This window comes from Arthrobacter sp. Soil_N43 (assembly GCF_057655195.1).
This window is the reverse complement of sequence record NZ_JBDGML010000123.1, coordinates 108,321-162,889: the sequence shown is the minus strand read 5'-3', so window position 1 is coordinate 162,889 and position 54,569 is coordinate 108,321. Positions and strand designations below refer to the sequence as shown.

Below are 54,569 nucleotides of genomic sequence, written 5' to 3'. Positions count from 1 at the left end.
GATGCGTCGGGCAAGGGCACCATGGTGATCGCCACCGTGCGCGGCGATGTGCACGACATCGGCAAGAACCTGGTGGACATTATTCTCACCAACAACGGCTACAAGGTGATCAACCTCGGCATCAAGCAGCCGATCGCGGACATCATCGCGGCGGCCGAGGAACACAACGCCGACGTGATCGGCATGTCCGGCCTGCTCGTGAAGTCCACCGTGGTGATGAAGGAGAACCTGGCGGAACTGCAGTCCCGCGGGCTCGCCAAGCGGTGGCCGATCATCCTCGGCGGCGCGGCGCTGACCCGCGCCTACGTGGAGCAGGACCTGGCGGGGCAGTTTGAGGGCGAGGTCCGCTACGCGAAGGACGCCTTCGAAGGCCTCGACCTCATGGAGCCCCTGGTGCAGGTCGCCCGCGGCGCTGACCCCGCCGAGGTCGGCCTTCCCGCGCTGAAGAAGCGGAAACACCAGAGGGGCGCCAAGCTCACCCTGACCGAGCCGGAGGCAATGCCCGGCCGGTCCGACGTCGCCGCCGACAATCTCGTGCCTTCGCCGCCGTTCTGGGGCACGCGCATCGTACGCGGCGTCGCACTCCACGACTTCGCGGCCTTCCTCGACGAACGCGCCACGTTCATGGGGCAGTGGGGGCTCAAGCCCGGCCGCGGCGAGGACGGCGCCTCGTATGAGGAACTCGTGGAACGCGAGGGCCGGCCGCGCCTGCGCTACTGGATGGACCGCATCCTGGGCGAGGGCATGCTCGACGCGTCCGTCGCGTACGGCTACTTCCCGGTGGTCTCCGAAGGGGAACAGGTGGTGGTGCTGCACCACGGAGAGGACCGCGACGGCGTCCTCGGCACCGCGGGCCTGCTCGCCCCCGACGGCGGATCAGGCGGTCCGATCGGCACCGAGCGGCTGCGCTTCGACTTCCCGCGCCAGCGCCGTGACCGGCACCTGTGCCTCGCCGACTTCGTGCGCTCGCGCGAATCGGGGCAGATCGACGTCCTGCCCGTGCAGCTGGTCACCGCCGGCGGCAATGTCGATGAGGTGACTGCCGAGCTGTTCGCCGGCAACCACTACCGCGACTACTACGAGCTCAACGGCCTGGTCATGCAGCTCACCGAGGCGCTCGCGGAGTTCTGGCATGCACGCATCCGCTCGGAGCTCGGTTTCGCAGCCGAGGAGCCGAAGGACAAGGCCGGCCTGTTCAAGCTCGACTACCGCGGTGCGCGGTTCTCGCTCGGATACCCCGCATGCCCGGACATGGAGGACCGCCGCAAGGTGGTGGAACTGCTGCATCCCGAGCGGATGGGCGTGGTCCTGAGTGACGAGCTGATGCTGCACCCCGAACAGTCCACCGATGCGTTCGTGTTCCACCACCCGGAGGCGAAGTACTTCAAGGTGTGAGTTGGTCGGCCGGCGTGGAATGAGCCTGGGCGGAGTGCGCCTGCCCGGCGTGCCTGTCCAGGCTGGAGACCGGCTTCACCCGCCGGAGTGCGGCGAGAATGGCCCGCCCCACCACAGCGATTCCGACGACGGTGGTGATGCCACGCAGGGTGTCCCAGCCCGCCGTCGACGTCACGAGCGAGTAGAGCAGGAAGCTGCTGAGGTTGGTGCCCAGCGGCGCGCCGGGCACGTAGGAGATACCCGTGCCGGCGCCCACCGCAAAGGGCCAGAACCACAGGTTGGTCAGCAGGCCGAACACGTACGACGCCACGATGCCGTAGCCGCCCAGCATCCACAATTCGGCCTTGCCCCGCACACGCCGGGGGAGCAGGCCAGCCCCCGCGCCCACCCACGCACAGGCGAAGATCTGGAACGGGGTCCACGGCCCGATGCCGCCCCACAAGGCGCTTGAGAGGGCGATGGTGGCGGCGCCGAGGAGCATGCCGAAACGGGCGCCGAAGGCCCGGCCCGCCAAGATCAGCAGGATAAAGACCGCCTCCACGCCTCCGACGCCGGTGCTCGCCACCCGGATCGCCGAACCGACGGCGGCCAGGACGCCGAGCAGCGCCACCGTGTGTGCGGAGCGGACCGAGCCATCGAGGGACACGACGATGGCGACGGCGGCGAGCGGAGCAATGGCCAGCGCCGCGTAGGGGAGGGCCGCGGCGGCATCCTCGGGGAAGGCCGCGGCGAGCAGCGGCCAGCAGAAGGCGCCGAGGGCCAGGATGTTTGCGGCTGCGAGAACGGCAAGCTCGACGCCCCGCGGCATCCGCATACGGCGCTTTCTTTCCGCGCCTCGGATGCCTGTTGGTTCGGTGACCCTGGGCTTTACGCCGGCACCCGCCTGCCGGGGAAGCGGAGGCGGTTCCGGCGCGTTGGCCGGTGCAGAGCAGGGCGCGACGCCGTCACGCATCGGGAGGATCCGGGCGCCGAGGCTGTGGGCAAAGTCGAGGTCGTGCGTGGCGATCAGGACGGCCGCGCCTGAGTCCGCTGCGGCCCGCAGCGCGGCCGAGACTGCTGTGCGCGCCGCAGGATCGAGTCCGCGCGTCGGCTCATCGATCAGGAGTACCTCGGGATTGTCCATGGTCTGCAGCGCGACGGCAAGGATCCTGCGCTCCCCTGCAGAGAGGTCCCGGGGATGCTCGTCTCCAATGGGAATCCGGACGTCTCCCCGCAACCGGGCCAGGTGTGACTCCGCAGGCCTTGCGGAAAGCCGGTCACTGCCCGGGCGGCGCCGGACTGACTGACGCCCGCCGCGCGCCTGGCGCTCAGCGCGCGCCTGGCGCCGATCGGCCGCGCGGAGTTCTGCCGCGACGGTATCCCTGGTGAAGAGGTCGTCCGAGGCGTCCGGGACGAGGGCGACGCGGCCGCCGTCGACCGTCCTTTCACCAACCGTTCCTTCGCCCAGGGCGAGCGCCACGAGGAGCGACGACTTCCCGGCCCCGTTCGGCCCCACCAGGGCCACCACTTCACCGCGGTGCAGGGTCAACGATGCGTCATGCACCAGCGGCGTGCCCTTGCGGTGCACCGCAAGATTTGTCGCCGTCAGGACAGGCACTTGCTCCGCTGGCGGTGCCGGCGTTGGATGCGCAACCGTCGGGGAAGCGGACGGCGCGGCGCCCGGCACCAGGGCGCCGTCGTCGATGGTCCACCACGAGTCGGCAACCGGCACGAGCGGCACCGCCCGATGCTCCGCCACGATGACACAGACACCGGCATCGCGGGCGAGGGCGTTGAGCACGGCGATGACGCGTGCGCGTGCTGCGGTGTCAAGGTCCGCCAGGGGCTCATCAACCAGGAGCACGGCCGGATGCTCCACCACCGCGGCGGCGATGGCTACGAGCGTTGCCTCACCCGCCGAGAGTGTGCTGATATTCCGGTCCAGCAGCGCCGACACACCGATCCGCTCCGCGACCTCCAGCACCCGGGCTTTGGCGGTGGCGGATGCCATGCCGTGCAGCTCAAGCGCGAGGGAGATTTCGTCCCGGACCCGGGTAGACGCGAAGGCGGCGCGGGGATTCTGCAGAACGACGCCGATAAGGCGGGCGGTATCGCGCGGCGGCGTGGTGCCACGGTCTGTACCGGCGACGCGCACGGTGCCGGAAATTTCTCCGCCGTCAACGTGTGAGAGGAGGCCCGCGATGCCTCGCAGGATAGTGGACTTGCCGGAGCCCGTCGGCCCGGTAACGACCGTGATGGACCCGCTCGAGGGCGCGAACGCTGCGACGCGCACCCGGGCGTCACCAATGCGGAACTGCGCGTCCCGGACGAGGACCGGAGCTTCGCCGTGTTGGCCGGGCTGGTGTGCTGCCCGGCTTCCGAAGCCGCGCAGCTCCAGGGCCGCGGCAACCCGGCTCGCGTGCTCCAGGGTGCGCTCGAGCACGGGCACCAGGGCGCGGGCTCCGAAGCGTTCGCCCCGCAACCGGAAAGCCAGGCGTACGGAGGTCACGGCGTCGGCGAGCGCCGGGAGCGCCGCCCAAGCCACCACAAGCGTCCGGGCCAGGCCCTGCAGGGGGCCGCCACGGGCCAGGTGCACGAAGCCGCGCGCCACGTCCACAAACGCGTTGAGCAGGCCGAAACCGAGGAATATCCCGGCAATCGGCAGGGCGGACAGGACCGCCTCCCACAGGCCTTGTGTTGTTACCGGACCGAGGAGGACCACATGGGCATACGGGGCAGGCAACGGGACCGGCGGGAAGTTGAACAGAACCGTGTCACCAATGCCCGCCCCGTTGAAAAGGATGCGGTAGATGACCCGCGCCGCTATGAAGACGACGGCGAGAACCGCCGCTGCGCGTAGCGGCGCGGGCCGAAAGGTCATGCCGCGGGTGCGGCCGGTGCGCCGTCGACCGTGTAAAGCAGTTCCAGGCTCTGTCCCGGGCTCACCTTCAGGGTGGACAGGCCCTCCTGCGCGTATGCCCACTCACCGGAGGCCGGCTTCACCCAGAGCGCCCAGTAGGCAAAGGCGGCGGGCATCTTGCTGCATTTTTCCTGGTACGTGCCGCCCTTGTGGGCGATGTCGAGGTCAGCGGCAGGCACACCGTTCACACGGCACACCAGTTCCTTGGGATATTCGGCCGTGCCCTCGGTTTTCACCTTTGCCTCGTCGAGCACCTTGGACGCGGGCGTCGGCGCGTCCACGGGCACGCAAACGGACGTGTCGGCGGCAGCCTGTTTCAGGGCGCCCGAATCGACGATGACCTTCACGCCGGCGCAGGGTTCGGAGGCGGCGCTGGATGAAGTCGTTGCCGTAGGCGCCGGGGCAGAGGTGGTTGGCTGGGTGGCGGCCGGCGTGGAACAGGCGGCGAGGGTAAACAGGAGACCTGCGGCGGCGAGGGAGCTCGCGGCGGCGGTGCGGATCGTAGTCAAAGTCACGCTTCAAGGGTAGGGCGTGGCTTGTCCGGATCCGGATGCCGTCGCGTTGTGTGACGATATTCAGCCATCTGCGTCCGTAGAGGGCCCGCCTATTCCACTCGGCGGTCTGCGGCCGCGGGGCAAGGTTTGGTACTACACGCGGGACGACCTGCCACGGATGAAGTGGAAGACCAGGACGACCACTGCAATAACCAAAAGCAGGTGAATCAACCCGCCGCCGATGTTGCCGAGCAGGCCGAGTAGCCAGAGAACGGCGATGATGACGGCTATCCAAAGCAACATGTGAGTCTCCTTCGTAAGGATCAGATAGCAGAAAATAGCCCCATCTGGCCTAATTGTCCAGAGAACTTTGGACAATTGGGAGACGCCGTTGGGTGAAGCCAGTCAGGTTGCCGACCGCGTGTCGAACGCCGCCGCCGATTCCCGCAGAAGGCGCGCGACTGTGTCCACGGGCATGCTGGCTGCCCGCCGCCGGTCGAACCGTCGCAGGACGATGCGCCGCGTGCCCAGTCCGGGGACGTCCAGAACATCCACCCCATCGTGGCTGACGCCGCTCAACGCCAAGGTGGGGATGATGGCGACACCCTCGCCCGCCGCGACGAGTGCCAGTGCGGTCAGCGTCTCCTGGTACTGATGCACAGTCTCTATGCGGGCACCGGTTGACTGACGGAGCCGGCCGAGGACCGCAGCATTGGCGGCTGAGGATTCGACGCCGATCCACGGAAGTGGCAGATGGCCAAGGTCGATGTTCTCCGTGGAGAGCAGGGCACCCGCGGGAACCACCAGTTTCCAGGGCTCGTCCAGCAGGGGCTCCTCGATCATTCCGGCGGAAAGTGAATGTTGGACAGCCGTGGAATCGAGTTCGACAACAACGGCGTCGAGCGCGCGCTGCCGGAGCATCCGAACCAAGGCAGGGAAGTCGTCTTCAACTATCCGGATCTGCAGTTGCGGGTACCGGATGCGCCACTCGGGCAGACGCGGGATCACCACCGTGCGGACAAAGCTGGTGAATCCGCCCACCCGCACCACCCCTGCGACCGTGGCCCCGCCCTCTATCCGGGCGCGGGCGACGCTGAGTGCGCGTTCGATCTCCTCGCCGGCTTCCGCAACGGCCAGGCCGGCGGGTGTCAAAACCGAGCCTTTGGGTGTGCGCACCACCAGAGCATGCCCCGTTTCGTCCTCCAGTTTGTTGAGCTGCTGGGACACGGCCGACGGCGTAATCCCCAGTTCGTCGGCCGCGGCGAGCACCCCGCCTGTGCGGGCAACGGCAAGGAGAACTCGCAGGCGGCGCGGATCGATATCCATGTTAAGTAGTTCTAAACCACATCTTCAGAGGAATGCAATTGCACTACAGGAGTGTCGTCCTCATAATTGCAGTTGAAAGCCAAACCCAGCTGAGCAGACGCTGGTCCCGCGATGACTGATCCCTTCGACAATGGCCTCTTCCAAAACACATACCTATAGCCCGCCATCTCCACTCCGCCCGGCGATTGGGAGCCGGGCTCACCCCTGAAAGGACATCATGGAACTGCTGTTTGAAATTTCCGGCTGGGCAGGCGCGGCTGCGATCCTCACTGCATACCTGGCTGTCTCCATGGGGTGGCTGAAGGCCGGCAAGGGCTTCCAGACCGCGAACCTCCTCGGTTCGTGTGCCTTCATTATCAATGGCGCCTTCCACGAAGCATGGCCGTCCGTGGTCACGAATATCGCGTGGTTCCTGATTTCCGCTGTCGCACTCGTTCGCATGCGGTCCACACAGGATTCGCCGGCGCCCGCCGCTGAGGCCCCGCCGGTGCAGTTTCCTGGTGTCCCCGAAACCGGCCAAATGGCCATCGTTGAAGCGCCTCGGGCCGCTCGCTTCACTTAAGACGACGACGGCGGGACGTCCCGCCGTCGCCCGCTCACCGTCCGTTAGCAAATCCTCATTGTGATGGCTGCCCAAGAGGGCCACCATGATCCTATGGATGCGGAAACACCTAAAGCGGTGGAACTGAGCCTTCCCCAGGCCTTCCTCCTTCTGGCAACGAACGACAAAGACGGAAAGCCTGAAGTGCCGGTGTTCGCACTCAGGACCACTCTGGCAGGGGCGATACTGGCCGAGCTGGCGATGCTCGGTGCGATCGAGCTGCAGGGGAAACACGTCAGGGCGACCGGGACCGTCCCGCAAACGGACTTCCAGCACGAACTGGAGCTCATCCGTGGCAAGTCGCGGCCCCACACTCCCAAGGCGTGGGTCGCGATTTTGGAGGGCCGTGCCGAAGTGCGGCGCGTCTACGAGGCGATGGTGTCACAGGGCATCGTGGAACATGTGGGCGAAAAGCACCTGGGCCGGTTCCGGGCCGTGCGGTACCCGAAGAAGGATCACGCTTCGGAGGAAGCGCTCCTGAAAAGGATCCAGGCCGCACTCGACAGTGCGCTCTCCAATCCCGAGGCGGCTGCGTCCAAGGCAGCCGAGGCGACCGGATCGGGGGCTGAGGCAGGGGCGGCTGAAGCAGGCGTGTCTGATGCGACGTGGGCTGATGTCGGGGCGTTTGATGCCGGGACCGCTGATGCTGCGCCACCCGACGTCGCGACGCCCGAGGCCACGACGCCTGCTCCCGAGACGCCAGCTCCCGAGACGCCAGCTCCCGCCATGCCTGCCGCTCAGACGCCTGATGCCAGGACCACAGCGTTGATCGCCCTGCTTCAGGCGGCCGGGCTGTTCGGCAAGCTCTTCCCGGAAGCTGACCGGAGCCGGGCCAGTGAGTTGTCGAGGGGCTATTGGCCGTCCCGCGCGGTGGAGGACGAACTTCGTCTCATCAGACTGGCGGAGGAAGAAGCCGCAACCTTGTGATCCTGCTTGGAATCGCTAGGCGCGGGAATTGCCGGTCTGCTGAGACTCCGGCGGCCCTGAGTCCTCCGGAGCGCCCGGCTGCTCGGTCCGGAACTTGATCATTTTGTGCGTGCCGTCGCAGTAGGGCTTGATCGCGGAGGCCCCGCACCGGCACAGGGCTACGGTCTGCCGTTGCCGCGGCACCGTTTCTCCTGACGGCGTGACGATGTCGAAGTCGCCACGGACCAGGATGGGTCCGTCGGGACAGAGGACGATCGAGCCGTTGCCGGATGGCTCCTGCTGGTCCTGATTCATGGGTGCTCCGTCACCGGCCGGCCGGGACAGCGGTCCGCAGGGAGGACCTGCCATTGGCCCAGGCGTCCATGATCAGGGAGGAAAGCCGCGCGTCGACCGCTAGGGCGGCCGTGGCACCGAAGAGAACGTCCCCGAGGAGTCCCGGTTCCGCCTCCACCAGGCCACCGGCGAGATCCCGTCCCGCGATTTGCTCGTGGACCGCGTCCGCTTCCACATGCTCGTCGAAGTATCCGGTCACCTTTGCGCCGAATCCGTGGCGCCGGAACCCCTGGCCGTACAGCTGGTTGGGCCGGGAGGACGTCATTTCGTAGATGGCCAGGTGTCCGGCGATGGCTCCGCGGAGCCTGCGGTTCAGGCCGAACAGGGACATCATGTTCACTGAGGCCAGGGAGAGCGCGGGGACGGTATCTACGTAGGCGCCAAAGTCGTCCTCGAGGCCCAGGCCGCGCATGGTCCGTGCAAAGAGGGCACTGTGCATCCGGTCCGGGCGGCCGCCGCCGTACTCGTCAGCCTGGATCTCCACGAGCGCTGCCTTGGCCCGTCCGGTCAGGCGGGGAATCGCCCAGGTGTGCGGGTCGGCTTCCTTGAGCTGATACATGGACTTGTGGATCAGGAACTCGTGGAGCTGTTCAAGGGTCGCCTTCCTGGCGACGTGGCGGGACATGCTTGGGCCGCTGTCCCGGGCGGCGAGGTCGAACAGGATGTCCGCCACGTCATCGCTGCTCAAGGTTTCCGCGCGAGGCAGGCTTGCCAGCGTGGCGCACTCGTGGGCCGCCGAGCGCAGGGATTGTTCGAACGGCGCCTCCAGCAAGTGGCGGACCCGGATCAGGTCCGGGTTCCATTCCCAGCGGTCATCAACACCGTCCAGGCCCCCGTAGTGAAGCTCGTAGAGGCAGAACAGGGCGAGCTGGAGGTCCTCGTCCTCAATGATGTCGCCGACGAGGCGCAGCTGCGCTGTGACCAGCTCGTGCAAGTGCTCCTGTGCAGCCGGGTCGGCCCCGGGCTGGCCGGAAAGGAGGCTGAGCAGCCCGGCGCTGACGGAGCCGCGCGGTTCAGGGGTCTTCATATTTCTCCTAGGCGGTGACCGGGGCAGGCATCGTGTGCCGGTGAATATAGTAAGCATGATTAGCATTTAAGTGCTAAGTAGCCGCACCTCGGGCCAGGACTGCAGCGACGAAGCCCACGGTGGTGGACAGCACCCGGGCGCCGCCGCATTGCGCACAATCGAAGGCCACGGCGAGGATTTCCCGTCGGCGGTCCATGACGGCGATGGAGTCCACGGCGAGGTGCAGGTCGGTATCGCACGTCGCACACCAGGGCAGCTTTCCCCTGGGCTGGTGAGCCTCCCGGGGGAGGTAGCTGCTGGCGAAGGTGCTCACTGATCAGACTAGGCCCGGGTAGCTGGCCATGATGTAGTCGGCGGCGGCCGGTCCCTTCATGCGGAGCCCGTTGTGTCCGGGATCGACGTGCTTCTTCTTCATGGCTGCCCAGAAGGCGGCTTCCGGCCGGGGCGCCCGCTGCTGCAGGAAGCACCAGCTGGTATAGAGGCCGTAGAAGCAGTCCCGCCCGAGTGTCGAATCGATTCCGTCGTCGGCGGTGGCTTCGTTGAGAAATTGGTCATACTGCGAAGTTGCCATGAGTGGCTCTTTTCCGCGGGGTGCGTTCTGTGCCGCCGTGAGGCTACAGCGGCCGAGGCTTCAACGCCTGCACTGGGGGTTGAAGCGGTCCCGGACTGCCGCAAGTCCGCGGGTCCGGATGGAGCATCGTGAAGGCAGTCCCGGCACAGCTGCCGCGGCGGGCGGCTGGGGACCTCCAAGGTCCGCAGCTTCGTGCCCGCTGCTAAAACCGGTGATATCTACAACGTAGACGTTACCCGTAGACTAGTCGGTAAGCAAGCATGCTTACTTTGACGAGCGGCAAGCCTGCTCGCCCCTAGGGAGGGAACCTCATGGTGCCCGTAGAGAACCCGGTGGCCCCCGCGGCGCCCGGCAAGAAGAAGCGCCTCAGCCGGGACGTGGTGCTCTCTGCCGCGTTGGAGCTGGTGGATGCAGAAGGGCTCGACGCACTGACCATGCGCCGGCTGGGCCAGGAACTCGGCCGGGACCCGATGAGCCTGTACCGCTATGCCGCCAACCGCGCCGCACTGCTGGACGGAGTCACGGAACTGGTCCTGAACGAGCTGGCGATCATTCCCGAGGACCCGGACTGGCAGGCACAGCTGCGGCGGATTGCCCACGACTTGCGACTGCTTGCGCTGCGGCACCCGAACGTCGTACCGCTGCTGGTGACCCGGCCGCTGTCCACGCCCCTGGGCCTGCGGCCGTTGGGGACCCTGCGTCCGCTGGAGCAAATCCTGTCCCTGCTGATCGATGCCGGGTTCAAGCCCCGCGACGCGCTGCATGTATACAGGGCCTACTACGGGTTCCTGTACGGTCACATCCTCAACGAACTGCAGGAATTCATCGTCGATCCCGAAGAAAACGAGGCCTTGCTCCGTCTTGGCCTGCACCGCCTGCCGGCGAGGGAGTTTCCGCGCCTCCGAGCCCTGGCTCCCGTTCTCGTCGACTACGACGGAGCGGCCGAACTGGACCACGGCCTGAGCATCCTGCTCTCCGGCCTGGCGGCGGGCCTCCCGTCCGCGGGCCACCCAACCACCGCGCAAGCGGCCTCGCTTTTATTCGAAAGGCACAAACAATGATTCTGCTCTTTGGCCTCAAGACCGTCCTGCGCCCGTTGCCGGGCCGGTCGGCCACATGCCAGTCCTGCGGGCTGTTCTTCCATCACCACCTCGAAGAGCGAGCCACCAAGTTCACGCTGTTCTTCATTCCCGTCTTCACCACCTCCCGGTCCTACCGCATCACCTGCTCGAACTGCGGGCAGATGTCAACCATCAGCTCCCGTCAGAAAAACGCGCTGGCCCGGTGAAACCGTGAACCACTCATCAGCGGGCTGTTCGGCGGGCGGGTCAACCAGAGGGCACACTGGGTGTCATGGCTGATTCTGAAGCGGTAACAACTCAAGGCTCGACGGTTGAGGATTGGACGCGGGCCCTGGCCGAGTCCATCGGTTCGCCAGGCGGAGGGGCCGGGGCGGGGCTGATGCTCGCCGTCGCCGCGTCATTGACCTCAATGGTGGCCGGGTACACGGAACCTGAGGAGCACCAGCGCGCGGAGCTCGCCGGTGTTCACGCGCGGGCGCGTGCACTCCGGGAAGCGGCCCTTCGGCTCGCCGATGAGGACGCGTCAGCATCCAAAGCGTTCGGGGCCGCGTTCCGGCTGGAACCCGGGCCGGAACGCGAGGACGCGATACACCGGGCATCCGTCGACGCTGCCAAGGCGTCCGCGCTGCTGGGCGAGCGGGCCATCGATGCCATTGGAGACTTGGGGTGGCTCGGTTCCAACGGCAACCCGGCGCTCATAGCCGATGTCGTCGTCGCGTTCGGTGCCCTCAGGGCAGCGGTGACAGGGGCGCGCACCAACGTGAGCTTCGATCTCGCGGCGCTCACCTCCGCGGGCACCACCCTCGAACGCGTCCGGGAAGAGCACCCGGACTTGTGGGCGACCGTCGAGCGCCTCAACGCCGCTCTTGACCGGATCGACGAACTGACGGCGGAGATAGACCACCGCGCCGCGCCAACCGACGTCGACTAACGCGGGGGAGTGTCCGCTGCTCAGAATTCGAGGATCCGGCGTGGGGTGACAACCCCGTCCACGGGCCGGTCGTGGCTTTCAGCCGGGACCGACTCGCGCAGCTCGTCGTCGTAGACAACCGCGAACACCGGAGGCTGTTCCTGCAGCGACGCCAGGGCCCGGTCAAAGTATCCGCGCCCCCACCCCATCCTCATCCCCGAACGGTCGATAGCGGCCGCAGGGATCAGCAGCAGGTCAACAGTCTGGAACACGCTGGGATCCACAACGTCCCCCACCATCTCAGAGATGCCGAACAGGCCGAGCTGTTCGGTCCCGCCGCGGGCATGCACCCAGTCCAGAAGCCCGTCCGGCCTGCTCAGCGGAACGAGGACGTCGACGCCGTTGGCGGCGGCCCAGCTCAGGAACGGCCGCGTGTTCGGTTCGTCCGCACCCGACAGGTAGCAGGCCACCAAGGCGGGCGCACGGTGACGCACCAGGGCGGTCAGATTCGCCGTCAGGCCTGCGGTCGCCGTCTCCCGCTCGCTCGCCGGTCGAGTCCGACGGCGGCGGCGAACCTCCGCGCGCAACGTACCTTTCGCATCCCTCACCAAAGCGTCCGAATCCATTCCACGACACTAGCTTTAGTTCCGGCGGCGTGCACCGTCGTCAGGATCCGCTGGCCGCAATCTCTCTCACGCCTCATCCAGCAGGCCTGCAATGACATCAAGGGCGGTGGTGAGCTGCAGGTCGGTCGGAGCGCCGTAACCGATCACCAGTCCATTCGCCGGCGGGCGGTCTGCATAGTAACCAGCAAGGGGAACGACGCGGACACCCTGCTGGAGGGCCTCGGCCGAGAGTGCGGCGGCGTCCTTTCCCTGAAAGCGGATGACTGCATGAAGGCCGCCGTCGAGAGCCCCAAGTTCGACGTCTTCCCGGTTCCCGAGCCGCTCAATAAGCAGGGCTCTGCGGTGTGCGTACTCGCGGCGGGCCCGCGTAATGTGCCGCGACAGCCCGCCGCCCTGGATGTAGTGGGCAAGCGCGGACTGGAGTACGCCGGGGACCGGGGTGTCCAGGGATTCGCGCATGGCTTTCAGCCTGCGCCCTGATTCGCCCCGGACCACCAGGTAGCCGCACCGCAGCCACGGGCTGAGGGTCTTGGAGAAACTCCCCAGCAGGGCAACGTCCGCTTTCGACGGAAGCGAGGCGACGGCCGGCAGGGGCATCCTGCGGTGACGAAATTCGCTGTCATAGTCGTCTTCGAGGACGAGCACATTGTGATCCGCCGCCCACTTCAGGAGCCCCAGCCGTTCCTGGACAGGCATTCGGCCGCCAAGGGGATACTGGTGGCTGGGCGTGATCAACACGGCGTCCGGCAGCCGCGAAAGCGATGCCAGCTGCGCCGCCCGCAATCCGTCGCCGTCGACCGGCACGGTTTCCACCGCCGCTCCGGCAGCGGACATGACTCGTCTTGCGGTTGGATACCCGGGGTCTTCAACCACAATCCGCGGCCGGTCACCCCCGCCCCGAAGCGTTGCCACAGCGAGGTGTAATGCGTCGCTGGTCCCGGCCGTGACGATGACGTTCTCCGCGTCGACCGCAAGGCCCCTGGACACGGCCAGGTGCCCTGCCAAGGCTTCCCGCAAGGCAGCTGTTCCCAGCGGCGGCGGCAAGTGTGTGGTGCCCGGTTCGGATACCGCCCTGCGCCATGCGTGCCGCCACTCCCGGTCCTTGAAGGGCGTGCCGGAAGGCCGTCCGGGCGTGAGATCAATAACGGGCGTGGCGTCCTGGCCGCCGGATGCAGGACGTTCCTCGGGCGCAGGGCTTTGAACGTCGGGGCGGATCACCACCCGCGTGCCACTGGCCCCTTGGCTTTCGAGGAAGCCTTCCCCAGCCAACTGCTCAAAGGCGCGGACCACCACGCCCCGCGAAATCCCGAGTTCGGAAGCCAACCTGCGCGTCGCCGGAAGGGTGTGGTCTGGCCGAAGAACGCCGTTAAGGATGGCGCTGCGCAGTTGGCCTGCCAGCTGCGCAGCAAGGGGAGACGGACTGTCCCGGTCAAGCACGAGGGGAATCTCAGCTTCTCCCACTTGGACCTCCTGAATTGATTCTTCTTGGATCTACTGTAGGACCAAAGGCCTTGGCACGATGAACCGGTAAGCAAAATGCAGAGGCCGCCCACCCGCTTGGTTGGGCGCGCCCCCGGACGAAAGAAGGATGCCGTGTTCAGCGGGCTTTGCGCGTTCCCCCTCACGCCCATTCGTGAGAACCACATCGATTTGAAGGCTGTTGCCCTGCTGGTATCGCGTGCAGCGCGGGCAGGCGTGGACTCCCTTGGAGTGCTCGGCTCCACGGGGAACTATGCCTATTTGTCGCGGGAGGAGCGGCGCAGCGTCCTCGAGGCATCTGTTGACGCCGCCGACGGTGTTCCCGTTCTCGCCGGTGTGGGCGCCGTGCGCACACGGGACGTGCTTGCGCACGTGGACGACGCGCAGACAGCGGGGGCATCGGCCCTGCTTCTGGCTCCGGTCTCCTACCAACGATTGACGGAAAACGAGGTCTTCGGCTTGTACGCGGCCGTCGCAGAGGCATCTTCCGTGCCCATCGTTGTCTACGACAACCCTGCCACCACCGGATTTACCTTCACCGACGAACTGCTTGCACGCATTGCCGAGATTCCGGCGACCGCGTCGATCAAGATCCCGCCTCCGCAGCCGGGCCAGGCTTCTGAAAGGCTCCGGGAACTGCGTTCGGTGCTGCCGGAAGGAACGTCCGTGGGCGTCAGCGGCGACTGGGCCGCTGCCGAATCGCTGCTTGCCGGCTGTGATGTTTGGTACTCGGTGATTGCGGGTGTGCTTCCCGAGGCGGCAAAGATAATTTTGGGCCATGCCTTGGCGGGCCATGGGGCTCCGGCGCGGGAAGCCTCGGCGAGCCTCGAACCGGTGTGGTCGCTCTTCCGCGCCTACGGCAGCCTGCGTGTCACCACGGCGATCGCTGAGGACCTAGGGCTGATCTCGTCGCCAAGCCTGCCGTTGCCCCTTCAGGGCCTGGACAGGGAGGGCCGCCTGAAAGTGACCGACGCGATTCGCCGCTGCGGATTGGAGGCATGAACTCCACATGCGCTCTCCACGGATCGACTCTCCCGAAACCGCCCCGGCGGGCGCAGCGGAAGTCCCGCAGGTACGCGGCGGGCTGGCCCGTTACGTCGTCGCAGCCACCCTGGCTAGGAGCGCGGACGGGGGTGCGGTTGTTGCCATCGTCCTGCTGGTGACCACCAGCGGTTCGCCCGGTTGGGTGGCCGGTCTTTTGGGCGCCTGCATCACTGCTCCCCACCTGTTCGGCCCCTTTGTTGCCCGATGCCTTGATACTGCCCGGGACGGCCGAACCGTGATTTCACTGGCCTGCATGGCTCATGGTGTGACCCTCGCCGCGGCGGTGCTCGTCTATCCGGTGGCCTGGCCTGCCGTCACGGGGATACTGCTGGTGGCCTCCGGGCTGGTGGGCCCGCTGCTGACCGGCGGAATCAGCAGCAGGCTGCCGGCGATCGCGGGCCCGGAGAGATCCAGCCAGCGCCGGGCACAGGGATGGGACGTGGCCACCTACGGCATTGGCGGCACGATCGGACCCTCTGTCGTTGCTTTGGCCTCGGCCTGGGCGGGTCCGGCGGTGGCGGCCCTGCTCCTGGCCGGAGCCACTTTTGCCGCCGCGGCCGTCATCGGGCTCCTCCCATATTCCCCGCCGGCCGCTGTCGCGTCGGACGTTCCGCGCCCCGCGCAGACACTGGGAGTGATGTTCTCGACCGGTCCCTTGCGCCGGACGCTCTACATGACGGTCATCGTCGCCTTGTCCGTGGCGGTGCTGCCCGTCACCGCCGTTGCCTCCACGGGCGATCTTGGCGTTGCACCGGCCGCGGCCGCGGCCATCACGGCTGCCTATGGGCTGGGCGGCCTGGCCGGTTCGGCAGGGGTGATGATCCGGCCGCTGCGAGCGGACGGCGACCGCCTCATGACGTGGCTTGCCGCCGGGGTAGGTGCCGCGCTCGTCGCGGCGGCCTTCGCAGGAAACTTCCCTGCCGCCGTCGTGACCTATGCCACCGCCGGGATCCTGAACTCGTACTTTTTCGCCGCGACCCTGGCCGCACGCAGCGAATACGCACCGCCGGAGGCCCGGGGCCAGGTATTCGTCTGGGTTGGAGCCCTCAAGATCACCGCCGGCTCAGCAGGAACTGCGCTGGCCGGCGCTGTCGTCTCCCACGCCACTCAGCTGCCTCTGTTCCTGGCCGTGGCCGCCATCCTGGCCGCTGTCGGAGCGTCGGTCCTGGACCGCGGCAGGGAGAGAGCAATGAGTGGCCCTGGCTGAACGGGCCGCCGCCGTAGCGGAGAATGGAAAGCATGACCCTTACGACGTTCGCCCTTGTCCGCCATGGCCAGACCGACTGGAATGCGCAGCGCCGGCTGCAGGGATCCACCGACATTCCGCTTAACGACGTCGGCCGCGGCCAGGCGCGTGACGCCGTCGCCGTCCTGTCCGGCTACCAATGGGACGCGATCGTGTCCTCCCCGCTGAGCCGTGCGGCGGAAACCGCCGATCTGATTGCTGCCGGGCTGGGAGGCAGCGTGGCCCGGCGGGTGCCCGAGCTCGCCGAGCGCAGCTTCGGGCCGGCGGAGGGCCTTCAGGATGGCCCCGAACTGGACGCGCTGCGCATCCCCGGTGGTTTCCGCGGTGCCGAAAGCGAGGAGGCGGCGGCCAGCCGCGGGCTGGCATCGCTGGAAGCGCTGGCAGAGGAGTTCCGCGGCCGCCGTGTGCTGGTCGTCGCCCATGGCACACTCATCCGGGTAAGCCTTAGCCGCGCCATCGGCCGCACTCTGCAGAGCATCGATAACGCCGTGCTCAACCTCGCCCACCACCATGCCGTCGATGGCTGGCAGCTGGAGTACTTCAACGGCGAGCGGGTAGTAGCCGCAGTCCAGAGCTGACCGGCACCGTTCCGGCGGCGATGAGCGTAGGGTGGACTGTATAGCCATAAGCAGGCTTAGCTTCATGCGGTGACCGCAAACGCAAGGCATCGCACTCCATCAGAACGCAGCGGACGCCGCGGGCGGACCTGTGCACCACCCGGCAGGGGTGAAAGTGAGCAACGTGAGTGACGCCCGGAACAGCGGCATACGGGACCGCATCCTTCAGACCGCCTCGGACCTCTTCTATGTCGACGGCCTGCACGGCGTGGGCGTCAACAGGATCATCGAGGAGGCTGGTGTCGCCAAATCGACCTTCTACCGATACTTCCCCACGAAGGAGCTTCTCGTCCTGGCCTACCTCGACGAGATGGACAGGCTATGGACCATGGCGCTGCGGCAGGCGGCGGGGCCGGATCCCATGCCCTCGGCCGAACGCCTGGTGGGCATGTTTGACGCGTTGCTCTGGGACGGGCATCCCGAGGAATACCGGGGCGCCGCGTTCCTGAAGGCTTCTGCCGAGGCCGGCACCGGAAGCGTCGTGCAACTCAGGGTTTCTGAGCACAGGGCCGGGGTCCTGGAGTGGATCCGTCGCATGTCCCGGCAGACAGGCGCCGCCGACCCGGACGAGCTTGCCAGAATGCTGACCCTCCTTCTCGAAGGGGCGCAGGCGCTCGGCATGGACACCCTGGACCCCGATACCCCGCGCCTGGCCCAAGCTGCCGCACGCCAAATTGTTCATGAGGCCGTTTCGTAGGCCACGGTGACACTCGCCGTGGCCTTGGACCCGGCTTACGCCGCGCTTCGCTTCGGCCGTTTGTGGCCGGCCTGAGCGCGTGCCGAAGGCGCGCTCGCCGGAGGGGGTGGAACCGGCGTGTTGGCTGCCGCGATGAGGCCGCCTTCAGGAACCGTGCTGTCGGCGTGCAGCCGGACGCCGTCCCCGATCTGGGCGCGGGCACCGATGCGCGAGTGGCTCCCGATGCGGACCCGGTCGCCGAGAACAGCCCCAGGGCCCACGTAGACTGCGTCGCCGATGACGGCGTGGTCGCCGATCTGCGCCTTCCGGTCGATCCAACTGCCGGACCCGATGCGGCATCCGGAGCCAACCCGGGCGCCGGCCTCGACATAGGTGGCGGGCCCGATGACCGATGTCGTGCCCACCTTCGCGCCCCGGCCAATGAGGCCACCGCCGTTCGTGTGGCGGCGGTAGGTGACGACGTTGCCGGCGTTGTCCTCGACAAATTCTATGGTGTTGCGCATTCCCTTCCTGTTCCTCAGCATGCCCGCCATTCCGGACAGGGCAGTCGCCGGACTGGGCAGTCGACGAAATTACGTCGTTGAAGTTAACGCTTCAGTAGGGCTCTATGTTCCGGCGGCAACCGGGACTGTCGCCTGAACGGACCGGCGCTCCGAGAGGGTTAATGCTTACGAGTGGGGCCGGCCTTTTGCGGCCCGGCGCTCGGCCTTCAGCAGCCGCAGCCCGCTGGCAAGGACGCCCACGTGGCTGAACGCCTGCGGGAAATTCCCGAGGAATTCCCCGGTATCCGGGTGGATCTGCTCCGGCAGCAATCCCAGCGGGTTCGCCCGGCTGCAAAGCGATTCGTACAGTTCATGGGCCTCTTCCACCCGTCCTTGGCCGGCCAGGTTGTCCACCAGCCAGAAGCTGCAGAGCAGGAACGCGCCCTCGTGGCCGGGGAGCCCGTCGGGAGAAACTTCCGGCAGGTAGCGGAACAGCAGGCCGTTTCCGGCGTCGAGCTCGGCGGCGATGGCAGTGGCAGTAGACACCATCCGCGGATCATCGAAATCAATCACATTTCGAACGGGAAGCGTGAGCAGGGACGCGTCCAGCCCCCCGCTCCCGCCCAGGTGCTCGGTGAACGTGCGCCTCTGGGCATCCCAGGACTGGTTCAGGGCAGCCTGCCGGATTGCCTTGGCGGTTGCCTCCCAGCGGCGCTTTGGGTACGGGAGCCCGTCCTTGCGTGCGATCTGGATCGCGCGGTCAATGGCGACGTGGCACAGCGCCGCCGAGTATGTGAAGGGGCGGCCGGCATCTCGGATTTCCCACGGACCGGAGTCCGGGAGGCCCCACTTCGTAATGGCCATTTCAACGATCGGCGTCAGCGCAGCCCAGAGCCGACTGTCCACACGCTTGCCGCTGCCCGACCACTGGTAGGCGATGTCGATGATTTCGCCATACACATCGTGCTGGAGCTGGTGGCGCGCGCCGTTTCCCCACCGGACCGGGGCCGATCCGCGGTATCCCCGCAATTGGGGGTCCTGCACTTCGTCGGGCGGCTGGGATCCGTCCAGGGCGTACATCACGTGCGGCACGCCGTCCCGTTCCACGTTGGTGAGGACCCAGGCGAGGAACACGTCCGCGTCGCTCGGGTCGCCGATGCGCCGCAAGACATAGTTCGAGAATGAAGCGTCACGAACCCACGTGTACCGGTAATCCCAGTTTCGCGGCGTGCCCGGCCATTCCGGCAGGGACGACGTCGCGGCCGCCAGAATGGCGCCGGTCTCCGCGTGGTCCAGCATCTTCAAGGTGAAGGCCGAGCGCTTCATCAGCTCCGCCTGGGATCCTTCACAGTCCAGGCTGGAAGCCCAGCGGCGCCAGGCATAGACCGTCTGGTCGATAAGCTTCTTGGTCTCCGGGTGCTGACGGAGTCGGAACCGCCCTGCCCAGTGCAGGACCATGGTCAGTGTTTCTCCCGCCCGGAGCGTGAGGGCCGCAGACAGTCCGCGCCCGTCCGGCCGGAGCTCCACGGAAGACCACAGATAGACCTCCTGCATTCCGTCCTGCCGCCAGTCGAACCTCCAGCCGGTGGCCAGCGCATCGAAGGTGACGCCGGTCTTTGGGACCAGGCTGATGCGGATCTGGACATCCCCGCCCACGGCCCTCGCGTGCCGCAGCAGCTCCGAGCGGCCCGCCGGCACGGGCTCCGACAGGTCGGCGCCTGAGCGCAGGGTGAGGGCATCGGTTACCTGGAGCATGCCGCGGTCGGACACGAGCGACGTCACCAGCACGCAGGAATCCTCGGTGTAGCGCTGGAAGGTCGCCAGCGTGTTAACCGGGGCGATTTCGAAACGGCCGCCGTACTCCGCGTCGAGAATCCCGGCTAGGAACGGAGGGCTGTCGAATTCGGGGAGGCAGAGCCACGTGATGGCCCCGTCACGCCCCACCAACGCACAGGTTGACCCGTCGCCGATAAGTCCATGGTCTTCGATGGGAAGATATCCGTCCCGGCTAACCACCGCGCGCGCATGCGCAGCAGTCATCATGACTGCACACTCCTTTGGGTCCTGCTCAGTCTTCTACTAGGATTCTCTCGCCGCCCCGCTCCATACGCCAAGTCCCTTGGGGGCCGCGTGGCAGGGAATGCCGTGCGATGGTGTAAGTTGCATTCCTGTCAGACACCAAACCTTGAAATGAGAACACCTACGTGGCAACCGATTACGACGAAGTCCGATCCGACGTCCGGGAATCGCAGGATAACTCCCTGCAGGCCCTGCACTCCGCCAACGCTCCCGACGCCCGCAGTGTTGTCCGTGAGCTGGATGAAGCTGATGGCCTGGACGACGGGGCCGTCCCGGGCGGAGAGTTCGTCGCCGAAGAACTGGTGGTGCAGGTCATTCCCCAGGCAGTGGACGAATTCACCTGTTACTCATGTTTCCTGGTCCGGCACCGCTCCCAGATCGCCAAGGAAAAGAACGGTCACGCGTTCTGCGTTGACTGCGAAGGCTAAGGCCTTGCTGCGGCCCTGGACGTCCGCGGGCTGGCTCGGCTAGTCCGTGCTCCGGCTGAAACGCCTCGCAGTCCTCGCCATTTTCGCGTTCTGCATCGTCACCGGTTTCACGTTCTGGGCGCTCCGCGTGTCCGGCGCGGAGACCGGCGGGGCCACCCCGCCACCGCCCAGGTCGGAGGCGAAACTCGAAGTGCTCTCAACAGGCAGCACCCCTGCCGTGAACATCACCCCGGGCATCTTTGACGCCCAGTGGCTGGGCCGGACTGCGGAGCGGACCGAGATACCGGTCCGCGCCCTGCGGGCCTACGCGGCCGCGGCCGGCGCGGCGAACGCCGCCGCCCCGACGTGCCGGATCGGCTGGAACACGGTGGCGGCCGTTGGCTACGTCGAATCGGCCCACGGAACCCACGGCGGCGGAAGCCTGACTGCCGCCGGGCAGGCGAGCCGGCCGATCATCGGCCCCAGCCTCAACGGCGACGGCTTCGCCGCCATCCCTGACACAGACGACGGCGCCCTGGACGGCGACGCCCACTGGGACCACGCCGTCGGACCCATGCAGTTCATTCCCTCCACCTGGCAGTTGGCCGGGCGGGACGGGAACGGCGACGGACAAGCGGACCCGCTCAACATCGACGACGCCGCCCTCAGCGCCGCCTCGTACCTGTGCAGCGGCCGTGACCTCACCACCGCTCAGGGCTGGACCGAGGCCGTCTACGCCTACAACCAGTCTGATTCCTACGTGGCCCAAGTGCGCGAGCAGGCCAACCGCTACGCCGCACAGTCAGGCCCGGTCGGATAGCGTCACGGTGCTTGCACTGGCTCTGCTGTCCGGGGAACGGCACCAAACATAAAAGAACGACGGCGGGAGGTCCCGCCGTCGTTCTCGGGCTACAGGTCCGCGTAGTGCCGCGCCCCCGTGCCCTCACTTGCCAGGTGGGCGCATATTCGGTCGACGATTGACCCGATGCCTCCTTCCGAGGTGAGGCACAGCCCGGCTTCGTCTTTTTCCAGGGGTTCGAGGGTTTCGAGTTGCGAGGCCAAGAGGGACGCAGGCATGAAGTGTCCTGGGCGCCTGGTCAGCCGTTCCTGAAGCACGGCGGGGTCCGCATTCAGGAGGATGAACCGGGTTGAGGGTTCCGCCGCGCGGATGGCGTCCCGGTACACCCGCTTGAGGGCGGAGCACGCAACGACGCCGCCATTTTGCCGCGTGGCCGCGAGCTCGGCGCCAACGAGATGGAGCCAGGGCCACCGGTCCTCGTCGGTCAGTGGAATGCCTGCAGTCATTTTTTCGACGTTGGCAGGCGGGTGCAGGGAATCTGCGTCCATGAACGCAGCACCGAGGCGGGCGGCCAGCGCTTCCCCGACGGCGGACTTGCCGGCGCCCGAGACGCCCATGACCACGATCGGGTGGTGGCTCACTACAGGGCGCCCTGGTGCGAAGTGCCGGCGGGGATCGGCACCAGGCGGGTGACTTCCACTGGCTTTTCCAGGAGTCCCTCGAGCGAGGCGTTGAGCCGCTTGACGGCGTCGCCCTCGCCGTGGGCGTCCAGCAGCTCCGTGGATTCCCATTTCTCAATCATCATGATCTGGCCGCCGGGCGATTCATGGATGGCGTACAGCAGACAGCCGGGCTCTTCGTGTACTTCGGCAATGGCGGGGGAGAGCGCGGCGACGACCTGGTCGTAGCTGCCGTTTTTGGGGGTGAATTCTGCGGTGACAATGATGGTCATCGGTGTTTATTCCTTGGGTGTGAAATGGGATCAGAAAGGGGTTGAAGTGCCAGAGTACGGCTGGCTTCCGAGGTGTCGCAGGTTAGCCACGCAGGGGCAGCATTCCGGCATCTGAGATCTGGTCGGATGAGGCGAGGTTCACGCCGGTATCGCTGTCGAAGTAGCTGGCCATTCTGGCCTCGAGTGATACCGTGCACTCGTCGCCCGCCATCAGGCGGGTCTGCCCCGTCTGACGGATCCAGATGAGGTCGTCCTGGTTGAGCTCCCACAGTTTCAGGTCCAGCGCCGGGTCCGGCTGGACGCCGATCAGGGTGTCCGCGCCGAGGTCTTCGATTCTCCGGACTGTTCCCGCGAGACCGGTCCGGCCGACGTCGGCGGAGACCGTGAGGTGTTCCGGACGCAGGCCCAGGGTTACGGTGCCGGTCCTGAGTTCAAGCCCTTCGGGCGCCGGGAGCCGCAGCCCGCCGAGTGCCGGGTACCCGTCGGCCACGGCCGCCGTCATGAGGTTCATGGGCGGGCTGCCGATAAACCGGGCGACGTACGTGTTGGCGGGGTGCGTGTAGATCTCCTGCGGGGTGGCGTGCTGCTGCACGATGCCGTTGTGGAGAATGACGATTTGGGTGGCCATGGTCATGGCCTCGACCTGGTCGTGGGTGACGTAGACGAAGGTCTTCCCGGTCAGCTTGTGCAGCCGGACGATTTCGCCGCGCAACTCGGCACGGAGCTTGGCGTCGAGGTTGGACAGCGGCTCGTCCAGGAGGAACATGGAAGGGTTGCGGATCAGGGCGCGTGCCAGGGCCACGCGCTGGCGCTGGCCTCCGGAGAGTCCTCCGGGCTTGCGGTTCGCGTACTGGTCCAGCTCGAGCATGGACGAGACGCCGGCCACCTGCTCGGCGATCTCCTTGGACGAGCCGAAGATGCGGCGTGCGATCGCGCTGATGCCCGGGATGTGGTGCCAGGCCTTGAATTTGTCCAGGGCCAGGGGGAAGGCAATGTTTTCGCGGACGGTGAGGTGGGGGTAGAGCGCGTAGGACTGGAAGACGAAGGCGACGTCCCGTTCGCGCGGGCTTTGGCGGTTCACGCGGAGGTTGTCGAAGATGACGTCGCCTGCGCTGGCGTCGGTGAGCCCGGCGATAATGCGGAGCAGGGTCGATTTTCCGGATCCCGACGCGCCGAGCAGGACCAGGAATTCCCCGTTGTCGACGTCGGCGCTGAAGTCGTGGATGACCTGGGTGTCCCCGAAGCGCTTGCTGATGTTGCGTAGTGAGAGCTTTGCCATGATCAACCTTTGACTGAGCCGGCCGTGAGGCCCGAGACGATACGACGTTGGACGAGGAGGAAGAAGATCAGTGCCGGGAGGGTGAACAGCAGGGCTGCGGCCATGACGGAGTTCAGCGAGGTGAGGTACTGCCCGATGAAGGAGGCCAGGCCCACGGACGCCGGCCAGAGGTCGCGTTCGGCGATGAACGTCTTGGCGAGCAGGAATTCGTTCCACCCGTCGAAGAAGTTGATGACGGCGGCCGCGGCGATGCTGGGAAGAATCAGGGGAGTGAGGACGAGCGACAGAATGGTGACGCGGGGGCACCCGTCGACGGCGGCGGCCTCCTCGATCTCGTACGGGATCGCGTCGATGGCTCCCTTGATGATCCAGACGCTCACGGGCATGGTGAAGGCAACGTTGGCGAGGATCAGGCCGCCCATTCCGTTGAGGAGGCCCAGCGACGCGAAGAGGGCGTAGATGGGCACGACGAGCAGTGCCTCGGGCAGCATCTGGGTGGCGAACAGCAGGAACCCTGCGGCGCCCTTGCCGTGGAACTTGAATCGCGACAGTGCATAGCCGGCCAGGACCGCAAAGATGAGGGAGAGCAGCGTGGTTCCGCCGGCGATGACCATGGAGTTGGTGAGCCACTTGAAGATGGGGACGCTGCCGATGACGTCGCCGAGATCCGCGAGCCGTTCCCAGTGCGGCCACCAGCCCTGGGCCTGGCCGTACAGTTCGGAGTCCTGGCTGAGGGCGGTGTTCAGCATCCAGTAAAGCGGGAAGCCTGAGAACAGAACCAGGGCGGCCAGCATGAGGTAGCGGACGGGCTTGCTGAAGTTTCGCGTGCCCGGTGCCTTCAGCCGGCGCTTGTGCGCGGCCGTGCGGAGGACTGGGGGTGCTTCATTCGTGGTCATTGTGCTAGGCCTCCTTGGCGGCGTTGCGCCGTTCCATCATGAAGTAGACAACCGTGACGAGCAGGGACAGGACCAGGCCGAGGGCACCGATTGCTGCCGCGCGTCCCAGTTCCTGGTTGCTGAAGGCCTGCCGGTAGACGTTGACCACCAGGGTGTTGGTGCTGTCCACGGGGCCGCCGCCGGTCAGGAGGTAGATGATCTCGAAGCGGCGGATGGACCAGATGGTCATGAGCAGCGTGACGACCCTGACGGTGGGGGCGATGTGCGGCCACGTGACGGCCTTGAAGGTTTCCAGCGCCCCGGCGCCGTCCATGCGGGTGGCCTCGTAGAGTTCGCTGGGGATGGACTGGAGGGAGGCCAGCACCACGAGCATGACGAGGGGCATCACCTTCCAGACGGAGGTCAGGACGACGGCGGCCATGCCGTACTTTGGATCGACGAGCCAGCCCTGCTGGCCTACGCCAAGGACTCCGACCACTTCGTTCAGGACACCGTCGGAGCGGTTGAAGATCCAGCTGAAGATGAGGGCGGTGGCCACCGTGGGGACCGCCCAGGGCAGGGTGATGATGGCCCGGACGATGGTGCGTCCCTTGAAGGCCTGGTTCAGGAGCAGGGCCGATCCTGCGCCGATGGCCACCGCGAAGATGACCGTTGCGGCCGTGTACAGGATGGTGGCGCCGAGCGAGTTGTAGAACTGGGGACTGCTGAGCAGCCGGGAGTAGTTCTCCAGCCCCACGCCGGTGCCGCCGTCGGGCCTGACGAGCGGGGTCTTGGTGAAGCTGAGCTGAATACCCTGCACCACCGGGATGATCATGAAGATGATCAGGTAGATGACCGCCGGGCCGATATAGATGTACGGCGAGATCCTCTGCCACATGTGGTGTTTGGAGGGGGCATCCTGGATCTGGGTCGGTGCCACGGCGGGCGGGGAGATCGAAGTTCGGAGCGTCATTGCCCGGGTCCTTTGCATTGGTTCACTCAGCCAAGGAGCTGAGTTACTTGTTTCTGTGCGGTGGAGAGCGCCGCCGCGGCGTCACCACCGTCTACGAGGTAGCGTTCCACCTGCGTCATGACTTCGCGCATGATGGCTTTGGTCTGGGCCTCATAGCCCTTGATGAGCGGGCTCCTCGATTCCGCGGCCAGGTCGATGAACGATTTCGCCCACGGATTGGCTGCGGCGTAGTCGGGCGCCAGCGGGACGTCGGTGGCAAGCGTGGAAGGGCCCATGGCCTTCCGGAGTGCCGCCTGGCCCGCGTCGGAGCCCACCCAGCCGACGAAGTCGACCGCCAGGTTCTTGTTCTTGCCGTAACCGTTGACCGCCAGCACAATCTCCTGGTGCGCGGACGGCTTGGGGAGCGGGATGCGGTCGGCAAAACCGATGTCGGCCGATTTGAGCGTCTTCGAGGACCGCAGGATGCCGGCCACTGTGGACGAGACGTCGATCATCATCCCGAGGCGGCCCTCGCGGAACTTCGTGCGCATCGTTGACGCGTCGTCGCCGATCGGCATGGCACCCGAGCGGTAGATTTCGCCGAACGCCTCAACGCCGGCGATGTTCTCAGCGGAGTCGATGGTCGGGCGTGACCCGTCCGACCAGGATCCGCCGTGCCCGTAGGTCCACACATCGAAGTCCATGAACCAGGAATCGAATTCCGTCATCTGGTGGCGGACCCCGAACCCGTCCAGTCCCGTGGCGGAACGGATCTGGGTGGCGGCCGAGATCAGCTCCGGGACGTTGGTGGGCGGGGTTACCTTGGCCTTCTCCAGGATGTTGCGGTTCCAGAAGAAGTTCCAGTTCAGCCGTTCCCAGGTGATTCCGTACTGCACGCCGTTGACCAGCCCGGACTCGTTCGTGTGGTTGAACGGCCTGCCCTTGTGCGAGGAGATGACGGAGGTGAGCGGGGCCAGAATTCCGGCGTCGGCCAGGGGGTAGAAGTTGACGTCCTGAACGACGAAGACGTCGGGTCCGCCCTTGCCGCCGAGCTCGGTGTTGAGCTTGTCCGCGAAGGAAAGGAAGGGGGTGGTGCTCTGGGCCAGGCTCGCGGAGGGGTTGGCTTGCTTGTAGGCCTGGATGGCCTGCCACATCGCCTCGCCGCGGCCCGGCTCGAGCCACTGCCAGCTGCCAAACTTCAGGGTGCCTCCGGCCGATGCGGCACGGTTCGGATCGATTCCCGGGCTGGCGCCGCAGCCGGCCAGGGCCATGCTGGCGGCGGCAGCCCCGGCAAACCCGAGAAAATTGCGCCGGTCCATCATGTCGCGGGCACCACTTCGAGGGCGAGGGCCTCCGTCTCGCGCCGCAGCTTCAGGGCTTCTTCGAGGGAGGTGTCGATTTCCACGTCGTCCCAGCCGACGATTCCGCCTTCGGGCACGTCGTTGACGAGCTTGACGTGGTGGGCCATTGCGACGGGAAGGGCGCGGTCCCGGACCGACTTTTCGGCGGAGATCAGTTTGCCCCAGACCGTGAAGCCGCCCTCGCCGTCCAGGATTTCCCCGGCGTGCAGGTCCTTCTTGGCACAGGCGACGACGTCGGCGTGGAAGCCTTCCGGCGCGCCGGTGGCCACACCGCGAAGCACGGCGTTGGCGATGGAGACGTTGAGTTCCAGTCCGACGTAGTGGTACGGGCGGTAGAGCGCGGCGTACTGGCCGGTGGGGTCCGGGTGCCAGGGGTATTCCTGGAAGCAGCCGGAGACGTAGTTGTTGGTGGCCTTGACGACGACGAAGACGCCTTCCTGGGTGTTGTGGGGGATCCAGTCCCCGTCCCGGGTCACGCTCGACATGACGTCGACGCTGCCGGCGTTGGCGAGCACGCCGCCGTCGGCCGCGGGACGGCAGATCGTGGCGATCTCTTCCACGTCGCCGGGCGTGAACGTCAGTCCTTCATCGGACGGGCGCAGGCCCGCCGCGTTGGCCACGGCCGCCATTTCAATGGCGGCTTTGGTGCCGTCACGGAAGGAGGTGTGCATGTAGGGGTTGAGCTGGCCGGAGTCTGTCAGTTCCTTGGAGAATTCCCAGTTCTCCCACACGTTGTCCGGGTTCATCTGGTGGTAGTGCGACAGGTACTTGGCGCCCTTGCCTGCGCAGACGACATCAAAGCCGGACGTCCTCGCCCAGTCGACGAGTTCCCAGATCAGCGCGGGCTGGTCGCCGTAGGCCAGGGAATATACGACGCCGGCCTCCCGGGCCCTCTTGGCCAGGGCCGGGCCGGCGAGGGCGTCCGCCTCGACGGTGACCATGATGATGTGCTTTCCCGTCTCGATGGCGCGGAGCGCGTGGTTGATGCCCACGATCGGGTTGCCGGTGGCCTCAACGATGATGTCCAGTTCGGTGTCGAACAGGACGGACGCGTCGGTCACGACGGTGGTGGCCCGCGCGGCAATGGCCGTCTCGATGTCGTCGACGAAGGCTTCCTCGGGCCAGTCGACCAGCTTCAGAGCGCCCTTGGCGCGCTCGGCGTTGATATCGGCGATGGCGACGACGTGGATGCCGGGGATGTTGCGGGCCTGTGCCAGGTACATCGTGCCGAACCGTCCGGCACCGATCAGCCCCACGCGGATCGGGCGGCCCTCGGCCTCGCGTTGGGTCAGAAGTTTGTGCAGGTTCATAACTACCTTTCAGTGGGTGCGGCTCCATCCCGAATGGACGGCCGGAAAACTTGGGGTCCGCCGCAGCGTTGCGGTAGACAACCGGCTTCGAAGTAAACATAATGGAACCGGTTACACTTTTATGTCATACCTGCTCGGCGAGGTCAATACCCTAGTCTGAAAAAGTTCCTGCCGGAGGTCCCGGGGAGCCGCAGTAGCCGATTGAGGAGTACACGTGCAGAAGCAGCCGACCATCCGCGATGTTGCCGCGGCTGCGGGGGTGTCCGTCGCCGTCGTCTCCCGCGTCCTCAACCCGGGCTCGGGACCGGTGGCGGCCGCGACCCGGGGGCGGGTCAGTGACGTCATGGAAAACCTTGGGTACCACCCCCGCACGGCGGCCAGGGAACTGAAGCACGGCCCGCCCACCACGCTGGGGCTGCTCCTGGCTGACGTCTCCAACCCCTTCTTTGCGCGGCTGGCGGACCAGGTGGTCCAGGAGGCGCACTCGCGCGGCATCCAGGTGCTGCTCATGACGACGCAGGAGGACGACCAGCTGGAATCGGAGCGCCTCTCCACGCTCATTGAGCGCCGGGTCAGCGGGATCATCGCCACTCCCACCGGGAACAACCTGGAGACGTGGAAAAAGCTCCAGGACATGGGGACGGACGTGGTCTTTGTGGACCGCTCGATCCCGTCACTGCCGGCGGTCGACGTCGTCACCATCAACAACACTGAGTCGGCGCGGTCTGCCACGGCGCTGCTGGCTGCGCATGGGCACCGACGCATCGCCATAATCTCAGGCCCGGCGTCCTCGACGACCGGTCGGGACAGGATTGCAGGCTATCGCGCAGCCCTGGATGCCGCCGGACTGGAGCAGGACGAACTCCTCATCCGCTCCGCCGCCTTCCGGGGAGCCGCCGGCGGCGACGCCACGACGGCACTGCTCAGCCTGGAGGACCCGCCCACTGCCCTGGTGGTGGCCAACACTGCCCAGGTGACGGCCGTGCTCCGGCGCCTGGCGCATGCCGGGGTTTCGATTCCGGAGGAACTGTCGGTCATCGTGTTCGAGGATTCCCCCTGGACGGAACTCATGACCCCGCCCCTGACGATCGTCCGGCAGCCGATCGATCTGCTGGCAAGGCACTCCGTGCGGCTGGCCCTGTCAAACCCAAGCGGCAAGACCTCCGGAAAGCCGACGGTGGTCCGGGTGGATGCCGAACTCATCGAGCGCTCCAGTGTGGCCCGGCCGAAGCCGCGCACGTAGGTTTCTCCGGCATTCCCGCTCGGCTGCCTCCGTGTGCGCATCCGCAGGACACTGATTTACACCCGGCAACCCGTGTGGTACAAAAAGTGTACCGGTTCCACTCTGTTTCCACTCGCACCGAATACCGGCCGCCTCGCCGCGCGCGGACTCCTGCCCGGTCGCCGGCCGCCTCGAACTTAAGGACTTGATCATGACGGAAACCACGCGACGCTCGCTCGCCGTTCTGGGACTCGGACCGATGGGCGGCCCCATGGCCCGCCGGCTTCTGGAGTTCGACGACGGTCTCGTCGTCTGGAACCGGACCTCCGCGAAAGCGGAACCCCTGGTTGCGCTGGGTGCACGCGCCGCTGCATCACCGGCCGACGCCGCGTCCGACGTCGTTCTCACGGTGCTGCCCGATCTGGAGCAGGTTGAATCGCTGCTGCCGGGACAGGACGGACTGCTGTCCGGATGGGGGGCCAAGGGCATCACCCGGCCCATCCTCGTGGTTCACGGGACAGTGTCACCGATCGCCGTCGCGGCCTTTGCGGAACGTTTGCTCCGCGCGCACGGGGTGACGGTCCTTGACGCGCCGGTCAGCGGCGGCACCGTCGGGGCGGAGCAGGGAACCCTCAGCATCATGGTCGGCGGCGACGAGGACGCGGTGCTGTCTATGGAGCCCGTCCTCCGGGCCATGGGCACCACCATCCGGTATATGGGCCCGAGCGGCTCAGGGGCTCTCGCCAAGGCCTGCAACCAGATTGTTGTCGCCGCAACCGTGACCGCAGTCTCTGAAGCCATGCTCTTGGCCCGCGGCGGAGGCCTGGACCTGGCAGTGATGCTCGAGCTGCTGCAGGGCGGGCTGGCTGATTCCGCTGTCCTCCGGCAAAAGGGCCAGCGGTGGATCAACAGCGACTTCGCCGGCGGCGGCAGCGCCCAGAACCAGCTCAAAGACCTCAGATTCATCCTGGACGCGGCAGCCACGGAAGGCCTTGAACTGCCGCTGAGCAGCACCGTGAGGGGCCTGTTCGACGAGATGGTCGCCCAAGGCGACGGAGCCCTCGACCACACGGGCATCGAGCGCACCCTCGCCCGGCGCTCCAGGGTGTCGGCCGGACCGTCCACACTGTGACCGGCAAAGCGGACGCCGGCGGGAATCCCGCCGTCGTCCGCTTTGCGGGGATCCGGGACTGAGCACTGTGCGCCGGAAGCGCCCGGCGTTAGGATGCCGTGTGACCTTTACCCACGGCTACGCGGACAACGACGGCCTCCGCATGTACTACGAGGTCCATGGCCCGGCCGTGCCCGGCCAGCCGCCGCTGCTCCTCATCCCGGGCGGCGGCTCCACGATCGGCACCAACTTCGCAGAACTTATCCCGCTGCTGGCCGAAGGCCGCCAGGTGATTGCCGTTGAGGAGGAGGGTCACGGCCGCACCCAGCCCACCAGCCGCCCGCTCACGGCCGAGAACTCCGCCGGGGACGTCCGCGCGGTTTTGCACCGGCTAGGCGTGGAAACTGTGGACGTACTGGGATTCAGCGCCGGCGGCCACACCGCCATCGCGCTCGCACTCGGGAGTCCCGCTGTCGTCCGGCGCCTCATCGCCGCCTCCACCTTTGTGAGCCGTGATGCCGTGCCGGACGAGTTCTGGGACGGCATGGCGAAGGCCACCCTGGCGGACATGCCGGACACGTACAAGGACGCCGACCGCCGCCTCAACCCGGAACCGGGCCACTTGGAGCGGCTCTTCGAACTGGATCGCCGGCGCATCCTGGACTTCCCCGGATGGTCCGACGAACACCTGGGCACCATCACCGCCGCCACCCTTGTGGTGAGTGCCGACCGTGATGTTGTTACTGCCGAATATGCCGCCCGGATGGCCGGCGTCATCCCGGGCGCCCGCCTGCTGATCATCCCCGGCGGCCACGGCGACTACCTGGGCGAGCAGGCCGCCAGCGGCGGGGATCTGCGGACAATGCACGCCACGGTCCCGTTCCTGATGAGGTTCCTGGGCGAGTAGGCGGGGGCTACCGGTGCGTGGACGTTTAGTCCTCGTCCAGGAGTCCTGGCTCGGGTGCGTGGTACTTGGGTTCCTGCCTGGCAACCATCTGGCCGGGGAGCAGCACCCAGCTCACGGAGGCGCCGCCGTCGGAGGGCATGAGGCTGCCTTCGCTGATGAAGCGGCCGTCGGTGGGATGGGTGGCAGGCGCCCACCATCCGTTGAAGGGGCAGTGGTCACCTGTCTGCGGACCCGTTTTCGAAGCCTTGTACTTGTTCGCTGCGGTCCTGGTTTTGGGGATGCGTTTTCTCATGGTCAATCCTTTGGAGGTCCGGCAGGCCACTGGTCGGTTTCGGTTCCGGGTCCGTGACCAGATCGGGTGTTTCACCAGTATGTGCTCGCAGATGAGCCAAGAAAAGCGATCAGTTATGACGGTTATTCATTAGGTTTTACGGTGCTTCTCCCGCTGCGCCTGAATGCGTTTCCGCGGTGCGTGAGGGCGCGCCCTGTGCGACCATGAGATGAGCCGCCCGGCCCGGCCGGAGGGCAGGACCATCCGGCGGAAGGCATTCGGAGAGGATCTAAAATGCCCGATTCCCTTGCGGACCTGGTCAGCATCCGGTACATGGTTGACGACGTCGACGCGGCCATCGACTTCTACACGAAGCACCTCGGATTCACCCTCAGGATGAGCGCCGCACCGGCGTTCGCCGACGTCGTACGCGGCAAGCTCCGCCTCCTGCTGAGCGGGCCAACCAGCTCTGCAGGCCGGCCAATGCCGGACGGCACCGTGCCGGCGCCCGGGGGATGGAACCGCATCCACCTCATCGTGGACGACATCGCTGCCGAAGTGGACCGGCTTCGCGCCGCGGGCCTCACGTTTCGGAACGACATTGTCACTGGTCCCGGCGGTCAGCAGATCTTGCTGGAAGATCCGTCCGGCAACGTCGTGGAGCTGTTCCAGCCCGCCGGCAAATAAAACGACCCACGCTGGCTCACAGGTAGCTTTTCACACTCGCGCGCAGTGCCTCCGTGTGCTCGTAGATTTCTTCCAGGGAGCTAATGGGCACCCGAGTCTCTTCTTTGTTGTCGTCGAATATTCCGATGTACTTCTGGGTGCGGTTGAAGTGCAGGCGCGCGATCGGCTTGCGGTTGTTGTCGTCCAGCAGTACGGCGAAGTAGGACTTGGCATCCCTCTGAACTACGCGGGCTGGCTTGACCTCGCTGCAGACAATGGCACGAACAATCTGGTAACCCTCGATTTCCTCCAGCGTTGTTTCCAAGCCGTCAGCCTCGGCCAGGTCCGCTTCGGCGACAGGTGCGCTGGTGACGCTGGCAGCCACCGCTGCGTCCTCATTATGCGGAAAGCTCGGAGCACCCAGGGCCTTCTTGAGTCTCTCGTTCACCTGGTCGTTCAGGAACTGCTTGGACGCCTTGGTCACGAGCGCGGTGAACTGCTCACGCACTTTCTGCGTGTAGGGACCGGTGTAGACACGGCCGGTAAGAAACTTGATCCATTCGTCCTCCGGCGCCTTGAATTGTGCCGCCAATGTCCTCTTGAGTTCACCGATGTATTTCAGTTCACCCGCCGCACTGATGATCGAGTCGAGATCAAAGACGTCCTTGGACAGTTTTTGCAGCTCCGGAATGAGGGACTCGTCAATGTCGGTCAAGTCGAGCACGAGGAACGGCTTGGCGTCCATCCGGTTCGGGGCGTCGAGGTCGGTGAAGAACTGATACACCTCGCCATTGGTAAGGATTGCGATCCTGGCATTGGTGACAGCGAAGTAGCGGAAGAGCTGAGAGGCGTGCTCGATTTTCACGGGTTCCGTGGATTTCTTGCACTCGATCAGGATCTGCACTTCGCTGTCCTTGACGATGGCGTAGTCGATCTTCTCGCCTTTTTTGAGGCCTACGTCAGCGATGAACTCTGGGACGACTTCCAGTGGATTGAAGACATCGTAGCCCAAGATTGTCGAAATGAACGGCATAACAAAGGCATTCTTCGTGGCCTCCTCCGTTTGGATCACACCTCGCTGTTGGCGCACCTTTGCTGCCAGAGCCGAGAGTTTTTCTGCAAACTCCATTTCGTCCCCCTAAGAATTGATGGTGCTGCCAACCGTAGCCCAGCAATATGCCAACAGGAACGAAACTAGCCATCAAACACGGGTAAAGACTGCGGCTCAATTCCGGCCCCGAACGGGACTACGCATGTTTACTGGGTGTGGGGGCGGGGAGTGCTGTGTCCGGCTCCGCACGCATGGACTGAACATCCACCCGTTCCCGAAAGAAAGCTGGACCATGATCGAGGCTCACGGCCTGACCAAGAGGTATGGAAAACGTACCGCCGTCGACGGAATTACTTTCACCGTCCAGCCGGGCCAGGTCACTGGCTTCCTTGGACCCAACGGCGCCGGCAAATCCACGACCATGAGGATGATCCTCGGGCTGGACCGGCCCACCGCCGGCCAGGTGCTGGTCAACGGCCGCCCATACGATCAGCACCGCGCACCTTTGCGGGAAGTCGGCGCCCTGCTGGATGCCAAGGCCGTCCACCCGGCGCGCAGCGCGGCCAAGCACCTGTCCGTCCTGGCCGCCACCCACGGCATCCGCCGCAGCCGCGTGCAGGAAGTCATGGCGATGACCGGCATCACGGAAGTCGCACGCAAACTTGTCAAAGGCTTCTCGCTTGGAATGGGCCAGCGCCTCGGCATCGCCGCCGCACTGCTCGGCGACCCGAAGACCTTCATGTTTGACGAGCCGGTGAACGGACTGGACCCTGAAGGCGTCCAATGGGTGCGGAACCTGGCCCGCCATCTTGCTTCCGAGGGAAGGGCGGTCTTCCTCTCCTCGCACCTGATGAGCGAGATGTCGCAGACCGCCGATCACCTCATCGTCATCGGCCGCGGCAGGATCATCGCTGACGCGCCTGTGTCCGAGATCCTTGCCCAAGGGCAGGACAGGACCCTGCTCCGCAGCGACCGGACCGACCTGATCCGGGCAGGACTCGCAGCTGAAGGCATTGCCTTCCGGGAAGTCGAGCCGGGCCAGCTGGAGGTCACTGGCGCCGAGCCGCGGCGGATCGCCTGGATCGCACGGGAGCAGGACGCCCTCATCCACGAGCTGGTCCCGGTCAGGGCGACGCTCGAGGAGGCGTACATGGAACTGACCCGAGACGACGTCGAATACCGCTCCTCCGTGCTGGCCGGGGCAGAAGAGGTAACCCGATGAGCACCACCACCGCGCCCACCGGCCGCCGCGCCGCCGCCGCCGCAAACCACCGCGACCAGGACACCGGGCTGACCTTCCTGCGGGCTGTGCACGCCGAATGGATCAAGCTGACCTCGCTGCGCTCCAGCTACGTCATCCTCAGCATCACGCTGCTGGGCATGATCGGGGTGGGACTGCTCAGCACGTTGGCCGTGGTCGACATGGCGTCCGGCTTTGCGGAGCATGGCGGCGCGGTGGAGGGCAGCGCCGAACAGCAAGGCATGGTGGCGGAGTTTGGCATGATGGCCCGCGACATACCGGCATCCGGTATTGCCATCGCCCAGTTCCTCATCGCCTCCCTCGCCGTCATGCAGATCGGCTCCGAATACGGCACCCGCATGATCACCACGACCCTGACCGCCGTGCCCCGCAGGACCACCGCAATCCTGGCGAAGACGCTCGTCATCGCCGGAACCTCGTTCGTCGTGGGCACCGTCGCCGCCCTCATCTCCTACGTAGTCGCCCAGCCGATGCTGGAACCTCAGGGCCTGAAGTACGAGGTCACCGCCGACGGCATCATCACGAGCATCCTCAACGCCGGCGCCTACCTTGCACTGGTTGCCATCCTCGGTCTGGGCATCGGTGTGCTCCTGCGCAACAGTGCCGGCGGCATCATGGCGACCCTCGGCCTGCTGATCGTCGCGCCGATAGTGCTGGCGATCCTGTCCGGCCAAAATGAACTCTTCATGGACATCAGCCGCTACCTGCCCTCCTCGGCAGGCACCCAGATGGTCGCAATCAGGACCCAGCCAGAGGCCCTGACCCAGACGGAAGGCGGCCTTGCCATGCTTGCATGGGCCGCCGCGGCGCTTGCCGGCGCGCTGGTGACCGTGAAGCGACGGGATGCGTGACGACCCTCCGGCGGTGACAGAACGTGTGATGCGCTAATCAACCGTTGCCTGATGCGACCGGCACGCGGACGATGGTTCTATGGGACGCAAGCGGACCTTGACCATCGTGACGGCGGCGGCTGCCGCCGTCGTGCTCGCCATCGGACTGGCGCTGTTCAAGCCGTGGCTGCTGTTTGTCGACGTCAGGGTGGATGAAGCCATTCCTACGGTCGCCGCCTCAGCGGAGCACGCAACATCGTCTCCTTCCGCCTCAGCAGGTGTCCCTTCGCCGTCCGGAGCCCGTACCGAGGATGCGCCCGCCAGAGCAGTCCAGCTCGCTGAAGGTTCCCTGATCAGCCATGAGCACGCCACGTCGGGGACCGTGCGTATTATTGAGCAGCCGGACGGCGTCCGGGTGCTGACCTTGGAGAATCTCGACACCTCAAATGGGCCGGATGTGCACGTCTGGCTTAGCGCCGCCGACGTGGTGGAGGGAACCGGCGGGTGGTTCACGGCCGGCTCCGCAGCTCATCTTGACCTCGGCCTGATCAAGGGCAACCAGGGCAACCAGGTGTACAGAATCCCGGAGGGCGCTGATCTTTCGAAGTACAAGTCCGTTGATCTCTGGTGCGTTCAATTCGCTGTGTCATTCGGAGCGGCCCAACTCAAGTTCTGAAGCCGCACCCCGATGGGCAACCCGCCGCCGGCGGGTTCCTGGGCGGAGGCTGGCCGAGAGTAGCATCGGTAGGATTCCGGCATTCTCGAGAGTGGAGTAACACATGCAACTCGGCGCTTTCTCGCTCAGTCTCACCGTCAAGGACATCGCGGCCTCGGCTGCCTTCTACGAGAAGCTTGGATTCACCAGGTTTGGGGGTGACATCAGCCAGAACTGGTTGATCCTGAAGAACGGCGACACTGTCATAGGCCTCTTCCAGGGGATGTTTGAGAAAAACATGCTGACGTTCAACCCGGGCTGGAATCAGGACGCGAAGCCGCTCGACTCATTCACCGACGTGCGTGAACTCCAGCGGGAACTGAAAGCCCAGGGCACGCCCTTCATTTCAGAGGCAGATGAGGGAACCACGGGCCCGGCGAGCTTCATTGTGGTGGATCCGGACGGCAACCCTGTTCTTGTAGACCAGCACGTCTGACCGCCCCGGGCCAGCCCGGCCTACCCGCCGGGGCTGCAGGGCTTGATGGCGTCCAGGACAGGTTCGGCGGCGGCCAGTTCACGGATCTTGGCTATGCGGGCCTTCGCTTCGGGACTGCACGCTTAGTACCAGAGCGCTGGCCGCCGGAGCGCTACCGCCCGAGCCCCAGCGCGAACTGCGCGATCACCGTGGAGAGCAGGAAGGACGCGGTGATGGCCACCAGGCCCACCGGGATGATCTTCCAGCCGATGTTCTTCAGCAGCGGGATGTCCTTGCCAAGGGACAGGCCCGCAAGCGTCAGCATCACGGTGGCGATGGACAGGAAGTCGACGGTCTTGATCATGGCGGTGAGTGCTTCGGCGCCGAAGAACCAGGGGCTGGAAATGTAGGCGCCGATGGTGGTGATGTAGACGATCGCCGAGATTTTCCTGGTGACTTTCGACAGCCCAATGCTCACCAAAACCAGGGCAAGCATGATTCCGTACCCGGCGACGATCGACAGGCTGAACCCCTTGGCCGCCACTGAGGCGGTGCCGATGCCGAGGACCGTCAGAACCGACAGGGACAGCCACAGTGGGAGCCTGATGGCTGCCGAGGATTCGGCGACCCGTTCGCGGAACCGCCGGTTTTCTTCGGCCTGGGCCTCTTCCCGCTCCACCTCGGCCGGGCCGCGCTCGGCGGCGGCACTTGCGGTGACGGCTGCAGCTTCGCGGGTCTGCTTGCGGGTGAGGGCCCGGTAGAAACGGTCCGCCAGCGGCAACGCGATATAGATTCCCACGTACACGCCAAGGATGGTGGTGATCAGGTTGGAGACCGCCGCCATGCCCAGGATGGCCTCCTGGTCGCCGGGGTAGGCCGCGACGATGCTGGCTGAGGATGCCGCCATCATGGAGCCGGATCCCACACCCGCGCCCATGGCCAGGGCCAGCGGATCGAAGATCTTCCAGTTGGCCACGAGGGAGGTCAGCAGCGTGATGAACACGGCGCCGAAAAGGGTCCCGAAGACGTACATGGCCAGGACGCCCCGGTACTGGTCCGAATCGGGTCCGTACTTTTCGGAAACCATGGCGAATGACGGCTCCCGGTCCAGGGAGAACGTGGCCCCCACCGTCGCCTTCCCCATGCGGAGCAGAACAGCCAGGGGGAGGGCCAGCGCGATGGTGCCCAGCAGGTGGCCTACTTCCTGCAGCAGCAGGGCCGGCCCGGCCTTGAGCAGGCTGGGGAGGCTGGGGCCGATGTTGAACGCCAGCCTGGCCACCAGGATCAGGACAGCCACACCCACCAGGGCGGCCGCGACCCTTTGCAGGTCCAGCCCCAGGGGCTTGAACTTCTGGATGGAGACCAAAAGCCCGAGGATGAGACCCCAGACCATGGGGAAGATGACGATGGCGCCGATGCCGACATCAATCTTGGCCTGGCCGATGAACTGGACCGCGATGGCAATGACGAAGGCCAACGCGGCGACCGGCAGCGTCAGACGGGCGCCGGCCTTGTCTATCCGCGCGGGTTGGGTGCTGGTGCTCATGGCGTGCCTTCCTGGGTGGATGTTCGACGGCGGTATGCCGCTTTGACGTAGCGTGCTCTTTCGGTGGGGGTGGCGGCCGCGGCCGCGATGGTCCAGGCCAGCGCGGTGGCCGCCTCGAACATCACGCCGTAAGCCTCAGGGGAGTCGGCGAGGGCTTCGAACCCGTGGGAGTGGATTGCCACGTCGGCGCCCGGAATGCTGAGCCACGGATGCAGGGACGGGATGACCTGGGAGATGTTGCCCATGTCCGTGGAGCCGCCGGTGATGCCGGCCGAGGGCGAGGTGTCCTTGCCGAACACATCCATGGCCTCGGTCCAGTGCGCAGCCAGCGCGCTGTCCTGGAGGAGAGGCTCGTAGACCGGTTCTGTTGACTCGATGGTCAGCGTGGTTCCAGTGGCCAGGGCCGCACCCTCGAAGCAGCGCCGGACGCGCTCGTGCAGCGCCTCATATTCCGCAAGGGTGAAGGCCCGGCATTCAAACTCCACCACCGCCCGTTCCGGAATGATGTTCGTGACGTGCCCGGCCTCGGCCACGTACAAAGCTATGCGGTGGTCACCCGGGATTTGCTGGCGCAAAAGCCCGACGGCGACCTGGCTCAGCACCGCTGCGTCCGCGGCGTTCACGGCGAGATGCGGGGCTGCCGCCGCATGCGCGGCCTTTCCGGTGAACGTCGCCCTGTACCGGCCCACGGCCTGGGCGCTGGTGCCCGCCGGGTTATAGGTCACGCCGTCCTGGACGGGATGGACCATCAGGGCCAGGCCGACGCCGTCGAACGCCCCGCGTTCCAGAAGCAGGACCTTGCCGCCGCCGTGCTCCTCGGCGGGTGTTCCGATGGCCTTCAGGGTGATGCCGAGTTCGTCCACGTAGGGCCGCAGGGCAAGGGCGGCGGCCACCGAGGCGCCTGCGATCAGGTTGTGCCCGCAGGCGTGTCCGATGTCGGGAAGCGCATCGTATTCCACGCACAGGGCAACCGTCAGTTCGCCGCTTCCGGCGCTCGCGGTGAAGGCTGTGGGCAGGCCGCCGGTGCCGCGGTCCACCTCGAAGCCGCCGTCAGCCAGCAGCGATGCCGCCGCTTCGGCGGAGCGGACCTCCTCGAAGGACACCTCCCTGTTGGTGTGGATTTCGTGCGCCATGGCCTGGACCCGGGGCTTCCAGTCCTCCACGCGGTCGGCCAGGGCGGCGCGGAGAGTTGCCATGCCGGCTGTTGTGTCTGTCTGTTCCATGGGGATCTGCGGCTCCTGGTTTCTGCTGCTAGTAGGACAGGGACGGGAAGGGGGCGCCTGCTGCCCGCGTGGGCACCCAGATCGCCTTCGTTTGGGTGTACTCGTCCAGGACGCCGGGTCCGGACGAACGGCCGTGGCCCGAGTCGCCGAAGCCGCCGAACGGCACGGCCACGTGGATGGTCTTGTAGGAGTTGATCCAGAACGTGCCGGCCTTTACCGCGCGGGCAATGTGGTGCGCGCGGGAAACGTCGGACGTCCACACCGCACCGGCCAGGCCAAAGTTGGTGTTGTTCGCCCGGGCAATCGCCTCAGCCTCCGTGTCGAAGGCGTCCGCCCCGACGACAGGACCAAACACCTCTGTGGTTTCGAGCCGGTTCTCGGGCGTTACTCCGTCGAGCAGGGTCGGCATGACCCAGTGGCCGCCGGCCAGCGCGGACCCGGCCAGAGCGTTAGGGAGCGTTTCGCCGGTGACCCGGCGTCCGCCGTCGTGCATTCCTGCCTCGATGAGGGAGGTGACGGTGGCGAACTGCTGGGCCGTGATGATGGGGCCCACCTCGGTGTCCGCGCGCAGCGGGTCACCGATGCGCAGCCGGGCTGCCCGGTCCGCGACGAGCTCGACGAACTGGCCGTGCACGCTCCGTTCCACCAGGAGCCGTGAACCAGCCACGCAGGACTGCCCGGCTCCGGAGAAGATCGCCGCGATCGCACCGTCGGCGGCACGTTCCAGGTCGGCGTCCGCGAAGACGATGTTTGCGCTCTTGCCCCCCAGTTCCAGCAGGGCGGGAATCCCTGCCTGCGCCGCTGCGACGGCCACCCGGCGCCCGGTTGGGACGGAGCCGATGAAGCTGATTTTTCCCACTCGCCGGTCCGTGGTGAGGGCTGCGCCCACGGTCTGGCCCAGTCCTGCGGCCACGTTGAACGCGCCCGCCGGCACTCCCGCTTCGTGGGCCAGCTGGGCGAGCCGGACCGACGAGGCCGGGGTGAATTCGCTGGGCTTGATGATCACGGCGTTGCCCGCGGCCAGCGGTGCAGCGGAATTCCAGCCGGCCGTGAACAGCGGCGCGTTCCACGGCGTGATGGCGACGACGACACCCCAGGGGACGCGCTCGGTGTAGGTGTGCCACTCGCCGGGAACGGGAATGGTCTGGCCGGTGAGCTTGTCGGCCCAGCCGGCGTAGTAGCCGAACATTTCAGCCACCTTGAGCGCTTCAGCCCGGGTGTCGCGGATGGGCTTTCCGGTAGTGGCCGCCTCGAGGATGGCCAGTTCCTCCGCGTGTGCTTCAACCATTCGGCTGACGTTGCGCAGGATGGCCGCCCGTTCGAACCCGTTCAGCCCGCCCCACGTCTCTGCGCCGGCAACCGAGCTTTCCAGGATGGCGTTGGCGCCCTCCGCGCCGGGGTCGGCGTACGTGGCAAAGGCTTCGCCGGTGGCTGCGGCAGTGAGGGTGATGCCCTCGCCGCCGCCGGGAACCGTCCGGCCGTCGAGGAAGGCCCCCAGGCCGTCCGGGAACGCTGCGTCCAGAACCGCCCGGGCGGTGACTGCCGAGGATGAGGTGGGTGCTGTTGTGATGCTCAATGTGGTGGTCCTTCGGGGCTGGGCTTAGGCGGCGGTTGTGCTGCCGTTAGTGCTGTTGGGAGCCGTGCTGTTGGGTTCCGTGCTGGCAGGTGCGCCGGCGGGGGTGATGGCCGGGGCCACAGTCCGCGCGATCTCGGTGAAGTCCGCACGCGGTCCTAGGGCGGCCAGGGCTTCCTGCCATTGGCCGGCCACCGCCGACAGCAGGGCCGGGTTTTCGCCGATCTGTGCGGCGACCTCCACGGCGAGAGCGGCGTCCCGGGCCATGAGGCCGAGCGAGAAGCCTGAATCGTGCGTGCCGGAGAGCACCCAGTTGGGATACATGTTCGCGGACACCTTGCTGCCGCCGGAGGCTTCGCTGATGCTCGCCGCAGCCTTGGCGGGATCGATGCCGTAGGCCTTGGCGACGCCGAGGGCCTCACCTACGGAGACCAGGTTGGCCGCCGCCAGGACGTTGTTGAGGAGCTTGACCACATTGCCGCTGCCGGGTCCGCCGATGTGGCTGTACTTGCCGCCGGTGAGCGCGAGCAGGACGGGTTCGGCCGCGGCAAGGGCCGCGTCGGTTGCTCCGACGAAGGCGCTCAGTGTTCCGGTGGACGCCCCGTCGCGGCCGCCGGAGACCGGGGCGTCCACGAAGGCCGCCCCCTGTGCCTCGGCAAGGGAGGCCATGAGTTTGCTGGTGGCCGGTTCGGAGGTGGTGGTGTCGATGATCGCGACGGTTCCCGGCGCCGCCAGGAGTTGCGGCACGGTGGCCTCAACCGCGTTGGCTGCAGGCAGGGAGAGTACCGCGTAAGGAGTCCCGGCCAGATCTGCGATGTTCGCTGTGGTGGCGATTCCCGCCTCCGCCGCGGCGGCCCTGGCAGCCTCGGAAGGGTCGAAGCCGGTGACGTCCCAGCCGGCCTGGCGGAGCGTGGCGGCCATCGCTCCGCCCATGGCGCCGAGGCCAATGACGGCTATGCGGCGGTCGGTGTTGGTGTTCATGTACTACTCCCGGAGAAGGTGGGTGTGGTGAGGGTGAGTCAGCCGTGCGGAGGTCAGTCGAGGTAGATGTCGAGGTCTTTCCACAGCTGCTGCGTGCGGCGGATGGCGGCACGGCTGCGGTCTGGGTGCGCTGCCTCCATGCCCGCGAGCAGGCCGTAGACCAACGAGTTTGCGGCGGTAACGGACTGGAAGAAGGAGATCCCCTCCGAGGCCACCACCAGGAGGTGGTCAGCCACGGCTGCGAGGCGCCCGCGCCGCATGTCGCTGATGGCAATGACCTTCGCGCCGGCCTGCTTGGCGGCTTCGGCGGTGACGATGATCTGCCGGACGGAGCGCCACATGTTGATGACCACCAGGACGTCCCCGTCCCCGAGGGAATTGGCGCTGGACGCGAGATGGACGCCGCCGCGGTTCTCGAGGGTGATGGGGTACCCCATCGTGGAGCCCAGGTGGGCCATCACGCTGGCGGGGCCTGCGAAGGAGCCGAGCCCGACGACGGTGATGGACTTGGCGGTGGCCATGGCCGCGATGGCGGCCTCGGCGTCGTCGGCCGTATTGGAGTCCAGCGTCAGGCGCAGATTCTCGATGTCGTGGTTGAGCGCGTCATGCAGGGGACTGCGGTGTTCTCCGTGCTCGGTCAGGGTGTCCTCGGTGGAGATCATGACGAGGTACCGGGAGCGCAGTTCCCGCTGGAGATCTGGCCATCCCCGGTAGCCCAGGTGCTGGGCTGCGCGGACCACCGTGGAGTTGTTGACGTCCGCCCGCTGGGCGATCTCGGCGATGTCTGCGTAGGAGGAGAGCTGCGGATTGCGGGCGATGACATCAACCACCCGGCTTTGCGCCTTGGTCAGCGGAACGTCCGGAAGGGCGTCCCCAAGCCACGCATGTGATGCGCTGGCGGCGCCGGTGCCAGCGCCGGTGCCCGAGGCGCTGGCTGCAAGATCGACAGCGTTGGTGTTCAAGTCCAGACCCTCTTCTGTAAGGTGGTTCACTCTGCAAGGCTGATTGCATCAAATGTACTCTGCAATCCTGTTTGCGGCTAGGGGTTTTGCCCAGAAAAGGGTTCCGCGGCATCGCCGACGCCGTTGTGGTGGCTGCCCAACTGCGCCACCATGATGGTATGAACGCTGAATCACCGAGGACCGGAGAGCTAAACGTTCCCCAGGCGTTCCTGCTTCTGGCAACGAACGACAAGGACGGCGAACCGGAAGTTCCGCAGCCCGTGCTTAGGGCCGCTTTGGCAGGGGCCATACTGGCTGAGCTGGATCTGCTGGGGGCAATCGAGCTGCAGGGAAAGCACGTGAGGGCTACCGGTGCCGCTCCGGAATCCGACTTCCAGCACCAGCTGGAGCTCATCCGTGACAAATCACGGCCGCACACCCCCAGGCGGTGGGTGTCCATGCTGGAAAGCCGCGCCGAACTGCACCGCGTGTACGAGGGGATGACGGCCCTTGGCATCGTGGACCACGTCGGTGAAAAACACCTCGGACTGTTCAGGACCACGCGGTACCCGGAAAGGGACCACGCCCCGGAAGCGGGGCTCCTCGAAAAGGCCCAGGCCGCACTCGGGGGTGCGCCGGCTGATCCCAGGACCACCGCGCTGCTGGCGCTGCTCCGGGCCACGGGGCTGATCGACAAGGTCTTTCCGGCAGCAGATCAGAACCGCATCAGGGAACTGACCCACGACCATTGGCCTGCCCGCGCTGTGGCGGACGAACTGCGCATGATCAAACTGGCGGAGGCGGAAGCCGCAACCTAGACAACCGACTCCGGCCGGACGCCCCAGGTCATCTTCCGGATGGTCTCGCGCTGCAGCCCGCTCAGCGCCACGAGCTCATAGTCATCCATGACGCCGAGCCGGCGTGCGGCGGCCAAGAGCTTCAGGCGCCGTTCCTCAAGGTCCGCCTTCGATTCTTCAAGCTCGGCCAGCTCGGTCTTCAGCCGGCTGATCACCGCAAGATGCTGCTTAACAGGCAGACCGGAGGGCAGCAGATCGTCGGATGACAGTCCGATGGTCCGGACTGCCCAGCGGGAGAGCTCTGAGGCCTCAGCCAGGCTCGCAACCTTCATGCCGTCACGGAGCGCCTGGGCAATCTGCTGGTTCAGGCGGACGGAGAGCGCGCGCATGCTGCTGGCATTGAACGAAAGCCGCTGCCGGTCTTTCCGGAGGAGTTCCCGGATCTTTTCCGCCTGAACAACGCCCGGGTCCGTTTTTGGTGCTCCCCGATAGCGGTAATACACGGCATTTTCATGCCTTGGATGTGGGTCCAGCATGCCTAGAAGGCTAGACAGAACGGGCCGGCCGCGGAAATACCTAAAGTGCGTGGAGCCATACTGAAATCCTTTGGCCGTGCCCCTTGGCCGCGGCTTCGCCCATGCCACTGGCAGGCAGAGCCCGCGGTTTCATGTGGGAAGCACTCCCGTGGCTGTGTCAGGCCACCGACGGGCCATAAGGGACGCTTATCCGTCCACGCACTTTAGGTCTTATCCATAGCGGCCAGGATTCCCTAGGGTCGAAGAAGCGAGTACCGCTCCCTCCTGAATCCCTAGGAAGAGACCATGTCTGAATTTGAACCCGCATCGCGGGTGTCCCGCATCAAGTCCTCCGCCAGCGTGGCCGCCGCTGCCCGTGTGCGTGAGCTGAAGGCGGAAGGGCGCCGGATCCTGGACCTGACGGTCGGCGAGCCAGACTTTGACACCCCCGAGCACATCAAGGCCGCAGCCGTCGCGGCGATCAGCCAGGGGGAGACCAAATACACTTCCGTCACCGGAACCCCCGCCCTGCAGCAGGCCATCCTGCAGACCATCGAGTTGCGCACCGGCCTGCACTACACCCTGGCTGAGATCACCATCGGCGGCGGCGCCAAGCAGGTGATTTTCACGGCCTTCATGGCCTCCCTCGACGCCGGCGACGAAGTGGTGGTGCCCGCCCCCTTCTGGGTCTCCTACCCGGACATGGTGCTCGCCAACGACGGCACACCCGTCGTCGTTCCCTGCGGCGAGGAGGTCGGGTTCAAGCTCACGCCGGAAGCCCTGGCCGGCGTCCTCAACGAGCGCACCAAATGGGTCATCCTGAACACGCCGTCCAACCCCACCGGGGCCGTCTACTCTCCGGGGGAACTGCGCGCGCTCGCCGACGTCCTCGCTGACTTCCCGCACGTCTACGTCCTCACGGACGAAATCTACGACCAGATCTACTTCGGCGAAGGCCGGCTGACCAGCCTGGTGGAGGTGGCCCCCGAGCTGAAGGACCGCATCCTCGCCGTCAACGGCGTGTCCAAGGCCTACGCCATGACCGGTTGGCGGTTGGGATACGCGGCCGGGCCCGCTCCGCTGATCGCCGCGATCAACAAGCTCCAGTCCCAGATCTCCTCCTGCCCGTCCTCGGTGAGCCAGGCTGCCAGCGCCGCCGCGCTCACCGGTGACCAGGGCTTAGTGCTGGAGAGCGTCGAGATTTACCGCAGCCGGCGCGATGCGGCAGTCGCCGGACTTAACGCCGTCGATGGCCTGTCATGCACGACGCCGGAAGGCGCCTTCTACGCCTACGTCAACTGCGCGGGGGCCATCGGGAAGACGACACCGGAAGGTACCGTCGTCCGCGACGACCAGGACTTTGTCCTCTACCTGCTCGACCACGCGTCCGTGGCGGCGATCCCGGGATCGGCCTACGGGCTGGGGCCGTACTTCCGCATCTCCTATGCCACCAGCCTCGACACCATCGAAGAATCCATCGCCGCCATCGACAAGGCCGTCCAGGCCCTCAGCTGATCCGCACCCAACGAAGGAAAACTGCCGTGATACACGTCAAGACCAATATCGACCGACCCGACGCCGACGCCGTCAGCCGCCTCGCAAAATTCTCGTCCGCCACCATCCACGAGGCACAGGGACGAAAAGGAGCGCTGAGCTCCAAGATCAAGCCGATCGACAGGAGCATGTCCTTCTGCGGGCCCGCTACGACGGTCCGGTGCGCGCCCAGGGACAACCTCATGCTGCAGGTGGCCATCCACTACGCGGAGGCCGGGGACGTCATCCTGGCCGCGGCGGGGGAGTACGAGGAAGCCGGAACGTTCGGCGACGTCCTCGGCAACGCGATGAAGGCCAAGGGCCTCGCGGGCCTGGTGACGGACTCCGGTGTCCGCGACACCCAGGACCTCATCGAACTGGGCCTGCCCGTCTTCTCCGGCAGCATCTCCATCAAGGGCACCGTGAAGGAAACCGTCGGACCCATCAACCACCCGGTGGTCTTCGGCGACGAGATCATCTACCCCGGCGACGTCCTCCGCGGCGACGCTGACGGCGTTGTGGTGGTCCGGAAAGACGAGATCGAGGAAGTCATCCGCCTCTCGCAGGAACGTGACGACGCCGAGCGCGAACTCATCGGCCTGTACAAGGCCGGCGGCACCACCATTGAACTGTGCAACCTCACCGAGGTGCTGAAAGCCAAGGGCCTGCTCGTCGAACAGGCGTAGTCAGGTAGCGGTCTAGCAGGTGTGCTTCGTGCTCCGCGGCCTTCCTCCTATGTTTCGTGAACGCGGATTCCGGGCAGGTTGGCTTCACTCAGCCCGTTTCGGGACAATCTGGATCCGGGCAACGGGGGTGCGGTGGAGCGGTAGCTGTGGCCGGTTGGCGTGGTGATTTCTATGGTGTGCCGGGGTCCTGGTCTGGGTTGTGCCTTCCAGCCGGGCAGTTCCTTGGTGTGGTTGCAGGCCTCGCAGAGTCCCGCGCCGTTGCCCAGGGATGTTGGGCCGTCACCGTGCCAGGGGATGATGTGGTCGAGGTGGCGGATTGGGGCGTCGCAGTATGGCGTGCGGCAGGTGTCATCGCGGATTTGGATGAAGCGGCGCAGTGGGGCCGGGAAGAGCCGCCTCCGGGCGTCCATGCCTACCAGGTCGCCGGTCTCCGGTTCCGTGTACAGCCGGCGGAGCCAAACCTTCAACTCTCTTACGGCGTGCTTCTGGCCTGTGGTTGAGTGGGACGCGTTTGAGCGTCCAGCCCGGGGTTCTTGTCCCTGCATCGGTGGTTGTTCCGGTGCTTGTTGGCGTTCCGGTGCCTCTTCGTCGCTGATGAGGTTGCGGGCCCAGGCGGCGGGCACGATGCCGTAGCCAGCAAGCCTTGCGGGTTCGCTGTCGGCTTGGAGGAGGGCGCGGTCGGTCATGACGACGTTGAGTTCGATCCCGGTGATGCCGCCGGGGATGCCGGTGGTCCATTCGACGAGGGTGTCGGCCTTGATCTGCCCCAGGCTGCGCGGGTCGCCGGCGGCGTGGAGGGCGTCGGCGTGCCGGGTCAGGGCCGCGTACACGGCGACCCCCTGATGGGCGGGCAGCAGGGCTGTCAGGTAAGTCATGCAGTCCGGTGCCGGGCGCAGGCTCACGGACCGCTCCGACGCGGCGTGGCTCGCCCTCTGCGTCACCGAGCGCGAGTCCCTGCGGGTGGCGGCGGCCCTTACCGTGGCGATGACGGCTCTGGTTCCGGCGCCGGCGAAGGTTCCGGTGTCGGCGGCGAGTTCCTCATCCACGGCGGTCCGGTCGGCCACAGCCAGGCAGGCTGTCTCTTTCACGACATACAAGGCGCGCTCTTCATTGAGCTGGCCGGTGTCCAGGGCGGCCAAGGTGTGCGGCATCTCGGTGACGAGCGCCTTCGACATGCCGAGCAGCCGGCCGCCGCGATGCGGGGATTCGCCGCGGGCCAGCGCGATCTGCTCACCCGCACCCATGCACTGTTCTTTGGGACGTTTCCTGCCCAGATCCTCAGCCGACAGCTTAGGGCTGTTCAGCGCCACGGGTTCGGCTTGTTCCTCACGCTGCCGGATCTCGAAAGCGACGGCAAGCCGCGCCTGCTGCCCGGCAATCATGCACTTCGCCTTCTCAAACGCCTGCATCTGGTCGATCAGCCCTGGACCGTCGGCGGTGAGGTCCGCCCTCAAAGGGACAGCAGCCGCCCAGAACCGATCCGCGACACTCAGCCGAGGTGTATCAGCGCCGGAGGCAGTGGAGTCGGCGCTAGAGGCGTCCGCGAACAGGACGTCGGCAAACAGGGCTTCGGGAAAGGGGGCCTCCGGCAAAGATGCCGGATACGCTGCGTCGAGGTCGTCGTCAAAGGGAAACCCGTCGTCCGCGAACCCGTCGAATGGAAGAGCTCGATCCGCGAATCCGTCCTCGGGAAACGCGATAAAAGGAAAACCAACGCAGGACGGACCGGCCTCGGGAAACACGTCAGCGTGCAGGACGTCGCCATGCGGCGCCGCGCCTTTCAGCGCTAAACTTCGGATGCCTTCCATGAATACAGTCTGCCAAGGGGCACCGACATTTAAAGGGTAGATCGTCTTGGATCCCCCGAGAACGAAACTGGGTAGCAGGTCAAGGCGTTCCCGGCGGTCAGAACGCCCTGAGGTGCCGCCCAGTTGGGCCGCCGGAGGGGTAGGGCCGGTCAATCGCGGTGCGGCACCAGGTAGGCCGGGGCGCCAACGACGGCATCCTCCAAAAACCAGATCGTCGATCCGCTGCTGCTGACCGGCATGATGCTGCCCTCAAACACGAAAACCGGATTGCCCGAGCGGTCCTCAGGGCGCCAAAACCCATTGGCGGGGCAGTGTGAACCGCTTTTAGCCATTAGTCCCAGGCTTGCGCCGGAAGTTCTCCTGGTGGTGCTGATCTTTTTCATTGCAGGCTCCCCAATGATTGGTTGCAAAAATGTTGCCGCAATTTCTCGGCATGCTTCCAATATTAGAATCCTGGGCGCTTTGCTACTAAGACCAATGATAGGTGGCCTAATAAGCTGAGGTTATGAGCTGGCTACCGCGCGTATTTATTGCTCAGCATTTCCTGGAGCATTTCCTTCAGCACCAGAAGCACCGCCGACGCCGCCTCGGAGAGCGGGTCATGGTCCGGCGTGCACAGCGCTATCTTGCACTGCAGCGCGGGGTCCACGATCCGCAGGACATGGAAGTCCTCCTCGTGGAACAGGGCGTCAGCGGCTGACTTGGGCATGATCGTGGCGCCCAGGTCCGCGCGCAGGAGCCGGGCCAGCGACGGCACCGACTCCACCTCACCCACCAGCTGGAGTTTGAGCCCGCGGCTGTCAAGGCCGCCTTCCACCACCTGGCGCAGGGTGTGGATCTTCTCGGGGAGGAACAGCCCGAAGCCGGCGGCTTCCTCCAGCGTGATTTCGCCATTGTCCGGTGCCGCCCCGAACCTGTCGGCGTTGACCACAAAGTGCAGATCCTCAATGATCATGGTGGTGAACTGGACGCCGCGGATGGGGCCGGGCTCGTAGATGAGTGCCATGTCCAGCCGGCCGTTCTTGATCGCTTCGCTCAGCACGCCGCCGTAGATTTCCGTGACATGCAGGACGATGTCCGGGTACCGGCGGCCCACTTCGCCGATGATCCGCGGGGTCAGGCTCGACGCCATGCTGTACGGGGCGATGGCAATGGAGACGCGCCCGGAGGGTGCCGCCCCTGACGCGGCGACGTCCTGCCGCGCCTGCTCCACCAGCCGCAGGATGGACTGGGCGTGCCGGTACAGCGTGTGCCCGGCGGCCGTGGGCTTGACGCCCTGCTTGCTGCGGATCAGCAGGCGCTGCTTCAGATCCGTTTCCAGGGCCGACACCTGCTGGCTGAGGGCCGGCTGGGCCACATGCAGCGCCGCCGCAGCCTTGGTGATGCTTCCCGAATCCACGATCTGGACGAAGTACGCAAGCTTCCGTGTATCCATGGCCGCCTTCTCTCTCTGCAGCGTCCCGGACCCGGAAAGGTCATAAGCGGATGTAGTGGAGGGATACGCAATAAGTCTTTGTGTGATCCACATCGCAGACACTAGGTTGAACCCAGAACGCTATTTCACTAATCGTACATTCTAGCTCCTCCGGTGGCATGCAATTTTGAGATGACATCAGATGCATTTTGCATATGACGATGTTTACCGGAATGGGCGCCTCCTTTTTACATTTCTGAAATATGTGCTCCATAGCTTGAATGCATTCGCGATTCCGCGGCGGCACGGAAGATTCTGATGATGGAAATGAGGTGACACGCATGAGGGCAGCACTCCACACGGCACCCGTCATAACCGGCACCTATCCCGTGACATGGATTACGTCTTTGTGTGAGCCAATTCGCGGTGCCAGACTTTTTGACAGACGCCCGGCAGTCCGGGCCGCCGGACCGCAAGCCCCGCACAGGGCAGGTTCCCGGCACTCACTTCACTACCGGAAGCTGACCTTCGCGCCCCGCGGCGCAACGAAGCAGCCAACACCCCAGGAGGGCTCACATGGGACCCACAGTTGATCTCGTGGCAGATCTCGGAGAAGGCTTCGGCGCCTACTCGATGGGCGACGACGCGGCCTTGCTCGAGGTGGTTTCCAGCGCCAACATCGCCTGTGGATTCCACGCCGGTGACCCCGACATCATGAACGCCACCGTCGCCGAATGCGTGCGCCGCGGCGTCAGCGTCGGCGCACATCCCAGCTTCCCCGACCTCCGGGGCTTCGGCCGCCGCGCCATGGACCTCACCGCGGACGAGGTCCGCAACGACGTCCTCTACCAGTTCGGCGCACTGAGCGCCTTCGCCGCGTACCACGGCACCGGCGTCGCCCACATCGCACCCCACGGCCGCCTCGGGAACCTCGTGGCCACCCGTGCCGACTACGCCGAAGCTGTGGCCGACGCCGCCGCCCGTATCAGCCCGGACCTGATAGTCCTTGCCCAGGACGGCGAACTGGCCGACGCCGCAGCAGCGCGGCAGCTCCCGGTGGGCATCGTGGGCATCGCTGACCGCGCCTACGAGGCAGACGGCACCCTGGTGCCGCGCAGCCGCCCCGGCGCCGTCATCCACGACCCGTCAGCCATCGTGGACCGCACCATCCGGATGGTCTGCGAAGGGCTCATCGAAACCGTGGCCGGCACCGACCTGCCGATCGTCGCCGACACCGTCCTGCTGCACGGGGACACCCCCGGCGCCGTCCAGCTGGCCCGCCAGGTCCGGGCCGAACTTGAACGCGCCGGCGTGACCATCGCCCCGCTCGCCCAGGTGCTCGCCGCCAAAGTGAAGGCTGCCTGACATGGCCGCCACCACCACGCCCACTCCGGTGGACGTCTTCGAGTCCGGGGACGCCGCACTGCGCGTCGTCGCCTTTTCCTCCAACAGCGAGGCCAACTGGAGCACCGTGCATTCCCTCGCCGAATGGCTGGAGGCGGCAGGGGCCGACGGCGTCCACGGCGCAGTGCCCACGTACGACTCCCTGCTCGTGGAATTCGACCCCGGCGTCACCTCCGCACGCCAGGTCCGGGCCTTTGTCCTCCTGGGACTGCGCCAGCTGGACTTCATCGGTGCGTCTGCCCGGGCGCCCCGCGAGTTCAGCGTCCCCGTGGTCTACGGCGGCGAGTACGGCCCTGACCTGGAACGCGTCGCCGAGCACGAGCAGCTGCCGGTCGAGGAGATCATCGCCCTGCACACCGCCAAGTCCTACGTCATCCGCTGCCTCGGCGCCCCCGCCGGCTCGCCCATGATGGACGGCCCCGATTTCCCGCTCCCGGTGCCGCGGCTGAAGGACCCCCGCCTGTCCGTTCCGGCAGGTGCCGTTGCCGTCGCGGGCCGGCAGGCGGTCATCGCCCCGGCGGTGGCGCCCGGCGGATGGTGCGTCATCGGCCAGACACCCCTGGCGGTTCTCGACGCCACCATCGAACCGCTGGTTCCCTACGTTCCCGGCGACCTGCTGCGGTTCCACCAGATCCAGCCCGAAGAATTCGCCGGCTACGTCGGCCGGAAACTGGAGGCGGCACGATGAGCGGCTCCCTGATCATCCAGCAGCCCGGCAACTCGGTGGTCACCGACCTGGGCCGTTTCCGCGGACCTCGGTTCGGGCTGCCCGTGAACGGTGCGCTGGACCAGTTCTCCGCACGCGCCGCGAACATCCTCGCCGGCAACGACGACGGCGCGCCGCTGCTGGAGATCACCGCCCTGGACTTCCGGATGCGTGCCACCACGGACATCCTCATCGCCGTAACCGGTGCGCCCCTGCACCTCACCGTGGGCGGCCACGAATGCCAGCAGTGGGAACCGGTCTCCGTCCGTGCCGGCGAAACGGTGGCCGTCCGGCAGATCACCGGCGGGCTGCGCGCCTACCTGGCCATCCACGGCTCGGTGGAGGCCCCCGTCCTGTTCGGAAGCTGCGCCCCGGACACCGTCGTCGGATTTGGCCTTCGCCTGGCCGAAGGCACTGAACTCAAGACCTCGCGGAGCGTCCCGCCCATCCGGCAGCCGTACTTCGACCTGCCGCTGTTCCGGCTGGGACTGACCCGGCCTGAATTCAGCAGCCACTCGATAGTGGAGGTTACGGACGGGCCCGACGTGGACGAATTCGGCGACACCGCCGGCCTGCTCTACACCACCGAATACACCGTCAGCGCCCGGAGCAACCACATCGGACTGCGCCTCGGCGGGGACCTTCCCGAACGCCAGTCGAGCGCCGAGGTGCTCTCCCGAGGCGTCCCGGTGGGAGCGATCGAGGTGCCGTCCCGGGATGAACTCCTGGTGCTGCACCGCGGCCGCGGAGTCACCGCCGGCTACCCCGTCCTCGCGGTGGTCACTAGCCGCTCACTGGACGTGCTGGCCCAGGCCCGGCCGGGCCACACCATAACCTTCCGCAGGACCACCGTCCCCGACGCTACAGCGAAGTACCGGGCGGCCCTGCGGGAACTGGAGAACCTCCGTTCAACAGTCAGCACCGTCTTCGCCCTCCTCGGCATCGGCAGCCAGCCCGGCTGGCGACAACTCGCCCCGGCGGCCGGAAGCTAACACCCCTCGCGTCAGAACCAAAGCCTTGTTACCATCCCCCTTAGTAAGGAAAGCCATGTCAACTTCTACGCACGCGGCCCAGCCGCAAGAGCGGCTCAGCAGCAAGCAGACCCGCAAAGTCGTGACTGCCGGCTGCGTCGGCATTTTCGTGGAGCTCTACGACAACGGCATCTTCGCCTTCATGGCCGGAACGCTTGCCCTTGTCTTCCTGGCACCCGGAAACCCGGACAACGCCCTGTTGTTTGTCTTCGCCGGCTACGCTGTGTCCTTTTTCGTACGCCCCCTCGGCGCCGTCGTCTGCGGCGTCCTGGGGGACCGGATCGGACGGCAAAAACTGTTGGTCTTCGTCATCCTGCTGATTAGCGTCGCCACGGCGGGCATCGGCTTGCTGCCGGCCTACTCGGCCATCGGCATTGCCGCCCCGATCCTGCTGGTGCTCCTCCGCATGCTGCAGGGCTTCTCCGTTGGCGGCGAAGCCGCCGGCGCCATGACCTTCCTCGCCGAGCACGCCCCTGAAGGCAAGCGCGGCGTCATCACCTCCTACGCACAGATCGCCTCTTTCGCAGCGCTGCTCACCGGCACCCTCGTGGCCTACTCCATGTCACCCTGGCTCACCCAGGCCGCGATCGACGGCGGCGGCTTCGGCTCGTTCGCATGGCGCATTCCGTTCCTGGTCGCCATCCCCATGGGCGTCATCGGCTGGTACATCCGCAAGGCCATCGCGGACACCCCCAACTTCGTGAAGCTGAAGGAAGAGGGCGGGCTGTCCAAGAACCCGCTGAAGGAAGCCTTCGCCTCCCCCGAACACCGCCGTGCCATGCTCCTGGCCCTGTTCATCCCGCTGATGAACGGATCCGGCTACTACGTCCTGTTCTCCTACATGCCCACGTTCCTGAAGGGCAAGCAGCTCAACTTCACCATCGGCGAGGCACTTCTCGTCACCGCCTGCAGCCTGGTGGTCATCTGCATCGCCATCCCGTTCATGGGCGCCCTCTCTGACCGCGTCGGCCGCAAGAAGGTCATCGCGGGCTCCGCAATCGCCATGGCCATCCTCGGAATCCCGGCCTACGCCCTGATCGCCACCGGCGAGATGGCACTGGCCATCCTGGGTGCCTCCATCATGGCAGTGGTCTTTGCCGGCCACACCGCAGTGATCCACATCCTGATCGTCGAGCTGTTCCCCACCCGCGTGCGGTACTCCGCCTACGGCCTGGGCTACAACATCTCGTCGGCGCTCTTCGGCGGCACCGCGCCGCTGCTGATGACCTGGCTGATCTCCTCCACCGGCAACATCTACATGCCGGCCTTCTACGCGGTCATCACCGCGCTGGGCACCCTCGCCGCCGTCAGCACGGTCAAGGACCGGGCACACCTGCCGCTCCGCGACGCCTAACCAACCACCATCCGAACAGCAGTGCGCTGCCCCAACGGCAGCGCACTGCACCACTTGCGGGGCACCAGCGCCGCCGCACCCACCAGGAGACTTACATGCCTTTTTCTGACTACTCAACAGCCGTCGTCACCGGCGCGTCCACCGGAATGGGCGCCGCGATCGCCGAACGCCTGGCGAAGCGGGGACTCACGGTCCACGCGCTGGCCCGCAACGAGGAGCGGCTGAAGGAACTGGCCGACAAGACCGGGGCCGTACCCCACGTCGTCGACCTCACCGACACCGCGGCGCTGGCCGCCGTCGTCGGTGAACTCGAAGTGGACGTACTGGTGAACTGTGCCGGTGTGTCCCGGCCCGGGAACATCCTGGACTCCAGCGAGGGCGACATCGATGAACTCATTGACGTCAACCTGCGCGGTCTGCTGCAGCTGACCCGGCTGGTGTTGCCGGGCATGGTGGAGCGCGACCGCGGGCACGTCATCAACATCAGCTCCATCGCCGGCCTCTACAACTTCTACGGCCACACCGTCTATCACGCCACCAAGGCCGCGGTGCACCAGATCTCCCGGCAGCTGCGCAACGACACGGTGGGCAAGCGCATCCGCGTCACCGAGATCTGCCCCGGACGCGTCGAAACCGAGATCTTCGGACGGAACATGGGCGGCACCCCCGAGGCCATGGAAGAAGCGTGGAAGACGTACTACGAAGGCTACGAGTCGCTGACCACGGACGACATCGTCAACGCGATGGACTACGCGATCGAAACGCCCCGGCACGTGAACGTGGGCATGCTGGAACTTATGCCCACCTTCCAGGTCCCCGGCGGCCTCACGTTCGACCG

Annotated in this window: 58 protein-coding genes (2 of these 58 cut by a window edge); 28 read left to right on the top strand and 30 right to left on the bottom strand. The window is 66.3% G+C overall.

Going from position 1 to position 54,569, the window contains the following annotated elements:
• Positions 1-1,395: the final stretch of a methionine synthase gene (metH, locus tag AC3A3W_RS20275; RefSeq protein WP_487444920.1), read on the top strand. Its footprint begins 2,256 nt before the window's first position; the window shows 1,395 of its 3,651 coding nt (coding positions 2,257-3,651); its start codon lies off the left edge, out of view; its stop codon occupies positions 1,393-1,395.
• On the opposite strand, the gene AC3A3W_RS20270 is transcribed toward metH, so the two are convergent.
• From AC3A3W_RS20270 to AC3A3W_RS20255, 4 genes are all read right to left on the bottom strand, one after another.
• Positions 1,385-4,255, bottom strand: a complete 2,871-nt coding sequence (locus tag AC3A3W_RS20270; RefSeq protein WP_487444919.1) for an ATP-binding cassette domain-containing protein — start codon at positions 4,253-4,255, stop codon at positions 1,385-1,387. The two genes, metH and AC3A3W_RS20270, sit on opposite strands and share 11 nt — an antisense overlap.
• Complete coding sequence (locus AC3A3W_RS20265; protein ID WP_487444918.1) at positions 4,252-4,809, bottom strand: hypothetical protein; 558 nt, start codon at positions 4,807-4,809, stop codon at positions 4,252-4,254. The genes AC3A3W_RS20270 and AC3A3W_RS20265 overlap by 4 nt, the downstream gene beginning before the upstream one ends.
• Positions 4,810-4,941: 132 nt before the next feature.
• On the bottom strand, positions 4,942-5,091 hold the full coding sequence (locus AC3A3W_RS20260; protein WP_205653039.1) for a lmo0937 family membrane protein: 150 nt from the start codon (positions 5,089-5,091) through the stop codon (positions 4,942-4,944).
• 102 nt (positions 5,092-5,193) lie between these two features.
• Positions 5,194-6,114 carry a LysR family transcriptional regulator gene (locus AC3A3W_RS20255; RefSeq protein WP_205653038.1) on the bottom strand — a complete coding sequence of 307 codons (921 nt, stop codon included), beginning with the start codon at positions 6,112-6,114 and terminating at the stop codon, positions 5,194-5,196.
• Between the two features lie 217 nt (positions 6,115-6,331).
• On the opposite strand from AC3A3W_RS20255, the gene AC3A3W_RS20250 reads away from it, so the two are divergent.
• Both AC3A3W_RS20250 and AC3A3W_RS20245 read left to right on the top strand, forming a co-directional pair.
• Positions 6,332-6,676, top strand: a complete 345-nt coding sequence (locus AC3A3W_RS20250; RefSeq protein ID WP_487444917.1) for a CBU_0592 family membrane protein — start codon at positions 6,332-6,334, stop codon at positions 6,674-6,676.
• Between the two features lie 93 nt (positions 6,677-6,769).
• Positions 6,770-7,642, top strand: a complete 873-nt coding sequence (locus tag AC3A3W_RS20245; protein WP_487444916.1) for a GOLPH3/VPS74 family protein — start codon at positions 6,770-6,772, stop codon at positions 7,640-7,642.
• A 15-nt stretch (positions 7,643-7,657) separates the two neighbouring features.
• On the opposite strand, the gene AC3A3W_RS20240 is transcribed toward AC3A3W_RS20245, so the two are convergent.
• The 4 genes from AC3A3W_RS20240 to AC3A3W_RS20225 all read right to left on the bottom strand — a co-directional run bounded on the left by AC3A3W_RS20240 (position 7,658) and on the right by AC3A3W_RS20225 (position 9,573).
• Positions 7,658-7,936: a CDGSH iron-sulfur domain-containing protein gene (locus AC3A3W_RS20240; RefSeq protein WP_487444915.1), complete on the bottom strand. Its 279-nt coding sequence runs from the start codon at positions 7,934-7,936 to the stop codon at positions 7,658-7,660.
• A 10-nt stretch (positions 7,937-7,946) separates the two neighbouring features.
• The gene (locus AC3A3W_RS20235; RefSeq protein ID WP_487444914.1) at positions 7,947-9,002 is read right to left on the bottom strand and encodes an iron-containing redox enzyme family protein; all 1,056 of its coding nucleotides are present in this window, start codon (positions 9,000-9,002) and stop codon (positions 7,947-7,949) included.
• 73 nt (positions 9,003-9,075) lie between these two features.
• Positions 9,076-9,315 (bottom strand): hypothetical protein, encoded by a 240-nt coding sequence (locus tag AC3A3W_RS20230; protein ID WP_487444913.1) that lies wholly within the window; start codon positions 9,313-9,315, stop codon positions 9,076-9,078.
• A gap of 3 nt (positions 9,316-9,318) precedes the next feature.
• Positions 9,319-9,573 (bottom strand): hypothetical protein, encoded by a 255-nt coding sequence (locus tag AC3A3W_RS20225; protein ID WP_487444912.1) that lies wholly within the window; start codon positions 9,571-9,573, stop codon positions 9,319-9,321.
• Between the two features lie 311 nt (positions 9,574-9,884).
• On the opposite strand from AC3A3W_RS20225, the gene AC3A3W_RS20220 reads away from it, so the two are divergent.
• The 3 genes from AC3A3W_RS20220 to AC3A3W_RS20210 all read left to right on the top strand — a co-directional run bounded on the left by AC3A3W_RS20220 (position 9,885) and on the right by AC3A3W_RS20210 (position 11,586).
• Positions 9,885-10,634 (top strand): TetR/AcrR family transcriptional regulator C-terminal domain-containing protein, encoded by a 750-nt coding sequence (locus AC3A3W_RS20220; protein ID WP_487444911.1) that lies wholly within the window; start codon positions 9,885-9,887, stop codon positions 10,632-10,634.
• Positions 10,631-10,861 carry a zinc-ribbon domain-containing protein gene (locus AC3A3W_RS20215; RefSeq protein ID WP_487444910.1) on the top strand — a complete coding sequence of 77 codons (231 nt, stop codon included), beginning with the start codon at positions 10,631-10,633 and terminating at the stop codon, positions 10,859-10,861. Before AC3A3W_RS20220 ends, AC3A3W_RS20215 begins: the two co-directional genes overlap by 4 nt.
• Positions 10,862-10,926: 65 nt before the next feature.
• Positions 10,927-11,586 carry a cyclodeaminase/cyclohydrolase family protein gene (locus tag AC3A3W_RS20210; RefSeq protein WP_487444909.1) on the top strand — a complete coding sequence of 220 codons (660 nt, stop codon included), beginning with the start codon at positions 10,927-10,929 and terminating at the stop codon, positions 11,584-11,586.
• 20 nt (positions 11,587-11,606) lie between these two features.
• On the opposite strand, the gene AC3A3W_RS20205 is transcribed toward AC3A3W_RS20210, so the two are convergent.
• Positions 11,607-12,191, bottom strand: a complete 585-nt coding sequence (locus AC3A3W_RS20205) for a 5-formyltetrahydrofolate cyclo-ligase (RefSeq protein ID WP_487444908.1) — start codon at positions 12,189-12,191, stop codon at positions 11,607-11,609.
• A gap of 66 nt (positions 12,192-12,257) precedes the next feature.
• Positions 12,258-13,652, bottom strand: coding sequence for a MocR-like pyridoxine biosynthesis transcription factor PdxR (gene pdxR, locus AC3A3W_RS20200; RefSeq protein ID WP_487444907.1), 1,395 nt, complete (start codon positions 13,650-13,652; stop codon positions 12,258-12,260).
• 132 nt (positions 13,653-13,784) lie between these two features.
• Between pdxR and AC3A3W_RS20195 the strand changes: the two genes are divergently transcribed.
• The 4 genes from AC3A3W_RS20195 (at position 13,785) to AC3A3W_RS20180 (ending at position 17,274) form a co-directional block, all read left to right on the top strand.
• Positions 13,785-14,672, top strand: a complete 888-nt coding sequence (locus tag AC3A3W_RS20195) for a dihydrodipicolinate synthase family protein (protein WP_487444906.1) — start codon at positions 13,785-13,787, stop codon at positions 14,670-14,672.
• Positions 14,673-14,679: 7 nt separating this feature from the next.
• Positions 14,680-15,921 (top strand): MFS transporter, encoded by a 1,242-nt coding sequence (locus tag AC3A3W_RS20190; RefSeq protein WP_487444905.1) that lies wholly within the window; start codon positions 14,680-14,682, stop codon positions 15,919-15,921.
• Between the two features lie 32 nt (positions 15,922-15,953).
• Positions 15,954-16,538, top strand: coding sequence for a histidine phosphatase family protein (locus AC3A3W_RS20185; RefSeq protein ID WP_487444904.1), 585 nt, complete (start codon positions 15,954-15,956; stop codon positions 16,536-16,538).
• 154 nt (positions 16,539-16,692) lie between these two features.
• Positions 16,693-17,274, top strand: a complete 582-nt coding sequence (locus AC3A3W_RS20180; RefSeq protein WP_487444903.1) for a TetR/AcrR family transcriptional regulator — start codon at positions 16,693-16,695, stop codon at positions 17,272-17,274.
• A gap of 35 nt (positions 17,275-17,309) precedes the next feature.
• Here the strand turns inward: AC3A3W_RS20180 and AC3A3W_RS20175 are convergent, their stop codons facing one another.
• Entirely contained in the window at positions 17,310-17,777 is a 468-nt protein-coding gene (locus tag AC3A3W_RS20175; RefSeq protein ID WP_487444902.1) for a DapH/DapD/GlmU-related protein, read from the bottom strand.
• Between the two features lie 165 nt (positions 17,778-17,942).
• The gene (locus AC3A3W_RS20170) at positions 17,943-19,799 is read right to left on the bottom strand and encodes a glycoside hydrolase family 15 protein (protein WP_487444901.1); all 1,857 of its coding nucleotides are present in this window, start codon (positions 19,797-19,799) and stop codon (positions 17,943-17,945) included.
• Positions 19,800-19,960: 161 nt separating this feature from the next.
• On the opposite strand from AC3A3W_RS20170, the gene AC3A3W_RS20165 reads away from it, so the two are divergent.
• A complete protein-coding gene (locus tag AC3A3W_RS20165; RefSeq protein WP_205653025.1) occupies positions 19,961-20,263 on the top strand; it encodes a DUF4193 domain-containing protein in 303 nt (100 codons plus the stop codon).
• A 46-nt stretch (positions 20,264-20,309) separates the two neighbouring features.
• Complete coding sequence (locus AC3A3W_RS20160; protein ID WP_487444900.1) at positions 20,310-21,062, top strand: lytic transglycosylase domain-containing protein; 753 nt, start codon at positions 20,310-20,312, stop codon at positions 21,060-21,062.
• 89 nt (positions 21,063-21,151) lie between these two features.
• On the opposite strand, the gene AC3A3W_RS20155 is transcribed toward AC3A3W_RS20160, so the two are convergent.
• The 7 genes from AC3A3W_RS20155 to AC3A3W_RS20125 all read right to left on the bottom strand — a co-directional run bounded on the left by AC3A3W_RS20155 (position 21,152) and on the right by AC3A3W_RS20125 (position 27,770).
• Entirely contained in the window at positions 21,152-21,682 is a 531-nt protein-coding gene (locus AC3A3W_RS20155) for a gluconokinase (RefSeq protein WP_487444899.1), read from the bottom strand.
• Positions 21,682-21,993, bottom strand: coding sequence for a putative quinol monooxygenase (locus tag AC3A3W_RS20150; protein ID WP_487444898.1), 312 nt, complete (start codon positions 21,991-21,993; stop codon positions 21,682-21,684). Before AC3A3W_RS20150 ends, AC3A3W_RS20155 begins: the two co-directional genes overlap by 1 nt.
• Before the next feature lie 82 nt (positions 21,994-22,075).
• Positions 22,076-23,272, bottom strand: a complete 1,197-nt coding sequence (locus AC3A3W_RS20145) for an ABC transporter ATP-binding protein (RefSeq protein ID WP_487444897.1) — start codon at positions 23,270-23,272, stop codon at positions 22,076-22,078.
• Positions 23,273-23,274: 2 nt separating this feature from the next.
• Positions 23,275-24,168, bottom strand: coding sequence for a carbohydrate ABC transporter permease (locus AC3A3W_RS20140; RefSeq protein WP_487444896.1), 894 nt, complete (start codon positions 24,166-24,168; stop codon positions 23,275-23,277).
• Between the two features lie 4 nt (positions 24,169-24,172).
• Positions 24,173-25,120: a carbohydrate ABC transporter permease gene (locus AC3A3W_RS20135; RefSeq protein ID WP_487444895.1), complete on the bottom strand. Its 948-nt coding sequence runs from the start codon at positions 25,118-25,120 to the stop codon at positions 24,173-24,175.
• A 26-nt stretch (positions 25,121-25,146) separates the two neighbouring features.
• Positions 25,147-26,421, bottom strand: a complete 1,275-nt coding sequence (locus AC3A3W_RS20130; protein ID WP_487444894.1) for an extracellular solute-binding protein — start codon at positions 26,419-26,421, stop codon at positions 25,147-25,149.
• Positions 26,418-27,770 (bottom strand): NAD(P)H-dependent oxidoreductase, encoded by a 1,353-nt coding sequence (locus tag AC3A3W_RS20125; protein WP_487444893.1) that lies wholly within the window; start codon positions 27,768-27,770, stop codon positions 26,418-26,420. Before AC3A3W_RS20125 ends, AC3A3W_RS20130 begins: the two co-directional genes overlap by 4 nt.
• A gap of 214 nt (positions 27,771-27,984) precedes the next feature.
• Between AC3A3W_RS20125 and AC3A3W_RS20120 the strand changes: the two genes are divergently transcribed.
• The 3 genes from AC3A3W_RS20120 to AC3A3W_RS20110 all read left to right on the top strand — a co-directional run bounded on the left by AC3A3W_RS20120 (position 27,985) and on the right by AC3A3W_RS20110 (position 31,010).
• Entirely contained in the window at positions 27,985-29,013 is a 1,029-nt protein-coding gene (locus tag AC3A3W_RS20120) for a substrate-binding domain-containing protein (RefSeq protein WP_487444892.1), read from the top strand.
• Between the two features lie 190 nt (positions 29,014-29,203).
• Entirely contained in the window at positions 29,204-30,124 is a 921-nt protein-coding gene (locus AC3A3W_RS20115; protein ID WP_487444891.1) for an NAD(P)-dependent oxidoreductase, read from the top strand.
• 100 nt (positions 30,125-30,224) lie between these two features.
• Positions 30,225-31,010, top strand: a complete 786-nt coding sequence (locus tag AC3A3W_RS20110) for an alpha/beta fold hydrolase (protein ID WP_487444890.1) — start codon at positions 30,225-30,227, stop codon at positions 31,008-31,010.
• A 25-nt stretch (positions 31,011-31,035) separates the two neighbouring features.
• Here the strand turns inward: AC3A3W_RS20110 and AC3A3W_RS20105 are convergent, their stop codons facing one another.
• Complete coding sequence (locus tag AC3A3W_RS20105; protein WP_487444889.1) at positions 31,036-31,302, bottom strand: hypothetical protein; 267 nt, start codon at positions 31,300-31,302, stop codon at positions 31,036-31,038.
• A gap of 273 nt (positions 31,303-31,575) precedes the next feature.
• Here AC3A3W_RS20105 and AC3A3W_RS20100 point away from each other — a divergent pair, with 273 nt between their 5' ends.
• Complete coding sequence (locus AC3A3W_RS20100; RefSeq protein ID WP_487444888.1) at positions 31,576-31,968, top strand: VOC family protein; 393 nt, start codon at positions 31,576-31,578, stop codon at positions 31,966-31,968.
• 16 nt (positions 31,969-31,984) lie between these two features.
• Here the strand turns inward: AC3A3W_RS20100 and AC3A3W_RS20095 are convergent, their stop codons facing one another.
• Positions 31,985-33,076, bottom strand: coding sequence for a type I restriction endonuclease (locus AC3A3W_RS20095; protein ID WP_487444887.1), 1,092 nt, complete (start codon positions 33,074-33,076; stop codon positions 31,985-31,987).
• 214 nt (positions 33,077-33,290) lie between these two features.
• Here AC3A3W_RS20095 and AC3A3W_RS20090 point away from each other — a divergent pair, with 214 nt between their 5' ends.
• The 4 genes from AC3A3W_RS20090 (at position 33,291) to AC3A3W_RS20075 (ending at position 36,240) form a co-directional block, all read left to right on the top strand.
• Positions 33,291-34,220, top strand: coding sequence for an ABC transporter ATP-binding protein (locus AC3A3W_RS20090; RefSeq protein ID WP_487444886.1), 930 nt, complete (start codon positions 33,291-33,293; stop codon positions 34,218-34,220).
• Positions 34,217-35,110, top strand: a complete 894-nt coding sequence (locus AC3A3W_RS20085) for an ABC transporter permease (RefSeq protein ID WP_487444885.1) — start codon at positions 34,217-34,219, stop codon at positions 35,108-35,110. The genes AC3A3W_RS20090 and AC3A3W_RS20085 overlap by 4 nt, the downstream gene beginning before the upstream one ends.
• 79 nt (positions 35,111-35,189) lie before the next feature.
• A complete protein-coding gene (locus tag AC3A3W_RS20080) occupies positions 35,190-35,765 on the top strand; it encodes a DM13 domain-containing protein (RefSeq protein WP_487444884.1) in 576 nt (191 codons plus the stop codon).
• Between the two features lie 103 nt (positions 35,766-35,868).
• Entirely contained in the window at positions 35,869-36,240 is a 372-nt protein-coding gene (locus AC3A3W_RS20075; protein WP_487444883.1) for a VOC family protein, read from the top strand.
• A 151-nt stretch (positions 36,241-36,391) separates the two neighbouring features.
• Here AC3A3W_RS20075 and AC3A3W_RS20070 read toward each other — a convergent pair whose 3' ends face one another.
• From AC3A3W_RS20070 to AC3A3W_RS20050, 5 genes are read right to left on the bottom strand one after another with little or no spacing between them, the layout of a single operon-like run.
• Positions 36,392-37,765 carry a DUF3100 domain-containing protein gene (locus AC3A3W_RS20070; protein ID WP_487444882.1) on the bottom strand — a complete coding sequence of 458 codons (1,374 nt, stop codon included), beginning with the start codon at positions 37,763-37,765 and terminating at the stop codon, positions 36,392-36,394.
• On the bottom strand, positions 37,762-38,988 hold the full coding sequence (locus AC3A3W_RS20065; RefSeq protein ID WP_487444881.1) for an amidohydrolase: 1,227 nt from the start codon (positions 38,986-38,988) through the stop codon (positions 37,762-37,764). Before AC3A3W_RS20065 ends, AC3A3W_RS20070 begins: the two co-directional genes overlap by 4 nt.
• A gap of 28 nt (positions 38,989-39,016) precedes the next feature.
• Positions 39,017-40,564, bottom strand: coding sequence for an aldehyde dehydrogenase family protein (locus tag AC3A3W_RS20060; RefSeq protein ID WP_487444880.1), 1,548 nt, complete (start codon positions 40,562-40,564; stop codon positions 39,017-39,019).
• Between the two features lie 24 nt (positions 40,565-40,588).
• Positions 40,589-41,542, bottom strand: coding sequence for an NAD(P)-dependent oxidoreductase (locus tag AC3A3W_RS20055; protein ID WP_487444879.1), 954 nt, complete (start codon positions 41,540-41,542; stop codon positions 40,589-40,591).
• Between the two features lie 53 nt (positions 41,543-41,595).
• Positions 41,596-42,504, bottom strand: a complete 909-nt coding sequence (locus tag AC3A3W_RS20050; protein ID WP_487444976.1) for a MurR/RpiR family transcriptional regulator — start codon at positions 42,502-42,504, stop codon at positions 41,596-41,598.
• Between the two features lie 158 nt (positions 42,505-42,662).
• Between AC3A3W_RS20050 and AC3A3W_RS20045 the strand changes: the two genes are divergently transcribed.
• Complete coding sequence (locus tag AC3A3W_RS20045) at positions 42,663-43,301, top strand: GOLPH3/VPS74 family protein (protein WP_487444878.1); 639 nt, start codon at positions 42,663-42,665, stop codon at positions 43,299-43,301.
• On the opposite strand, the gene AC3A3W_RS20040 is transcribed toward AC3A3W_RS20045, so the two are convergent.
• Positions 43,298-43,816 carry a hypothetical protein gene (locus AC3A3W_RS20040; RefSeq protein ID WP_487444877.1) on the bottom strand — a complete coding sequence of 173 codons (519 nt, stop codon included), beginning with the start codon at positions 43,814-43,816 and terminating at the stop codon, positions 43,298-43,300. The two genes, AC3A3W_RS20045 and AC3A3W_RS20040, sit on opposite strands and share 4 nt — an antisense overlap.
• Positions 43,817-44,101: 285 nt before the next feature.
• Between AC3A3W_RS20040 and AC3A3W_RS20035 the strand changes: the two genes are divergently transcribed.
• Together AC3A3W_RS20035 and AC3A3W_RS20030 are read left to right on the top strand one after the other, a co-directional pair.
• On the top strand, positions 44,102-45,310 hold the full coding sequence (locus AC3A3W_RS20035; RefSeq protein ID WP_487444876.1) for an aspartate transaminase: 1,209 nt from the start codon (positions 44,102-44,104) through the stop codon (positions 45,308-45,310).
• A gap of 26 nt (positions 45,311-45,336) precedes the next feature.
• Entirely contained in the window at positions 45,337-46,014 is a 678-nt protein-coding gene (locus AC3A3W_RS20030; protein WP_487444875.1) for a 4-carboxy-4-hydroxy-2-oxoadipate aldolase/oxaloacetate decarboxylase, read from the top strand.
• 47 nt (positions 46,015-46,061) lie between these two features.
• Here the strand turns inward: AC3A3W_RS20030 and AC3A3W_RS20025 are convergent, their stop codons facing one another.
• From AC3A3W_RS20025 to AC3A3W_RS20015, 3 genes are all read right to left on the bottom strand, one after another.
• Complete coding sequence (locus AC3A3W_RS20025; protein ID WP_487444874.1) at positions 46,062-47,822, bottom strand: HNH endonuclease; 1,761 nt, start codon at positions 47,820-47,822, stop codon at positions 46,062-46,064.
• Positions 47,823-47,971: 149 nt separating this feature from the next.
• A complete protein-coding gene (locus AC3A3W_RS20020) occupies positions 47,972-48,154 on the bottom strand; it encodes a hypothetical protein (protein WP_487444873.1) in 183 nt (60 codons plus the stop codon).
• A 182-nt stretch (positions 48,155-48,336) separates the two neighbouring features.
• The gene (locus tag AC3A3W_RS20015) at positions 48,337-49,257 is read right to left on the bottom strand and encodes a LysR substrate-binding domain-containing protein (protein WP_487444872.1); all 921 of its coding nucleotides are present in this window, start codon (positions 49,255-49,257) and stop codon (positions 48,337-48,339) included.
• Between the two features lie 555 nt (positions 49,258-49,812).
• Between AC3A3W_RS20015 and AC3A3W_RS20010 the strand changes: the two genes are divergently transcribed.
• From AC3A3W_RS20010 to AC3A3W_RS19990, 5 genes are all read left to right on the top strand, one after another.
• Positions 49,813-50,601, top strand: a complete 789-nt coding sequence (locus AC3A3W_RS20010) for a LamB/YcsF family protein (protein WP_487444871.1) — start codon at positions 49,813-49,815, stop codon at positions 50,599-50,601.
• 1 nt (position 50,602) lies between these two features.
• Positions 50,603-51,328: a 5-oxoprolinase subunit B family protein gene (locus tag AC3A3W_RS20005; protein ID WP_487444870.1), complete on the top strand. Its 726-nt coding sequence runs from the start codon at positions 50,603-50,605 to the stop codon at positions 51,326-51,328.
• Complete coding sequence (locus tag AC3A3W_RS20000) at positions 51,325-52,338, top strand: 5-oxoprolinase subunit C family protein (protein ID WP_487444869.1); 1,014 nt, start codon at positions 51,325-51,327, stop codon at positions 52,336-52,338. Before AC3A3W_RS20005 ends, AC3A3W_RS20000 begins: the two co-directional genes overlap by 4 nt.
• Positions 52,339-52,393: 55 nt before the next feature.
• Positions 52,394-53,731 (top strand): MFS transporter, encoded by a 1,338-nt coding sequence (locus AC3A3W_RS19995; protein ID WP_487444868.1) that lies wholly within the window; start codon positions 52,394-52,396, stop codon positions 53,729-53,731.
• Between the two features lie 95 nt (positions 53,732-53,826).
• Positions 53,827-54,569, top strand: the 5' portion of a protein-coding gene (locus tag AC3A3W_RS19990) for an SDR family oxidoreductase (protein ID WP_487444867.1). The gene runs 7 nt beyond the window's last position; 743 of the gene's 750 nt are visible here — the first part of the coding sequence; it begins with the start codon at positions 53,827-53,829; its stop codon lies off the right edge, out of view.

What these genes read in the sequence shown, in the direction of transcription:
- AC3A3W_RS20185 (WP_487444904.1), top strand. Translation starts at nt 15,954, where the DNA reads ATGACCCTTACGACGTTCGCCCTTGTCCGCCATGGCCAGACCGACTGG.
- AC3A3W_RS20235 (WP_487444914.1), bottom strand. Translation starts at nt 9,002, where the DNA reads ATGAAGACCCCTGAACCGCGCGGCTCCGTCAGCGCCGGGCTGCTCAGC.
- AC3A3W_RS20270 (WP_487444919.1), bottom strand. Translation starts at nt 4,255, where the DNA reads ATGACCTTTCGGCCCGCGCCGCTACGCGCAGCGGCGGTTCTCGCCGTC.
- AC3A3W_RS20260 (WP_205653039.1), bottom strand. Translation starts at nt 5,091, where the DNA reads ATGTTGCTTTGGATAGCCGTCATCATCGCCGTTCTCTGGCTACTCGGC.
- AC3A3W_RS20010 (WP_487444871.1), top strand. Translation starts at nt 49,813, where the DNA reads ATGGGACCCACAGTTGATCTCGTGGCAGATCTCGGAGAAGGCTTCGGC.
- AC3A3W_RS20215 (WP_487444910.1), top strand. Translation starts at nt 10,631, where the DNA reads ATGATTCTGCTCTTTGGCCTCAAGACCGTCCTGCGCCCGTTGCCGGGC.
- AC3A3W_RS20070 (WP_487444882.1), bottom strand. Translation starts at nt 37,765, where the DNA reads ATGAGCACCAGCACCCAACCCGCGCGGATAGACAAGGCCGGCGCCCGT.
- AC3A3W_RS20170 (WP_487444901.1), bottom strand. Translation starts at nt 19,799, where the DNA reads ATGATGACTGCTGCGCATGCGCGCGCGGTGGTTAGCCGGGACGGATAT.
- AC3A3W_RS20105 (WP_487444889.1), bottom strand. Translation starts at nt 31,302, where the DNA reads ATGAGAAAACGCATCCCCAAAACCAGGACCGCAGCGAACAAGTACAAG.
- AC3A3W_RS20250 (WP_487444917.1), top strand. Translation starts at nt 6,332, where the DNA reads ATGGAACTGCTGTTTGAAATTTCCGGCTGGGCAGGCGCGGCTGCGATC.
- AC3A3W_RS20015 (WP_487444872.1), bottom strand. Translation starts at nt 49,257, where the DNA reads ATGGATACACGGAAGCTTGCGTACTTCGTCCAGATCGTGGATTCGGGA.
- AC3A3W_RS20145 (WP_487444897.1), bottom strand. Translation starts at nt 23,272, where the DNA reads ATGGCAAAGCTCTCACTACGCAACATCAGCAAGCGCTTCGGGGACACC.
- AC3A3W_RS20175 (WP_487444902.1), bottom strand. Translation starts at nt 17,777, where the DNA reads ATGCGCAACACCATAGAATTTGTCGAGGACAACGCCGGCAACGTCGTC.
- AC3A3W_RS20115 (WP_487444891.1), top strand. Translation starts at nt 29,204, where the DNA reads ATGACGGAAACCACGCGACGCTCGCTCGCCGTTCTGGGACTCGGACCG.
- AC3A3W_RS20090 (WP_487444886.1), top strand. Translation starts at nt 33,291, where the DNA reads ATGATCGAGGCTCACGGCCTGACCAAGAGGTATGGAAAACGTACCGCC.
- AC3A3W_RS20225 (WP_487444912.1), bottom strand. Translation starts at nt 9,573, where the DNA reads ATGGCAACTTCGCAGTATGACCAATTTCTCAACGAAGCCACCGCCGAC.
- AC3A3W_RS20190 (WP_487444905.1), top strand. Translation starts at nt 14,680, where the DNA reads ATGCGCTCTCCACGGATCGACTCTCCCGAAACCGCCCCGGCGGGCGCA.
- AC3A3W_RS20125 (WP_487444893.1), bottom strand. Translation starts at nt 27,770, where the DNA reads ATGAACCTGCACAAACTTCTGACCCAACGCGAGGCCGAGGGCCGCCCG.
- AC3A3W_RS20220 (WP_487444911.1), top strand. Translation starts at nt 9,885, where the DNA reads ATGGTGCCCGTAGAGAACCCGGTGGCCCCCGCGGCGCCCGGCAAGAAG.
- AC3A3W_RS20075 (WP_487444883.1), top strand. Translation starts at nt 35,869, where the DNA reads ATGCAACTCGGCGCTTTCTCGCTCAGTCTCACCGTCAAGGACATCGCG.
- AC3A3W_RS19995 (WP_487444868.1), top strand. Translation starts at nt 52,394, where the DNA reads ATGTCAACTTCTACGCACGCGGCCCAGCCGCAAGAGCGGCTCAGCAGC.
- AC3A3W_RS20085 (WP_487444885.1), top strand. Translation starts at nt 34,217, where the DNA reads ATGAGCACCACCACCGCGCCCACCGGCCGCCGCGCCGCCGCCGCCGCA.
- AC3A3W_RS20065 (WP_487444881.1), bottom strand. Translation starts at nt 38,988, where the DNA reads ATGGAACAGACAGACACAACAGCCGGCATGGCAACTCTCCGCGCCGCC.
- AC3A3W_RS20135 (WP_487444895.1), bottom strand. Translation starts at nt 25,120, where the DNA reads ATGACGCTCCGAACTTCGATCTCCCCGCCCGCCGTGGCACCGACCCAG.
- AC3A3W_RS20205 (WP_487444908.1), bottom strand. Translation starts at nt 12,191, where the DNA reads ATGGATTCGGACGCTTTGGTGAGGGATGCGAAAGGTACGTTGCGCGCG.
- AC3A3W_RS20040 (WP_487444877.1), bottom strand. Translation starts at nt 43,816, where the DNA reads ATGCTGGACCCACATCCAAGGCATGAAAATGCCGTGTATTACCGCTAT.
- AC3A3W_RS20150 (WP_487444898.1), bottom strand. Translation starts at nt 21,993, where the DNA reads ATGACCATCATTGTCACCGCAGAATTCACCCCCAAAAACGGCAGCTAC.
- AC3A3W_RS20100 (WP_487444888.1), top strand. Translation starts at nt 31,576, where the DNA reads ATGCCCGATTCCCTTGCGGACCTGGTCAGCATCCGGTACATGGTTGAC.
- AC3A3W_RS20005 (WP_487444870.1), top strand. Translation starts at nt 50,603, where the DNA reads ATGGCCGCCACCACCACGCCCACTCCGGTGGACGTCTTCGAGTCCGGG.
- AC3A3W_RS20020 (WP_487444873.1), bottom strand. Translation starts at nt 48,154, where the DNA reads ATGGCTAAAAGCGGTTCACACTGCCCCGCCAATGGGTTTTGGCGCCCT.
- AC3A3W_RS20130 (WP_487444894.1), bottom strand. Translation starts at nt 26,421, where the DNA reads ATGATGGACCGGCGCAATTTTCTCGGGTTTGCCGGGGCTGCCGCCGCC.
- AC3A3W_RS20000 (WP_487444869.1), top strand. Translation starts at nt 51,325, where the DNA reads ATGAGCGGCTCCCTGATCATCCAGCAGCCCGGCAACTCGGTGGTCACC.
- AC3A3W_RS20045 (WP_487444878.1), top strand. Translation starts at nt 42,663, where the DNA reads ATGAACGCTGAATCACCGAGGACCGGAGAGCTAAACGTTCCCCAGGCG.
- AC3A3W_RS20035 (WP_487444876.1), top strand. Translation starts at nt 44,102, where the DNA reads ATGTCTGAATTTGAACCCGCATCGCGGGTGTCCCGCATCAAGTCCTCC.
- AC3A3W_RS20245 (WP_487444916.1), top strand. Translation starts at nt 6,770, where the DNA reads ATGGATGCGGAAACACCTAAAGCGGTGGAACTGAGCCTTCCCCAGGCC.
- AC3A3W_RS20080 (WP_487444884.1), top strand. Translation starts at nt 35,190, where the DNA reads ATGGGACGCAAGCGGACCTTGACCATCGTGACGGCGGCGGCTGCCGCC.
- AC3A3W_RS20210 (WP_487444909.1), top strand. Translation starts at nt 10,927, where the DNA reads ATGGCTGATTCTGAAGCGGTAACAACTCAAGGCTCGACGGTTGAGGAT.
- AC3A3W_RS20240 (WP_487444915.1), bottom strand. Translation starts at nt 7,936, where the DNA reads ATGAATCAGGACCAGCAGGAGCCATCCGGCAACGGCTCGATCGTCCTC.
- AC3A3W_RS20140 (WP_487444896.1), bottom strand. Translation starts at nt 24,168, where the DNA reads ATGACCACGAATGAAGCACCCCCAGTCCTCCGCACGGCCGCGCACAAG.
- AC3A3W_RS20055 (WP_487444879.1), bottom strand. Translation starts at nt 41,542, where the DNA reads ATGAACACCAACACCGACCGCCGCATAGCCGTCATTGGCCTCGGCGCC.
- AC3A3W_RS20025 (WP_487444874.1), bottom strand. Translation starts at nt 47,822, where the DNA reads ATGGAAGGCATCCGAAGTTTAGCGCTGAAAGGCGCGGCGCCGCATGGC.
- AC3A3W_RS20255 (WP_205653038.1), bottom strand. Translation starts at nt 6,114, where the DNA reads ATGGATATCGATCCGCGCCGCCTGCGAGTTCTCCTTGCCGTTGCCCGC.
- AC3A3W_RS20095 (WP_487444887.1), bottom strand. Translation starts at nt 33,076, where the DNA reads ATGGAGTTTGCAGAAAAACTCTCGGCTCTGGCAGCAAAGGTGCGCCAA.